53 protein-coding genes and 1 tRNA gene (2 of these 54 only partly in view) are annotated in these 57,671 nt (G+C 66.0%); 22 read left to right on the top strand and 32 right to left on the bottom strand.

The genetic code is table 11. The annotated features are described in order from the left end of the window. Positions 1-592, top strand: partial view of an LLM class flavin-dependent oxidoreductase gene (locus IRG63_RS06975; RefSeq protein ID WP_168627156.1) — the 3' portion only. 428 nt of this gene lie to the left of the window's left edge; 592 of the gene's 1,020 nt are visible here — the last part of the coding sequence; the start codon falls outside the window, past its left edge; its stop codon occupies positions 590-592. A gap of 85 nt (positions 593-677) precedes the next feature. Here the strand turns inward: IRG63_RS06975 and IRG63_RS06970 are convergent, their stop codons facing one another. Next, positions 678-1,253, bottom strand: a complete 576-nt coding sequence (locus IRG63_RS06970) for a DUF3043 domain-containing protein (RefSeq protein ID WP_349236178.1) — start codon at positions 1,251-1,253, stop codon at positions 678-680. 39 nt (positions 1,254-1,292) lie between these two features. Here IRG63_RS06970 and IRG63_RS06965 point away from each other — a divergent pair, with 39 nt between their 5' ends. The 5 genes from IRG63_RS06965 (at position 1,293) to IRG63_RS06945 (ending at position 6,371) form a co-directional block, all read left to right on the top strand. Beyond that, positions 1,293-2,708, top strand: coding sequence for a dipeptidase (locus IRG63_RS06965; protein WP_168627158.1), 1,416 nt, complete (start codon positions 1,293-1,295; stop codon positions 2,706-2,708). Between the two features lie 47 nt (positions 2,709-2,755). Continuing rightward, positions 2,756-3,109: an iron-sulfur cluster insertion protein ErpA gene (gene erpA, locus IRG63_RS06960; RefSeq protein ID WP_168627159.1), complete on the top strand. Its 354-nt coding sequence runs from the start codon at positions 2,756-2,758 to the stop codon at positions 3,107-3,109. Between the two features lie 188 nt (positions 3,110-3,297). Next, positions 3,298-4,182 (top strand): cytochrome c oxidase subunit II, encoded by an 885-nt coding sequence (gene coxB, locus IRG63_RS06955; RefSeq protein WP_168627160.1) that lies wholly within the window; start codon positions 3,298-3,300, stop codon positions 4,180-4,182. A gap of 12 nt (positions 4,183-4,194) precedes the next feature. After that, entirely contained in the window at positions 4,195-5,943 is a 1,749-nt protein-coding gene (gene ctaD / locus IRG63_RS06950; RefSeq protein WP_193509656.1) for a cytochrome c oxidase subunit I, read from the top strand. 5 nt (positions 5,944-5,948) lie between these two features. Next, a complete protein-coding gene (locus IRG63_RS06945; protein WP_193509655.1) occupies positions 5,949-6,371 on the top strand; it encodes a cytochrome c oxidase subunit 4 in 423 nt (140 codons plus the stop codon). Between the two features lie 79 nt (positions 6,372-6,450). On the opposite strand, the gene IRG63_RS06940 is transcribed toward IRG63_RS06945, so the two are convergent. From IRG63_RS06940 to IRG63_RS06920, 5 genes are all read right to left on the bottom strand, one after another. After that, positions 6,451-7,032 (bottom strand): dihydrofolate reductase family protein, encoded by a 582-nt coding sequence (locus IRG63_RS06940; protein ID WP_193509654.1) that lies wholly within the window; start codon positions 7,030-7,032, stop codon positions 6,451-6,453. A gap of 218 nt (positions 7,033-7,250) precedes the next feature. Continuing rightward, a complete protein-coding gene (locus tag IRG63_RS06935; protein ID WP_227411942.1) occupies positions 7,251-8,816 on the bottom strand; it encodes a cytochrome bc complex cytochrome b subunit in 1,566 nt (521 codons plus the stop codon). Between the two features lie 65 nt (positions 8,817-8,881). Continuing rightward, complete coding sequence (locus IRG63_RS06930; protein ID WP_168627165.1) at positions 8,882-9,952, bottom strand: ubiquinol-cytochrome c reductase iron-sulfur subunit; 1,071 nt, start codon at positions 9,950-9,952, stop codon at positions 8,882-8,884. 39 nt (positions 9,953-9,991) lie between these two features. After that, positions 9,992-10,801 carry a cytochrome c gene (locus IRG63_RS06925; protein WP_168627166.1) on the bottom strand — a complete coding sequence of 270 codons (810 nt, stop codon included), beginning with the start codon at positions 10,799-10,801 and terminating at the stop codon, positions 9,992-9,994. Positions 10,802-10,820: 19 nt separating this feature from the next. Further along, positions 10,821-11,459 (bottom strand): heme-copper oxidase subunit III, encoded by a 639-nt coding sequence (locus tag IRG63_RS06920; RefSeq protein WP_168627167.1) that lies wholly within the window; start codon positions 11,457-11,459, stop codon positions 10,821-10,823. A gap of 72 nt (positions 11,460-11,531) precedes the next feature. Here IRG63_RS06920 and trpD point away from each other — a divergent pair, with 72 nt between their 5' ends. Next, positions 11,532-12,584 carry an anthranilate phosphoribosyltransferase gene (gene trpD, locus IRG63_RS06915; RefSeq protein ID WP_168627168.1) on the top strand — a complete coding sequence of 351 codons (1,053 nt, stop codon included), beginning with the start codon at positions 11,532-11,534 and terminating at the stop codon, positions 12,582-12,584. Positions 12,585-12,588: 4 nt separating this feature from the next. Here the strand turns inward: trpD and glpK are convergent, their stop codons facing one another. Further along, the gene (gene glpK, locus IRG63_RS06910; RefSeq protein WP_193509653.1) at positions 12,589-14,070 is read right to left on the bottom strand and encodes a glycerol kinase GlpK; all 1,482 of its coding nucleotides are present in this window, start codon (positions 14,068-14,070) and stop codon (positions 12,589-12,591) included. After that, entirely contained in the window at positions 14,067-15,344 is a 1,278-nt protein-coding gene (locus IRG63_RS06905) for an alpha-hydroxy-acid oxidizing protein (protein ID WP_193509652.1), read from the bottom strand. Before IRG63_RS06905 ends, glpK begins: the two co-directional genes overlap by 4 nt. A gap of 137 nt (positions 15,345-15,481) precedes the next feature. Between IRG63_RS06905 and IRG63_RS06900 the strand changes: the two genes are divergently transcribed. Next, positions 15,482-15,775, top strand: coding sequence for a hypothetical protein (locus tag IRG63_RS06900; RefSeq protein WP_193509650.1), 294 nt, complete (start codon positions 15,482-15,484; stop codon positions 15,773-15,775). A 52-nt stretch (positions 15,776-15,827) separates the two neighbouring features. Here IRG63_RS06900 and IRG63_RS06895 read toward each other — a convergent pair whose 3' ends face one another. Next, positions 15,828-16,913, bottom strand: a complete 1,086-nt coding sequence (locus IRG63_RS06895; RefSeq protein WP_193509649.1) for a DNA glycosylase AlkZ-like family protein — start codon at positions 16,911-16,913, stop codon at positions 15,828-15,830. Positions 16,914-17,032: 119 nt separating this feature from the next. Between IRG63_RS06895 and IRG63_RS06890 the strand changes: the two genes are divergently transcribed. Together IRG63_RS06890 and IRG63_RS06885 are read left to right on the top strand one after the other, a co-directional pair. Next, complete coding sequence (locus IRG63_RS06890; protein ID WP_168627173.1) at positions 17,033-17,356, top strand: YciI family protein; 324 nt, start codon at positions 17,033-17,035, stop codon at positions 17,354-17,356. Next, complete coding sequence (locus IRG63_RS06885) at positions 17,356-18,588, top strand: RNA polymerase sigma factor (protein ID WP_370566209.1); 1,233 nt, start codon at positions 17,356-17,358, stop codon at positions 18,586-18,588. The genes IRG63_RS06890 and IRG63_RS06885 overlap by 1 nt, the downstream gene beginning before the upstream one ends. 18 nt (positions 18,589-18,606) lie before the next feature. On the opposite strand, the gene IRG63_RS06880 is transcribed toward IRG63_RS06885, so the two are convergent. Beyond that, positions 18,607-19,041: a VOC family protein gene (locus tag IRG63_RS06880; RefSeq protein WP_193509648.1), complete on the bottom strand. Its 435-nt coding sequence runs from the start codon at positions 19,039-19,041 to the stop codon at positions 18,607-18,609. Between the two features lie 44 nt (positions 19,042-19,085). Continuing rightward, positions 19,086-19,850: a 23S ribosomal RNA methyltransferase Erm gene (gene erm, locus IRG63_RS06875; RefSeq protein ID WP_193509646.1), complete on the bottom strand. Its 765-nt coding sequence runs from the start codon at positions 19,848-19,850 to the stop codon at positions 19,086-19,088. A gap of 455 nt (positions 19,851-20,305) precedes the next feature. On the opposite strand from erm, the gene IRG63_RS06870 reads away from it, so the two are divergent. Next, a complete protein-coding gene (locus tag IRG63_RS06870) occupies positions 20,306-20,818 on the top strand; it encodes a hypothetical protein (protein ID WP_193509645.1) in 513 nt (170 codons plus the stop codon). A gap of 116 nt (positions 20,819-20,934) precedes the next feature. On the opposite strand, the gene IRG63_RS06865 is transcribed toward IRG63_RS06870, so the two are convergent. The 6 genes from IRG63_RS06865 to IRG63_RS06840 all read right to left on the bottom strand — a co-directional run bounded on the left by IRG63_RS06865 (position 20,935) and on the right by IRG63_RS06840 (position 27,797). Continuing rightward, on the bottom strand, positions 20,935-23,316 hold the full coding sequence (locus IRG63_RS06865) for an excinuclease ABC subunit UvrA (protein WP_193509644.1): 2,382 nt from the start codon (positions 23,314-23,316) through the stop codon (positions 20,935-20,937). A gap of 3 nt (positions 23,317-23,319) precedes the next feature. Continuing rightward, positions 23,320-23,730 (bottom strand): VOC family protein, encoded by a 411-nt coding sequence (locus IRG63_RS06860; protein ID WP_168627179.1) that lies wholly within the window; start codon positions 23,728-23,730, stop codon positions 23,320-23,322. Positions 23,731-23,735: 5 nt separating this feature from the next. After that, the gene (locus tag IRG63_RS06855) at positions 23,736-24,185 is read right to left on the bottom strand and encodes a helix-turn-helix transcriptional regulator (RefSeq protein ID WP_193509643.1); all 450 of its coding nucleotides are present in this window, start codon (positions 24,183-24,185) and stop codon (positions 23,736-23,738) included. Beyond that, entirely contained in the window at positions 24,182-24,952 is a 771-nt protein-coding gene (locus IRG63_RS06850) for a hypothetical protein (protein ID WP_193509642.1), read from the bottom strand. The genes IRG63_RS06855 and IRG63_RS06850 overlap by 4 nt, the downstream gene beginning before the upstream one ends. 89 nt (positions 24,953-25,041) lie before the next feature. Further along, positions 25,042-27,042 carry a S9 family peptidase gene (locus IRG63_RS06845; RefSeq protein ID WP_193509641.1) on the bottom strand — a complete coding sequence of 667 codons (2,001 nt, stop codon included), beginning with the start codon at positions 27,040-27,042 and terminating at the stop codon, positions 25,042-25,044. 17 nt (positions 27,043-27,059) lie between these two features. Continuing rightward, a complete protein-coding gene (locus tag IRG63_RS06840) occupies positions 27,060-27,797 on the bottom strand; it encodes an SDR family oxidoreductase (RefSeq protein WP_193509793.1) in 738 nt (245 codons plus the stop codon). 105 nt (positions 27,798-27,902) lie between these two features. Between IRG63_RS06840 and IRG63_RS06835 the strand changes: the two genes are divergently transcribed. The 4 genes from IRG63_RS06835 (at position 27,903) to IRG63_RS06820 (ending at position 30,531) form a co-directional block, all read left to right on the top strand. Next, on the top strand, positions 27,903-28,382 hold the full coding sequence (locus IRG63_RS06835) for an NfeD family protein (RefSeq protein WP_168627183.1): 480 nt from the start codon (positions 27,903-27,905) through the stop codon (positions 28,380-28,382). Then, complete coding sequence (locus tag IRG63_RS06830) at positions 28,379-29,293, top strand: SPFH domain-containing protein (RefSeq protein WP_193509640.1); 915 nt, start codon at positions 28,379-28,381, stop codon at positions 29,291-29,293. The genes IRG63_RS06835 and IRG63_RS06830 overlap by 4 nt, the downstream gene beginning before the upstream one ends. Positions 29,294-29,309: 16 nt before the next feature. Beyond that, on the top strand, positions 29,310-30,059 hold the full coding sequence (locus IRG63_RS06825) for a glycerophosphodiester phosphodiesterase (protein ID WP_193509639.1): 750 nt from the start codon (positions 29,310-29,312) through the stop codon (positions 30,057-30,059). A gap of 106 nt (positions 30,060-30,165) precedes the next feature. After that, positions 30,166-30,531, top strand: a complete 366-nt coding sequence (locus tag IRG63_RS06820) for an RNA polymerase-binding protein RbpA (RefSeq protein ID WP_193509638.1) — start codon at positions 30,166-30,168, stop codon at positions 30,529-30,531. Positions 30,532-30,657: 126 nt separating this feature from the next. Here the strand turns inward: IRG63_RS06820 and IRG63_RS06815 are convergent, their stop codons facing one another. From IRG63_RS06815 to IRG63_RS06770, 10 genes are all read right to left on the bottom strand, one after another. Continuing rightward, positions 30,658-31,377 (bottom strand): polyprenol monophosphomannose synthase, encoded by a 720-nt coding sequence (locus tag IRG63_RS06815; protein WP_168627187.1) that lies wholly within the window; start codon positions 31,375-31,377, stop codon positions 30,658-30,660. Further along, entirely contained in the window at positions 31,370-32,935 is a 1,566-nt protein-coding gene (lnt, locus tag IRG63_RS06810) for an apolipoprotein N-acyltransferase (RefSeq protein WP_193509637.1), read from the bottom strand. Before lnt ends, IRG63_RS06815 begins: the two co-directional genes overlap by 8 nt. Further along, positions 32,935-35,391 (bottom strand): RNA helicase, encoded by a 2,457-nt coding sequence (locus tag IRG63_RS06805; protein WP_193509636.1) that lies wholly within the window; start codon positions 35,389-35,391, stop codon positions 32,935-32,937. Before IRG63_RS06805 ends, lnt begins: the two co-directional genes overlap by 1 nt. Then, positions 35,388-36,188: a twin-arginine translocase subunit TatC gene (tatC, locus tag IRG63_RS06800; RefSeq protein WP_349236179.1), complete on the bottom strand. Its 801-nt coding sequence runs from the start codon at positions 36,186-36,188 to the stop codon at positions 35,388-35,390. Before tatC ends, IRG63_RS06805 begins: the two co-directional genes overlap by 4 nt. Positions 36,189-36,193: 5 nt before the next feature. Continuing rightward, entirely contained in the window at positions 36,194-36,436 is a 243-nt protein-coding gene (tatA, locus tag IRG63_RS06795) for a Sec-independent protein translocase subunit TatA (RefSeq protein WP_168627190.1), read from the bottom strand. 84 nt (positions 36,437-36,520) lie between these two features. Further along, positions 36,521-37,498, bottom strand: coding sequence for a YafY family protein (locus IRG63_RS06790; protein WP_193509635.1), 978 nt, complete (start codon positions 37,496-37,498; stop codon positions 36,521-36,523). After that, entirely contained in the window at positions 37,491-38,489 is a 999-nt protein-coding gene (locus IRG63_RS06785; protein ID WP_370566195.1) for a helix-turn-helix transcriptional regulator, read from the bottom strand. The genes IRG63_RS06790 and IRG63_RS06785 overlap by 8 nt, the downstream gene beginning before the upstream one ends. A gap of 89 nt (positions 38,490-38,578) precedes the next feature. Beyond that, positions 38,579-39,412, bottom strand: coding sequence for an FKBP-type peptidyl-prolyl cis-trans isomerase (locus tag IRG63_RS14060; protein ID WP_193509633.1), 834 nt, complete (start codon positions 39,410-39,412; stop codon positions 38,579-38,581). Positions 39,413-39,563: 151 nt separating this feature from the next. Next, positions 39,564-40,559 carry a tRNA (adenine-N1)-methyltransferase gene (locus IRG63_RS06775; RefSeq protein WP_193509632.1) on the bottom strand — a complete coding sequence of 332 codons (996 nt, stop codon included), beginning with the start codon at positions 40,557-40,559 and terminating at the stop codon, positions 39,564-39,566. After that, positions 40,556-41,218, bottom strand: a complete 663-nt coding sequence (locus tag IRG63_RS06770; RefSeq protein ID WP_193509631.1) for an HAD family phosphatase — start codon at positions 41,216-41,218, stop codon at positions 40,556-40,558. The genes IRG63_RS06775 and IRG63_RS06770 overlap by 4 nt, the downstream gene beginning before the upstream one ends. Before the next feature lie 99 nt (positions 41,219-41,317). On the opposite strand from IRG63_RS06770, the gene IRG63_RS06765 reads away from it, so the two are divergent. Then, on the top strand, positions 41,318-42,241 hold the full coding sequence (locus IRG63_RS06765) for a PAC2 family protein (protein WP_193509792.1): 924 nt from the start codon (positions 41,318-41,320) through the stop codon (positions 42,239-42,241). 93 nt (positions 42,242-42,334) lie between these two features. Here IRG63_RS06765 and mshC read toward each other — a convergent pair whose 3' ends face one another. Genes mshC through IRG63_RS06750 form a run of 3 tightly spaced genes read right to left on the bottom strand, consistent with a single transcriptional unit; the run spans position 42,335 to position 45,757 of the window. Beyond that, positions 42,335-43,576: a cysteine--1-D-myo-inosityl 2-amino-2-deoxy-alpha-D-glucopyranoside ligase gene (gene mshC, locus IRG63_RS06760; RefSeq protein ID WP_193509630.1), complete on the bottom strand. Its 1,242-nt coding sequence runs from the start codon at positions 43,574-43,576 to the stop codon at positions 42,335-42,337. Beyond that, the gene (locus tag IRG63_RS06755; RefSeq protein WP_193509629.1) at positions 43,573-44,430 is read right to left on the bottom strand and encodes an undecaprenyl-diphosphate phosphatase; all 858 of its coding nucleotides are present in this window, start codon (positions 44,428-44,430) and stop codon (positions 43,573-43,575) included. Before IRG63_RS06755 ends, mshC begins: the two co-directional genes overlap by 4 nt. A gap of 16 nt (positions 44,431-44,446) precedes the next feature. Then, entirely contained in the window at positions 44,447-45,757 is a 1,311-nt protein-coding gene (locus IRG63_RS06750) for a M20/M25/M40 family metallo-hydrolase (RefSeq protein WP_193509627.1), read from the bottom strand. 81 nt (positions 45,758-45,838) lie between these two features. Here IRG63_RS06750 and IRG63_RS06745 point away from each other — a divergent pair. The 3 genes from IRG63_RS06745 to IRG63_RS06735 all read left to right on the top strand — a co-directional run bounded on the left by IRG63_RS06745 (position 45,839) and on the right by IRG63_RS06735 (position 48,990). Continuing rightward, a tRNA-Leu gene (locus IRG63_RS06745) sits at positions 45,839-45,923 on the top strand. A 681-nt stretch (positions 45,924-46,604) separates the two neighbouring features. Then, complete coding sequence (locus IRG63_RS06740) at positions 46,605-47,423, top strand: DUF1206 domain-containing protein (RefSeq protein WP_193509626.1); 819 nt, start codon at positions 46,605-46,607, stop codon at positions 47,421-47,423. Between the two features lie 283 nt (positions 47,424-47,706). Continuing rightward, a complete protein-coding gene (locus IRG63_RS06735) occupies positions 47,707-48,990 on the top strand; it encodes a glycosyltransferase (protein WP_227411905.1) in 1,284 nt (427 codons plus the stop codon). Positions 48,991-49,829: 839 nt separating this feature from the next. Here IRG63_RS06735 and IRG63_RS06730 read toward each other — a convergent pair. Further along, the gene (locus IRG63_RS06730; protein WP_193509624.1) at positions 49,830-50,507 is read right to left on the bottom strand and encodes a hypothetical protein; all 678 of its coding nucleotides are present in this window, start codon (positions 50,505-50,507) and stop codon (positions 49,830-49,832) included. Between the two features lie 128 nt (positions 50,508-50,635). Here IRG63_RS06730 and IRG63_RS06725 point away from each other — a divergent pair, with 128 nt between their 5' ends. From IRG63_RS06725 to IRG63_RS06715, 3 genes are read left to right on the top strand one after another with little or no spacing between them, the layout of a single operon-like run. Beyond that, on the top strand, positions 50,636-52,588 hold the full coding sequence (locus IRG63_RS06725; protein WP_193509622.1) for a class I SAM-dependent DNA methyltransferase: 1,953 nt from the start codon (positions 50,636-50,638) through the stop codon (positions 52,586-52,588). Next, positions 52,585-53,862 (top strand): hypothetical protein, encoded by a 1,278-nt coding sequence (locus IRG63_RS06720; RefSeq protein WP_193509621.1) that lies wholly within the window; start codon positions 52,585-52,587, stop codon positions 53,860-53,862. Before IRG63_RS06725 ends, IRG63_RS06720 begins: the two co-directional genes overlap by 4 nt. Further along, entirely contained in the window at positions 53,862-56,963 is a 3,102-nt protein-coding gene (locus IRG63_RS06715; RefSeq protein ID WP_193509620.1) for a type I restriction endonuclease, read from the top strand. The genes IRG63_RS06720 and IRG63_RS06715 overlap by 1 nt, the downstream gene beginning before the upstream one ends. 189 nt (positions 56,964-57,152) lie before the next feature. On the opposite strand, the gene IRG63_RS06710 is transcribed toward IRG63_RS06715, so the two are convergent. Further along, a protein-coding gene (locus IRG63_RS06710; RefSeq protein ID WP_193509619.1) for a hypothetical protein crosses the window boundary here: on the bottom strand, positions 57,153-57,671 show its 3' portion. The gene runs 222 nt beyond the window's last position; only the last 519 of its 741 coding nucleotides appear in the window; the start codon falls outside the window, past its right edge — the gene reads right to left on this strand; it ends in the stop codon at positions 57,153-57,155.

Raw genomic sequence — 57,671 nt, 5'->3', positions numbered from 1 at the left:
GATCTTCCTGCAGGCGATCGAGGGCGCCGCCGTGGTGGCAGCCAACCCGCAGATGACCGGACACAGCGGCGGGCTCGCGATCGAACCGCAATCACCCGGGCTGCGCGAGCGGATCTGGTGGGGCTCCGGCACCCGCGCGACCGCCAAGTGGACCGCAGAGCAGGGCATGAACCTGATGAGCTCGACACTGCTGACGGAGGACACCGGCGAGGAATTCGGTGACCTGCAGGCAGAGCAGATCCAGGTGTACCGCGATGCCTGGGTGGAAGCCGGCCATGACTGGACGCCACGCGTCTCGGTCAGCCGCAGCATCATCCCGCTGGTCACCGACGAGGACCACCACTATTTCGGCCTGCGCGCGCAGGTCGAGGGCAAGGACCAGGTCGGCCAGATCGACGGCACGCTGGCCCGGTTCGGCAAGAGCTACATCGGCGAACCGGATGCCCTGATCGAGCAACTCGCGCAGGATGCGGCGATCGAGGCAGCGGACACCTTGCTCGTCACCGTGCCGAACCAACTCGGTGTCGAGTACAACGCGCAGCTGCTCGAGAGCATCCTGAAGCACGTGGCGCCCGGGCTCGGCTGGCGCTAGCAGCTCGCACGCGAGGGACGATCACCCACGCGCCGGTCGAATTCGACCCGCGCGTGGCTATTCGACCCGCGCAAGCGCGCGGCGACTACTTCGGGTACTGCCCGCGCTTGACTTGAGGCTTCGGCAGGCGCATCGGGCGCATCTGCATGCCGCGCATCGCGGCATACCAGCGGCTGCCCTTCTGCACGTTGGCAGCGCCGAACTTCGCGGCGAGCTTCTTCTGGATCCGCATTCCCAGGAACACCCCGTCGAGCACCGACGCGATGAAGAAGGTCCACAGCACGATGATCGCGACCATCTGCACGTTGACGTCCTGAATGAACGTCAGGATGATGACCAGGAACATGACCGGGATCAGCACCTCGCCGACGTTGAACCGGGCATCCACCCAGTCACGGACGAACCGGCGCTGCGGTCCCTTGTCGCGCACCGGCAGGAACTTCTCGTCGCCGGCTGCCATGCCGAGTCGTGCCTTCTCGCGGGCCTCGGCCATCTTCGCCCGCGCCTCCTTGTTGGCAGTCTTGCGGTCGTTCGACACGAGGGGACGCTTGTTGGCGGCCTCGCGCTCCTTGCGTGTCGGGGTCGGTCGCCCCTTGCCGGAGATGCTGTCCGTGTTGAGCTCGTACTCGACGTGCTCTTCCTTGTTGCTTGGTTTCGCCACCATGGGTCCCTAAGTTCTTGTCCCGTTAAGATTACCCGCATGACCCTGACCCCACCGACCGCCGCTGTGCCCATCGAACCGCTCGCCGAGGCGGTGCAAGCCGGGCTGCCGACCGCCATCGCCGACCTGTCCGACCTCGTGCGCATCCCGTCCGTGTCCTGGGCGGCCTTCGACCCCGCACACGTCCAGAAGAGTGCGGATGCCGTCGCGGCCCTTCTCCAGGGCACCGGCGTGTTCGAATCGGTGAAGATCTCGCGCGCCACCATCGGGGAAACGGATGCGCTGGGTCAGCCCGCCGTCCTCGCCACCCGCGCCGCACGCAACGGGGCGCCGACCATCCTGCTTTACGCCCACCACGACGTGCAGCCGCCCGGCAAGGATGAGGACTGGGAGACCAGCCCGTTCGAGCCGACGGTCAAGGGCGACCGCCTGTACGGGCGCGGCGCCGCGGACGACAAGGCCGGCGTGATGGCGCACGTGGCCGCCATCCGCGCACTCGTGGAGACCACCGGGTCCGACTTCGACCTCGGCCTGGCGGTGTTCATCGAGGGGGAGGAGGAGTTCGGCTCCCGCTCCTTCAAGAACTTCCTGATGCAGCACAGGGACGAGCTCGCGGCCGACGTCATCGTCGTCGCCGACTCCGATAACTGGGACGTCGACACCCCCGCCCTGACCGTTGCGCTGCGCGGCAACGTCACCTTCCGGCTGACGATCAGCACGCTCGGCCACGCGTCGCACTCCGGGATGTTCGGGGGAGCGGTGCCGGATGCGATGCTCGCCACCACGCGACTCCTCGCCACCCTGCACGACGAGCAGGGCACCCCGGCTGTCGCCGGCCTCACCACGCACGACGCTCCGGTTCCCGACAGCGCCGAAGAGGACCTGCGCCGCGACGCCGCGCTGCTCGAGGGCGTCTCTTCGATCGGCACCGGCCCGATCCTCGAGCGCATGTGGTTCAAGCCGTCGATCACGGTGACCGGCATCGACGCCCCGGATGTCGCCAACGCGTCGAACACGCTCATCCCGTCCGTCGCGGTGCGGATCAGCGTGCGCATCGCCCCCGGACAGCGTGCAGAGGACGCCTTCGAAGCGATCAAGGCGCACCTGGAGGCGAACGCGCCGTTCGGCGCCCACCTCGCGATCGACGATGTCGACCTCGGCAACCCGTTCCTGGTCGACACCAGCGGCTGGGCGGTCGCCGAGGCGAAGCAGGCGATGGCGGATGCGTGGGGCACGGCAGCCGTGGACACCGGAGTCGGCGGCTCCATCCCGTTCATCGCGGACCTCGTCGAGCAGTTCCCGGACGCGCAGATCCTGGTCACCGGTGTCGAGGACCCCGACACGCGCGCGCACAGCCCCAACGAGTCGCTGCACCTGGGCGTTTTCAAGAGGGCGATTCTGACCGAGGCGATTCTGCTGGCCAGACTCAACGCGGGCCGTTCAGGGAACGTGTGAGGCAAGCGCGTACACTGAGAGCAGATTTCCTAGTAGGGGAGCAGTAGATGACTGACGTAACGCTGACCGAGTCCACCCACAGTGTCGGCCTCACCGACGCCGCGGCCGCCAAGGTGCGTGCGCTCACCGAGCAGGAGGGTCGTGACGACCTGCGCCTGCGCGTCGCGGTGCAGCCGGGCGGCTGCTCCGGCCTGATCTACCAGCTCTACTTCGACGAGCGGCTCCTGGACGGCGACGCGACACACGACTTCGACGGCGTCGAGGTCGTGGTGGACAAGATGAGTGCTCCGTACCTCGAGGGCGCGACCATCGACTTCGAGGACACCATCCAGAAGCAGGGCTTCACGATCGACAACCCGAACGCGGCCGGCAGCTGCGCGTGCGGCGACTCGTTCAGCTAGACACTTGCCACGTAAGGGAGTCGGATGCCACGCATCCGGCTCCCTTCGTCGTTAACCCGCGCGACCAGGAGCGCAACTCGCCCGGCGGTGCCCGGTGGACAACAGTGGGCGCGCCATTCGGAGTAGGCTTGCGGCAGGTCGAATAGACTCCTTTGTTGTACGTCCGCAGACATTCCGAGAGGTTCCAGGTGCGCTCTAAAGCCCGTCTTCGTTGGATTGCCATTCCGGTAGCGGCGGCGATTGCTCTCGTCGTAGCCGGGTGCACTCCGCAGCAGCTCCGGGGGTATATGCCTGGTGAACCAGGCATCACCAACCACACCGATGGAATCACCGGCCTATGGGTGACTTCCTGGATCGTGTTGCTGCTCGTCGGGCTCGCCGTGTGGGGCCTCATCATCTGGAGCATGGTCGTGTACCGCCGACGCAAGGGGCAGGTCGGCCTTCCGGTTCAGCTGCGCTACAACATGCCGATCGAGTTCTTCTACACGATCGTGCCGTTCATCCTCATCATCGGCTTCTTCGCCTTCACCGCGCGTGAGCAGGCCAGCATCGAACAGCCGATCGAGAACCCCGACGTGCAGATCGAGGTCCACGGCAAGCAGTGGTCGTGGGACTTCAACTACCTGAACGAGGGACCCGGCGGCGAGGGCGTCTACTACCAGGGCATTCAGGCCCAGCAGACGGACGAGAGCCCGTTCATCGATTACGACGCGCTGCCCACCCTCGTGCTGCCGGTCGGTCAGACCGTCGAGATCATCCTCGAGAGCCGCGACGTCATCCACTCCTTCTGGGTACCTGACTTCCTTTACAAAAAGGACATGATTCCCGGCAAGAGCAACCACATGTACTTCATTCCTGAGAAGGAAGGAACGTACATGGGCAAGTGCGCCGAGCTGTGCGGCGAGTTCCACTCGCTCATGCTCTTCCAGGTGGAGGTCGTCTCCGCAGACGAGTACGAGGACTACATCCAGTCACTGGCGGATGCCGGCTTCACCGGCACGATCGGCCAGGACCTTGACAGGAACCAGAACCAGCCGGGCCGTGACGCTCCGGCCATCCGGGAAAACGAGTAGGACAACGAAGAAATGACTACCACTTCGACGGCAACCCGCACCACGGTTGGCGGCTCCTCAACGGGAACAGACTTCACCGCTTCCAAGGTCGGGACCAAGGGCGACAAGATCCTCGGTTGGATCACCACCACCGACCACAAGCGCATCGGCTCGCTGTACCTGGTCACCTCCTTCATCTACTTCTGCCTCGGCGGAGTGATGGCGCTGGTCATCCGCGCTCAGCTGTTCCAGCCGGGCCTGGAGATCCTGCAGACCAAGGAGCAGTACAACCAGCTCTTCACCATGCACGGCACGATCATGCTGCTGATGTTCGCGACGCCGCTGTTCTTCGGCTTCGCGAACTGGATCATGCCGCTCCAGATCGGCGCGCCGGATGTCGCGTTCCCGCGGCTGAACGCGCTGTCCTACTGGTTCTTCAGCTGGGGAAGCCTCATCGCAGTCGCCGGATTCCTCACTCCGCAAGGTGCGGCATCCTTCGGCTGGTTCGCCTACGCCCCGCTGTCATCCACGACCTTCTCTCCGGGAGTCGGCGGTAACCTGTGGGTCCTTGGCCTCGGGCTCAGCGGCTTCGGAACCATCCTCGGCGCGGTGAACTTCATCACCACGATCATCACGATGCGCGCGCCCGGTATGACCATGTGGCGCATGCCGATCTTCACCTGGAACACCCTCATCACCTCGCTGCTCGTGCTGATGGCTTTCCCGCCGCTTGCTGCCGCGCTGATGGGTCTGGCGATGGACCGCGTGCTGAATGGACACATCTACAACGTCGACGCGGGCGGTGCGCTGCTCTGGCAGCACCTGTTCTGGTTCTTCGGGCACCCAGAGGTGTACATCATCGCGCTGCCGTTCTTCGGCATCGTCTCCGAGGTCTTCCCGGTGTTCAGCCGCAAGCCGATCTTCGGCTACAAGACCCTGGTCTACGCGACTGTCGCCATCGCCGCGCTGTCGATTACCGTGTGGGCTCACCACATGTACGTGACCGGCTCGGTGCTGCTGCCGTTCTTCGCCTTGATGACCATGCTCATCGCCATCCCGACCGGCGTGAAGATCTTCAACTGGATCGGCACGATGTGGCGAGGATCAGTGACGTTCGAGAGCGCCATGCTCTGGGCGATCGGCTTCCTCGTGACGTTCACCTTTGGTGGCCTCACCGGCGTCATCCTCGCGAGCCCGCCGCTGGACTTCCACGTCTCGGACACCTACTTCGTCGTGGCGCACTTCCACTACGTCGTGTTCGGAACCGTGGTGTTCGCGATGTTCTCCGGCTTCTACTTCTGGTGGCCGAAGTGGACCGGCCGGATGCTCAACGAGCGGCTCGGCAAGATCCACTTCTGGTTGCTGTTCATCGGCTTCCACGCGACCTTCCTCATCCAGCACTGGCTCGGCGTCATGGGCATGCCCCGTCGTTACGCCACCTACCAGCCTGAGGACGGCTACGCCTGGATGAACCAACTGTCGACGGTGGGCGCGATGCTGCTCGGCATCTCGATGATCCCGTTCCTGTACAACGTGTTCATCACCGCGCGTCGCGCACCGCTCGTCACGGTGAACGACCCGTGGGGCTACGGCCGCTCTCTCGAGTGGGCGACCTCGTCGCCACCGCCGCGGCACAACTTCACGTCGATCCCGCGCATCCGTTCCGAGTCCCCGGCGTTCGACCTCAACCACCCCGAAGCGGGCATTCCGGTTGGCATCGGGCCGCTCAAGGACGCCCCGGATGCCCCTGTGATCGACGCCTCTGACGAGAAAGTGAAGTAGGGCACGTGAAGACCAATATCGTCCTGTTCTGGGTACTCGCCGTCTTCTTCGTGGCCGTCGGGATCACCTACGCGGTGTGGAGCCTGCTTGACCCCTTCCACGGGACTATCGAGTGGGTAGGCACTCTCGCGCTGTTCCTGTCTGCCGCCCTCTTCGGGCTGGTGGCGTTCTACCTGGGTAAGACCTACAAGGCGCAGGGCGCCGAACTGCCGGAGGACCGTCCCGAGTCCACTGTCGATGACGGTGACCCTGAGGTCGGCTTCTTCAGCCCGTGGAGCTGGTGGCCGGTCATGCTGGGTACTGCGGCAGCGACGGTGTTCCTGGGGATCGCCGTCGGCACCTGGATCGTTCTCATCGGCTTCGCGCTGGCGATCGTTGCGATCGTTGGCTGGACGTTCGAGTACTACCGGGGCTACTTCGGTCGCTGACGCAACAACGTCTTAGATCGGGGACGGACCTTTCGGGTCCGTCCCCGATCTGCCTTTTAACCCCGCTTCCCCCTTGGTGTCAACGGCGCACCCGATAGCGCAGGTGAAGCACCCGGTTGCCCTGAATCACCACGTCAGGTCCCTCCAACAGGTGCTGCGCGTGGACCGACCCGAAGTAGCGCTTGCCAGACCCGAACACGACGGGTACGACGTCCATGCGCACCTCGTCGACAAGCCCCGCGGCAAGCACCTGGCCACCGACGTCGCCGGCGGCGACCTCGACGATGCGGTCACCCGCGAGCTCCTGCGCCTTGGCCACGGCTGCTTCGACGCCGTCGACGAAGTGAAACGGCGCCTCGGGGTCCCAGCCCGCAGGGCTAGGCCGGTGCGTCACGACGACCACGTGGTCGACCCCGCCTGGAGGCTTCCCGTCCCAGCCGTCCGTCATATCGAAGACGTGGCGGCCGGCGATTGTCGCCCCGATCTGGTCCCAGTACGGCCGGGTGTAGTCGTAGGACGCTTGTGACACCTTCAACACGCCGCTCTCGTCCAACGGCACGTCACCGCTGAGCAACCAGTCGAACAGCGGTCCGGGCTGGTCGTTGTCGTCCGCGATGAAGCCGTCCACTGACACCGAGCTGTACATGACTACTGTGCCCATGGAAGCTCCTCTGCTTGGGGGATGCCCTCAGGTTAGAGTTTCGCCCCGAGTGCACCCTGCATTGTGAAGAGTCTCATTTGGGCCGCTTTGAGACCCCTCGTACCCAGCGTTCGAGGGGAGTCGAGAGCGGGGTCTCGGCGACCACCGAAACGAACACCACCCCACAACGCAAAACGGCCGCATCCCCAAGAGGATGCGGCCGTTCCGTCGTTTACTGCTTAGTGGTGGCCATCCGACTCGATCTCCCGGCGGGTGACCGGGGAGATGCGGTCCTCGAAGAACCAGCGCGAGAGGATCGCACGCACCCGCTGAACCGGCGAGATCTTTCCACGCGCGTTCGGGCGGAGCATGAGCGGCTTGTAGTCGACGTAGTCGACCAGGCGCCAGCGGTCGTACTCGTTGAGGGGCTGGTGCACCTCGATGTACTCGCCGCCGGGGAGCCGCACGATGCGTCCCGATTCGTAGCCGTGCAGCGCGATCTCGCGGTCCTTCTTCTGCAGCGCGATGCAAATGCGCTTCGTCATCCAGTAGGCGAAGATCGGGCCGAGGATGATCAGCGCCTGCAACGCGTGGGTCACCCACTCGATGGACAACATGAAGTGTGTGGCGATGAGGTCGGAACTCGCCGCGGCCCACATGACGCCGTAGAAGACCACACCCGCAGCTCCGATCGCGGTGCGAACCGGGGCGTTGCGCGGACGCTCTGCCATGTGGTGCTCGCGCTTGTCGCCGGTGATCCACGCCTCGAGGAAGGGGTAGACCGCGACGGCCAGCAGGAACAGGCCGAGGATCGCAGCCGGAATCAGGATGCTGAGCGTGACGGTGAAGCCCCACAGCTCGAACTCCCAGCCCGGCGGAATCAGTCGCAGCGCACCATCGGCGAATCCGATGTACCAGTCAGGCTGAGTACCGGCGGAAACGGGGGAGGGGTCGTACGGTCCGTAGTTCCAGATCGGGTTGACCGTGAACGTCGACGAGATCAGCACGATGACGCCGAACACCACGAAGAAGAACCCACCGGCCTTCGCGGCGAACAGCGGCATGACCGGAACGCCCACGACGTTGTCGTTCGTGCGGCCGGGGCCGGCGAAGTGGGTGTGCTTGTTGATGACCATCAGCAGCAGGTGCAGACCCAGTGCCGCGATGAGCAGGGCCGGCAGCAGCATGATGTGCAGTACGAACAGGCGCGGCACGATCACGGTGCCCGGGAACTCTCCGCCGAAGAGCAGGTACGAGATCCAGGTTCCGACGATCGGGAAGCCCTTGACCATTCCGTCGATAATGCGGAGGCCGTTGCCCGAGAGCAGGTCATCCGGCAGCGAGTAGCCGGTGAAGCCCTCAGCCATCGCGAGGATGAACAGCACGAAGCCGATCACCCAGTTGAGCTCACGCGGCTTGCGGAAGGCGCCGGTGAAGAACACTCTCAGCATGTGCAGCCCGATCGAGGCCACGAACAGCAGCGCCGACCAGTGGTGGACCTGGCGCATGAGCAGGCCACCACGGATGTCGAAGGTGATGTCGAGCGTGGAGGCGTAGGCCGCCGACATCTCGATGCCCTTCAGCGGCACGAACGAGCCCTCGTAGGTCACGTGGCTCATCGACGGGTCGAAGAAGAAGGTCAGGAACGTGCCGGAGAGAAGGATCGCGATGAAGCTGTACAGCGCGACCTCGCCGAGCATGAATGACCAGTGGTTGGGGAAGACCTTGCGGCCGAGTTCCCTGACGATGCCCGAGATGCTCGTGCGCTCGTCCAGGTAGTTCGCGGCAGCCCCAGTGAAGCGCATGCCCGGGCCGGGCGGGGTGGTGTTCGCGCTTGGCTCTGTAACTGTTGCTGTGCCAGCGGCGGTGCTCATAGTGAACGCTCCCAGAAGCTAGGGCCGACAGGTTCGGTGAAGTCGCTACGGGCGACGAGGTAGCCCTCGGCATCCACCGTGATCGGAAGTTGGGGAAGAGGACGCTTGGCGGGTCCGAAGATGACCGCTGCTTCCTGGGTGATGTCGAACTGCGACTGGTGGCAGGGGCACAGCAGGTGGTGCGTGTGCTGTTCGTACAGTGCCACCGGGCATCCGACGTGGGTGCAGATCTTGGAATAGGCGACGATGCCGTCGTAGTTCCAGTCCTCACGGCCGGCGGAGACGTTCAGGTCCTCGGGCTTGAGGCGCATGAGGAGCACCGCGGCCTTGGCCTTCTCTTCGAGCGGGTGCTCCGCGTCGGCCAGGTTGTCCGGGATCACGTGGAAGACGCTGCCGAGGGTGACTTCGGATGCCTTGATCGGCGTTCCGGACGGGTCCTTGGCGAGCCGAATGCCCTTGTCCCACAGCGTGGTCTTGAGGAGCGGTACCGGGTCAGCGGCGGGCGCGAGGTCGCGGAACAGCACGACCGCGGGCAGCGGCGAGAGCGCTAGCGCTCCGATCAGCGTGTTGCGGATCAGCTTGCGGCGGTTGAAGCCGGACTCCTGGTTTCCGAGGGTGAACACGTTCGCTGCGATCGCGCGCGTCTCCTCAGTGCCACGGGTACCGTGGCGGGCCTCAGTCATCTCGACATACGTCATCAGGTTCTTCGCCCAGTGGATCGCGCCAATACCGATCGGAATCAGCGCGAGTGCGATGCCCAGCCCGACGAAAAGGTTGTTGAGGCGAGTCGAGTTGAGGTCGCCAGGCTCGATCGGAACAACGATGTAGGCGACGATCGCCATCACGGTGCCGACGATGGAGAGCGCGAACATACCCGCAACGACGCGCTCGGCTTCCTTTTCCTTCTTCGGGTCGAGGTCGGTCACTCGATCGCTGTGCGGCGGAAGTCCGGGGTTCTCAAAGGCGTCAGGTGCAATGACGGCCGTGCCGGGGGAGACTTCACGTCCCGGGCTCTTCACGAGCTCCGAGCCGGCAGCGGCGCCTGTGTCGCCGTCATGCTGAGCCATTTGTTTCCCTTCGATTTCTTGCTGTGGAAAAGTGTGCGACTAGTTGGGGCGTGCGGTGATCCAGATGGCCACACCGACGATCGCACCCAGCCCGAAGATCCAGATGAAGAGGCCTTCAGCGACCGGCCCGAGGCTTCCGAGGTCGAAGCCGCCAACGGAGGGGTTGTTCTCCAGGAACTGCAGATACGCGATGACGTCTGCCTTGTCCTGGGGAGTGAGGTTCATGTCGTTGAACACCGGCATGTTCTGCGGGCCGGTGACCATCGCTTCGTACACGTGGCGGGGCTCGACGCCTAGCAGTCCGGGAGCGAACTTGCCCTCGGTCAGCGCGCCACCGGCACCGGCGACGTTGTGGCACATTGCGCAGTTGATGCGGAACAGCTCGCCACCGACGCTGGGGTCGCCGCCCTCCAGAGCGGCGTCACTCGGAACCTCCGGGCCCGGCGCGAGCGAGGCGACCCACGCCGCGACGGCGTCGATCTGCTCCTGCGTGAACTGCGGCGGCTTCTGCTGCCCCTGCGGTCCGTTCATGGCGAGCGGCATGCGGCCGGTTGCCATCTGGAAGTCGACAGATGCCGCGCCGACGCCGTACAGGCTCGGGCCGACATCCGTTCCGGTTGCCTCAAGACCGTGGCAGCTGGCGCAGTTCGCTGCGAACAGCTTCTGGCCCTCTTCTGCGGTCGCCTGAGTGATTGCGGTCGGCGTCTCGGCGGCGGCCGTGCTCGAGAACAGGGCGTAGCCGCCTCCAGTCGTCAGCAGGCCGATCGCGATGAGCGCGACCGTCGCGAGAGGGCTGCGGCGACCGGTGGCCCGCTTCTCAGGCACGTCGGTCGAAGAAGAGTTGCGCATTGACACGTCTTTCCGGTTGCTATTTGAGGACGTAGATGACAAGGAACAGGCCGATCCAGACGACGTCGACGAAGTGCCAGTAGTAGGACACTGCGATCGCGCTCACTGCCTCTCGGTGGGTGAAGTTCTTGGCGGCGAAGGCCCTTCCGATGACCAGGAGGAAGGCGATGAGGCCGCCGATCACGTGCAGACCGTGGAAGCCGGTGGTGATGTAGAAGGCCGAGCCGTACGAGTTCGAGCTGATGCTGACGTGCTCGCTGACGAGCTTCGCGTACTCGAAGATCTGGCCGGTGACGAAGACAGCACCCATGGCGTAGGTCAGGAAGAACCACTCGACCATGCCCCACTGCGTCGGCTTCCAGCCGGTTGCGCGCGCCTGCAGCCGCTCCGCCGCGAACACGCCGAACTGACACGTGAACGAGGAGGCGACGAGGATCAGGGTGTTGACGGTCGAATACGGCACATCGAGTACGGCGGTCTCCGATGCCCACAGATCCGGTGCAGTGGATCGAAGCGTGAAGTACATCGCGAAGAGGCCGGCGAAGAACATGACTTCGCTGCCGAGCCACACGATGGTTCCGACGGAAACCGTATTGGGACGGTTGACCGCGGGAACGCCGATGCTGTGCGAGAGAGAGGTGCTGGTCACGTGAACCATTATGGCCGATATCGGAGTGCTCGGTGCGACTCCGACAGGCCGTATGCAGGCAAAAGCGTAGGATCGTTAGCCATGACCTCCTCCGCCTCCTGGCCCTCGATCCTGACCACGCTGCTCGAACGCGAGGATCTTTCGATTTCTGAGGCGACCTGGGCGATGCGCCGGATCATGCACGGGGAGGCGACGGATGCGCAGATCGCCGGCTTCCTGCTTGCTCTGCGCTCGAAGGGGGAGACGGTCAACGAGATCGTCGGTTTCCGCGACGCGGTGCTGGAGAACGCGCTGCCGCTGCCGGTGAACCCGATGGCCGTTGACATCGTCGGAACCGGCGGAGACCGGGTCGGGACGGTCAACATCTCGACGATGGCATCGGTGGTGGTTGCCGCATCCGGCGTCCCGGTGATCAAGCACGGGAACCGTGCGGCCAGTTCGGCATCCGGCGCGTCGGACGTGCTTGGAGCGCTCGGTATCCCACTCGACATGCACGAGACGCGTGTCGCAGAGGTGCTCGACGAGACGGGGATCACCTTCGCGTACGCGTCGCACTTCCATCCCGGCTTCCGGCACGCGGCGAAGGTGCGCGGTGAGCTTGCCGTGCCGACCGTGTTCAACTTCCTTGGGCCGCTGTGCAACCCGGCGCGAGCCGAGGCCAACGCTCTCGGCGTGGCCAACCTGAAACTCGTGCCGCTGTTCGTCGGCGTGTTCCAGACGCGTGGTGCGACCGCGCTCGTCTTCCGTGGCGATGACGGGCTGGATGAGCTCACGACGACCGGGCACTCGCACATCTGGGAAGTCACCCGCGGTGCCGTCACAGAGCACGACCTGAACCCGGTTGACCTGGGGTTGCCGATCGTCGAGCTGGCCGAGCTGATCGGCGGCGACCCGGAGCACAACGCGCGCATCGCGCGTGAGACGCTGTCGGGCGCGACCGGGCCGGTGCGCGACATCGTGCTGCTCAATGCGGCCGCTGGCCTTGTGGCATTCGACCTCGCAAATGACCCGGCGCAGGCGCTGCTGCCGATCGTCGAGCGTTTCCGCGCACGCATGGCCACGGCGGCCGAGACCATCGACTCTGGGGCAGCGATCGCGAAGCTCGACCAGTGGGTGGAGGCGGCGAACCGCTGATCTCCTATTCCCAGTCGAGGGTGCGCTGCACCGCCTTCTGCCACTTGGCGTAGCGCGCCGCGCGCTCGTCTTCTGGCATTGACGGCTCCCACCGGCGGTCCTCGTGCCAGTTGCCGCGCAGCTCATCCAGCCCGGACCAGAACCCGGTCGCGAGCCCGGCCGCGTAGGCAGCGCCGAGCGCCGTCGTCTCGGTGACCACAGGGCGGATCACCGGCACGTTCAGGATGTCGGCCTGGAACTGCATCAGCAGCTCGTTGACGACCATCCCGCCGTCCACCTTCAGCTTTGAGGCGGGAACACCGGTGTCGGCGGTGACGGCGTCGATCACTTCCTTGGTCTGGAAGGCGGTTGCCTCCAGCACCGCCCGGGCGATGTGCCCCTTGTTCACGAACCGGGTGAGTCCGACCAGGGCGCCACGGGCATCCGGGCGCCAGTGCGGCGCAAACAGCCCGGAGAACGCCGGAACGAAGTAGGCGCCGCCGTTGTCGTCCACGGTTCGCGCGAGCGGTTCGATGTCGTCAGAACTGCCGATGAGCCCGAGGTTGTCGCGCAGCCACTGCACGAGCGAGCCGGTGACCGCGATCGAGCCCTCGAGCGCATACCGCGGCTCGGCGGCCTCGAGCTGGTAGGCGACGGTGGTGATGAGGCCGTTGCGCGAGGCGACAGATTCGATCCCGGTATTGAAAATCAAGAAGTTCCCGGTGCCGTAGGTGTTCTTCGCCTCGCCAGCTGCGAACGCGGTCTGCCCGAACGTGGCCGCCTGCTGGTCCCCGAGGATGCCCGTGATCGGCACGTCGCGCAGCAGGCTCTCGCCGCCGGTGACGCCGAACGAGCCGGATGACGGCCGGATCTCCGGCAGCAGCGACCGCGGCACGCCGAGAAGAGCGAGCAGCTCGTCGTCCCAATCCAGGGTGCGCAGATCCATGAGCAGGGTGCGGGACGCGTTGGTGACGTCGGTGAGGTGCTCGCCGCCGGTGAGGTTCCACACCAGCCAACTGTCGATGGTGCCGAAGGCGAGTTCGCCGTCCTCGGCCCGTGCGCGCGCTCCGTCCACGTTGTCAAGCAACCAGGCGATCTTGGTCCCGGAGAAGTACGTGCTGACCGGCAGGCCGGTCCGCTCACGGAACAGCCCCGCATCCGGCCCGAGACGGTCGACGATCGCCTGCGTGCGGGTGTCCTGCCAGACGATCGCGGGAGCGATCGGGCGACCCGTGGCGCGATCCCAGATCACCGTCGTCTCACGCTGGTTGGTGATGCCGATGGCGGCGATGCGCAGCCGGGTCGTGTTGGCGCGGGCGAGCACCTGCGCGATCACCTCGCGCGTGTTGTCCCAGATCTCGATGGCGTCGTGCTCCACCCAGCCGGCGCGCGGGAGCAGCTGTCGGTGTTCCTTCGCGGCGTTGGCGACGATCAGCCCGTCGTGACCGAACAGGATGGCGCGCGTGCTCGTCGTGCCCTGGTCGATGGCGATGATGTAGTCGCTCATGCCGCCGCCAGGATGTCGCGGTTCAGCTCCGCGACGGAGGTGTGACCGGAGAGCCCCAGCGCGAGGTCGAATTCGGCGATGATGTTGCGCAACACTTCCCGCGCACCGGCAGCGCCGCCGATCGCGAGACCGTACACGTAGGGTCGGCCGACGAGCACAGCGCTGGCGCCGAGGGCAAGCGCCTTCAGCACGTCGCTTCCGGTGCGGATGCCGCTGTCGAACAGCACCGGAACGCGCCCGGCGATCCGGTCGACGATGTCCGGCAGCGCCGCAGCCGATCCGATCGCGCCGTCGAGCTGACGGCCTCCGTGATTGGAGACGATGATGCCGTCGACGCCGGCGTCGAGAGCCTTCTCGGCGTCATCCGGATGCTGGAGGCCCTTCACAACGATCGGCAGGTCGGTGTGCTCGCGAACGAACGCGAGGTCGGGCCAGGTGAGCGAGGAGCGGGAGAACACGTCCAGGAAGGTCTCGACGGCTGCCCGCGGTTCCGCGCTGCGCAGGTTGTCGCGGAACCGGCCGGGGTAGCGGCGGGTCATGTCGATGAGCGTCCGAATCGCCGCGCGCGTCACCTTCGGCCTCGGGCCGGCGGGTTGCGACGCTCGCTTGCGCACGAGTTCACGAAATACCGGGTCGCTCGTGTACTGCGCGATGCCCATGCCGTGGATGAACGGCAGGTACGCCAGATCGAGGTCGCGTGGCCGCCAGCCGAGCATGTGCGTGTCCAGGGTGACGACGATGGCCTGAGCGCCGGATGCCTCGGCGCGTCGCACGAGGCTGGCAACCAAGTCGTCGGAGCTGCTCCAGTACAGCTGGAACCAGTGCGGCGCGTCGCCCGTGGCCGCCGCGGTGTCCTCCATGGGCACCGAGGCCTGGTTCGAGAACACAAACGGGACCCGCAGCTCTGCGCACGCTCGCGCGGCCTCGAGGTCTCCGTTCTTGTGGGCGAGCTCGAGCACTCCGACCGGTGCGGCCAGCACGGGTGTGTCGTAGCGGTGCCCGAACAGCTCGATGGACAGGTCGCGGTGGGAGACGTCTCGCAGCATCCGGGGCACGATCTGCCAGCGGTCGAGAGCCGCGCGGTTGGCGGCGGTCGTCCACTCAGTGCCGCTCGAACCGGCGATATACGCCCAGGCTGCGGGGGAGAGGGCCTTCTCCGCGGCCCGCTCAAGCGTCTGCGCCGAGGCGGGCGTGATGGGTCTGAGTCCGGTCGCACCATTCCGATAGACGATCGTCTGAACCCTGCGGCCATAACCCGGGACGGTGTGCGACATTGAAGATCCCTCCGAGCCCAACTGTAACGGTCAGGCTCGGGGGAGCGATCTCTCCGCGAACAACGCGCCTGCCCGCCCGGAGTGAAAGTCTGCTGACAGCCCACTCCGCGGCGGTGAGCGCGGCGTACCCTGACCTTATGAAGAAGGTAGATAGCGCGAAGGGCCGCCGGTCTTACGCAACGCCCTTCAACTGGCTCGATGACAAGTTGGAGCGCTTCGTCTCCCCACAGTTGGGACCGTGGGAAGAGTCGGCGCCCTCCGAGGCGACCTGCCCGGTGTGCGGTCACGATATGGCCGAACACGTGGTGGACCGTTCCAAGGAGAACCAGGTTCTGCACTGCCCCGCGCCACCGCTCGCCAACTACGAGCGTGACCCGGATGCGCCGCTCAACGAGCTGGGAATGCCGAAGCACAAGACGGAGCAGCTCTAGAGAACGGCGGGGCGGATGCCGTCACGGCGGCATCCGTTGGTACGACCTGCGGTTAGGGGTTGTGGCGCTCGACTCCGAGCCACGCGGCGAGATCGTCAAGCTCCGCCTGTACCGCTGCAGCCGTGTCGGTATCGAACGGCACGTCCTCGTGGATCGCACGAACGGTGAGCTTCTTTCCCTTGCGGTCGACGACGGCGTCGACCTTCCCGACAAGGCGGTCGTCGTGCAGGATCGGCAGTGCGAAGTAGCCCCACTTGCGTTTCCCCTCGGGCTTGTACATCTCCAGCTGGTAATCGAACTCGAACAGCTGCTGCGCGCGAGCGCGGTCGTAGCTCAGCCGGTCGAAGGGGGAGAGGAGCGCTGTTCGTCCCTCGAACGGCTGCCCGAGGAGGGTCGGGTCGAACCGCCAGGTGCCCTTGACCCCGTCGACGACGGCCTCCTCGCCGGCGTCCTCCACGTACACCTGCTCGATGGCCTGCTCGGTGGCGGACGCGCGTGCGATGCCGAGCGCGGCGAGCCGGCGGGAGTTGCGGATGCGACGGGCCTCGTCCCGGGGAAGCGGTACAACATCCGCTGGATAGACCCGCTCGGCGAGGTCCCAGAAGCGTTCGCGCCCATCACGCCGGGAGATCGCGATCTCGCCACGGCGGAGCAGCAACTCGAGCATCTGGGTGACGTTGCGGTTGTTGGACCATCCGGTCGACTGCCATGACACCTGGCTGGTGTCCGGGATGTCGCGCGACTTGAGTGGTCCCTCAGCGCGCAGCCGATCGAGGATGTCGGTGCGGAAGCGATCGTTGGCAGCCAGCCATTCGCGCCCGCGAGCAGAATGCGGCACATCGGCCATGGAGGCGAGAAGGATCGGCAGATCGTCCATTGGGCGGATCATGGCGTCAAGTTCGAAGAGTGTGCGATCGTGCTCCAGGGCCCGAGTCAGATCGGCGGGGCGATAGGCGCTGCCGAGTCGTGTCCACGCGACGAGGTCGGCCGCCGGCGCGATCGCCGCAGTGGGGTCGACCTGCAGGAGCGTCAGGTGCTTGACGGTTGACAGCAGGTCGGCCGGACGCCCAGCGGTGAGCAGCTGCGCTCGGACAGCGATGCGTCGGGCCTCGGTGCGGTCGAGTTGGTGCTGCGCCATGGCGCCGACACTACCGACCGGCGCCGATAAATCTGGCGTTTGGTGTCGGATTCAGGCGAGAGTGTTCGTAGAGGAGGTAAACGGCCGTTCAGTGGCCAGACCTCAAAGGAGTTGACACCATGAAGTACATGGTTTCCGTGATCGATGACAGGACCGCATCCGGCACCTCGGACGAGATGGTTGCCATCGATGCCTTCAACGAACGAGTTGTGGCAGATGGCCACTGGGTTCTCGCCGGTGGCCTCGCGTCACCGAGCGCCTCGACCGTCATCGACGGGCGAGGGGAGGAGCCGGTGTTCACCGACGGGCCGTTCCTCGAGTCGAAGGAGCACATCGCGGGCTTCTGGATCTTCGAGGCCCCCGATCTCGAAACGGCGCTGGAACTCGCAGTCGACGGATCAAAGGCCTGCAACCGGCGGGTTGAGGTGCGACCGTTCCTGTGATCAGCGCCACAGATGCGATCAGCCGTGCCCACCAAGAGGAGTGGGGCCGGCTGGTCGCCATGCTGGCCCGACGCTTCGGCGATCTCGACATCGCCGAGGAGTCGGTGGCTGAAGCGTTCGCAATCGCCGCGGAGCGCTGGCCGGGCGGCGGTGTGCCGCCCAACCCTGGCGGGTGGCTGACGACCACGGCCAACCGCAAGGCGATCGATCGCATCCGCCGAGAGAGCAAGCGCATCGACAGGCAGCACGAGGCTCAGTTGATGCAGGACGCCACCGAGGCCGAGCAGGCTGGCGCGATCGAGGATGAGCGGCTCCGGTTGATCTTCACGTGCTGCCATCCCGCGCTGGCGATGGAGGCCAGGGTGGCGTTGACACTCCGGTTGATCGGCGGGCTGAGCGTCGCCGAGATCGCCCGTGCCTTTCTGGTGTCGGAGGTCGCGATGGGGCAGCGGATCACCCGGGCCAAGGCCAAGATCCGGGCCGCCCGGATCCCATACGGGGTGCCGACGGGCGAGGATCTGCTGCGGCGGGTGTCCGGTGTTCTGGCTGTCCTCTTCCTGATCTTCAACGAGGGCTATCTGGCCACCAGCGACGATGCCGATCCCATCCGGAGCGAGCTGACTGCCGAGGCCATTCGGCTGAATCGGGTGCTGTGCTCCCTCATGCCGGATGACGGCGAGGCTGTCGGGCTGCTGGCGCTGATGCTCCTGACCGAGTCGCGGCGGCGCGCGCGGGTCTCGGCCAGCGGGGAGCTCGTGCCGCTTGACCAGCAGGACCGAGGATCCTGGGATGCGGAACTCATCGCCGAGGGCCATGGTCTTGTGCGGCAGTGCCTCGCATCCGGAGCGGCTCCCGGTCGCTATCAGCTGTTGGCGGCCATCAACGCCGTGCATACCTCGGTTCGCGACTTTCGCGACACCGACTGGTCGCAGGTGGTGGCCCTGTACGACCAGCTCGCACGCCTCGACCCGTCTTCGATCGTCGCGCTGAACCGCGCCATCGCGGTTGCCGAGGTCGACGGCCCGGATATTGCGCTCGCGACGGTGGACCAGCTTGAGGAAAAGTTGAGAGACTATCACGCGTTCCATGCCACGCGTGCGGAGTTGCTTCGACGTGTCGGTCGCAGCAGGGACGCACGAGAGGCATACGACAAAGCCGTCGAACTGGCGGGCAACACCGCGGAGGTCGCGTACCTGACCCGCCGCCGAGACCAGCTGGGGGAGCGGGACTAAGGGAGAGGTCGGGCAGGGTCACTGGAGGCAGAATTCGTTCCCTTCCGGATCCTGCATCTGGTAGTAGTACTCCGGCCACGGGCCCCAGGTCTGTTCGATGCGGCGGACAACCGTTGCCCCGAGCGCGACGAGTCGATCCTTCTCGCCGTCGATTCTCGAGTGGTCGGATGGGGCAGCATCCGGGTCCCGGCCCACGTTGACATCCAGGTGGATTCGGTTTCGACCCTGCTTGACACTGTCAGCGTGATGGAAGAAGAACCTAGGGCCCTTGCCTTCCGGGTCCTCGGCCAGTGCTCTGGAGGCGAGGTCGGCCTCCGTGAGTCCTGAGTCCAGGAGCTGCTGTCTCAGTGGGTCTTCCCACTCCAGCTTGGGGTAACCGAACACCTCGGCCCAGAAGTGGGCGAGCGTTCTGGGATCGTTCGCGTACATGGTGATGTTTCCGAGCGTGACCACTGCTGCCTCCCGGCGTCATGGGCGGTTGGTGCTTGCCGCCGAGACTACAACCGCCCGAGGTCGGCCCACAGTGATGCCCACTGGGCAGGGGAGAGGTCGCGAGGCAGGCTGCCGGCGCGAATGCGCGTTCGGTCGATCCCTCGCTGAACTGTCTTGGCATCACGCCGTGAAGCGCCTTGGATGATGCGGGGGAGCGTGCCACCGGATCCGGTGAACACCGCGCTGACGAAGGTCTCGTACCCGCTCCGTTCCTTGGCCGGGACGAGAGGCGACTGGCGCCGCGTGATGCGGAGCAGGCCTCCGTCGACACTGGGTCGGGGTGTGAAGCACCAGGCGGGGATTCGACCGTGCAGCTCGAACTCGAACCACGGAGCCGACTGCGCCGACATCATCGTGCGCCCGCCGACACCAGCGCGCTTGCGGGCGACCTCCCATTGCGTCAGCAACACCGCGTGATGCCAGTCGGTGTCATCGAGCAGGCGTCGCAGGATCGGCGTTGTCAGGTGGAAGGGGATGTTTCCCACGACGACTGGAGCGTCGAGCGGGTAGCGCAAGGCGTCGGCGTGCTCAATCCGCACCTGCGGCAGGGTGCGCCGTAGTCGACGAACCCGGTGCTCATCGATTTCGATGGCCGTCAACGGGCGTCCCAGCGCGGCGATAGTGCGCGTGAGCGCGCCGTCGCCGGCGCCGATCTCGAGAATTGGACCGCTGGTATCCGCCACGAGAGCGGCGATCCGATGGATGGTGGGTTGGTGGTTCAGAAAGTTCTGGCCGAGTTCGTGTCGGCCGCCGTGCAATGAACGAGGCATGAGCGCGCTCCAAAAGAGTGTGTTGGAGCACCCCGACGGCAGGGCGAAATGGGTACGCGAAACCTGCCTGTCCGAGGTGCAGGTGACATCTCGGAGGACGGCGCGTTATGCGTGCGAGAGCGAGCGCGCCGTCAGGCGCGGCGGTCGCGGAAAGTGTAGAAGCGCGCCATCGCGGGCGCGGAAAGTATCATCCCCATGGACACGACCGTAGCATCAGTCAGGTTTGCTGGCCAACGCCGTCGGTGACGCCACGCATCCCGTCAACACCAGAACTGCGCCAAGAACCCCTAACGCGCGTATCCGCATGCGAGGAGTCTGGCAGACCCGTGGGGAGCGGTGCAGAATCTCAAACTGACATAATCGACATTATCGGAGACTAAGGACGTTGCCCGAGAGGGGTCTTCTGCCGGGCCCTGGGTCTCTGACAGAGTGTTGCGCAGTCGAGAGGATTCCGCGTGTCCGATACGAGTGACAGCACAACGCTGAGCGTCACCTCGAGCACACTGCCAGGTGCCGACCTGCTTGCACTCGTGCGCCGGCTGATCGTCGCGGCGATGATCGCCGCTGTCGTCTATTCGGCATTGATGTCTGGAAGCAAGGGTGGCTGTCCGGGCATCGTCCCCGTATCCGGCGGTCGCACCGGATCGTTCGAGTCGACGGTGGACGTGGTGCGGTCGTGCGTGAACCTGTCGCTCCGTCCCAGCCCGCTTGTGTACATCGCGCTCGCGCTGATCGTCGTGTGGGCCATCGGCGCTGTCTTGCGAAAGGCACACGACGAGCAGGAAGCGACGCGCATCTTGGAGCGAGCGGTCGTCATCGTCAATGTGGTCGCGCTCGGGTCTGTCCTGATCAGTCAGGTGTGGTTCTGGCTGATCCCGCTCGACAACTGGGTCGGCGGCAGAACATTCTTCTACCCGTTCCCATTCGGCGTGATCGATCTCGAGATCTCACCCATGACGACCAGGTGATCATCGCTCAATCCAGCACGCTCATCCCACCATCTCGCATCGAGTTGCCCACTTCGGCCCCAAAACGGTGCCGGGAATGGGGCGAAAGTGGGCAACTCGAGGCAAGGAGAGCGCTGTCAGGCGCCGACGTACGCCGCCAGATGCTTGCCGGTGAGCGTCGAGCGGCCGGCGACAAGGTCAGCCGGTGGCCCTTCGAACACGATCCGCCCCCCGTCGTGACCGGCGCCCGGTCCGAGGTCGATGATCCAGTCGGCGTGCGCCATGACTGCCTGGTGGTGCTCGATCACGATGACCGATTTGCCCGAGTCCACCAACCGGTCGAGCAATCCTAGAAGCTGCTTGACGTCAGCGAGGTGCAGGCCGGTGGTCGGCTCGTCGAGCACGTAGACGTCGCCCTTCTCCCCCATCTGGCTGGCGAGCTTCAGCCGCTGCCGCTCGCCACCGGACAGGGTCGTCAGCGGCTGCCCAAGTGACAGGTAGCCGAGTCCGACATCCGCCAGCCGGGTCAGGATCTTGTGTGCAGCGGGCGTCCGCGCATCACCCTCGCTGAAGAACCCCTCAGCTTCGATGACCGGCATGGCCAGCACCTCGGCGATGTTCCGGCCGGCCAGCGTGTACTCGAGCACCGAGGCCTGGAATCGCTTCCCGCCGCACTCCTCACACGTGGATTCCACCGTCGCCATGACGCCAAGGTCGGTGTAGATGACACCAGCGCCGTTGCAGGTCGGGCAGGCACCCTGCGAGTTGGAGCTGAACAGCGACGCCTTCACGCCGTTCGCCTTCGCGAAGGCCGTCCGGATCGGGTCGAGCAGCCCGGTGTAGGTCGCCGGGTTGCTCCGTCGTGATCCGCGAATCGCGCCCTGGTCGATCACCACCACGCCGTCACGCCCGGCGACGGAGCCGGTGATCAGCGAGCTCTTCCCCGAGCCCGCGACGCCGGTAAGCACGCACAGCACGCCGAGCGGGATGTCGACATCGACGTTCTGCAGGTTGTTGGTCGTTGCCCCGCGAACCTCGAGCGCGGCGGATGCCGTGCGCACCGAGTCCTTGAGCGTCGCCCGGTCGTCGAGATGGCGCCCCGTGATGGTGTCACTCCCCCGCAGCCCGTCCACCGTGCCCTCGAAGCACACCGCGCCGCCGGAGGAACCGGCGCCGGGGCCGAGGTCGATGACGTGGTCGCCAATGGCGATGGTCTCTGGCTTGTGCTCGACCACGAGCACCGTGTTGCCCTTGTCGCGCAGCTGCAGCAGCAGTGCGTTCATCCGCTCGATGTCATGCGGATGCAGTCCGATGGTCGGCTCGTCGAAGACATAGGTGACGTCGGTGAGCGACGAGCCGAGATGACGAATCATCTTGGTGCGCTGCGCCTCTCCCCCGGACAGCGTGCCTGCCGGTCGGTCGAGCGAGAGGTAGCCCAAGCCGATCTCGGTGAACGAGTCGAGCAGGTGCCGCAGTCCGCTCAGCAGCGGCGCAACCGACGGCTCGTCCAGCTCGCGCACCCACGCGGCCAGATCGCTGATCTGCATCGCGCAGACATCGCCGATGTTCTTCCCCTTGATCTTCGACGATCGAGCCTGCGAGCTCAGGCGGGTGCCGTCGCAGTCCGGGCAGGTGGTGAAGGTTACGGCCCGCTCGACGAAGGCGCGGATGTGCGGCTGCATCGCGTCGACATCCTTCGACAGCATCGACTTCTGGATCTTCGGGATCACACCCTCGTAGGTGAGGTTGACGCCCTCGACCTTGACCTTGACAGGTTCGCTGTAGAGCAGCTTGTGCAGGTCCTTCTTGTTGTACTGCCCGATCGGCTTGTCCAGGTCCAGCCCGGCGCCGCTGAAGATGCGCCCGTACCAGCCGTCCATGCTGTAGCCGGGCACCGTGAGCGCGCCCTCGCTGAGAGACTTGGTCTCGTCGTACAGCGCCGCGAGGTTGAAGTCGTTGACCGAGCCCATGCCCTCGCAGCGCGGGCACATGCCGCCGAGCTGGTGGAAGGTGGCCTTCTCGGCCTTCGTCTTGCCGCCGCGCTCCACCGTGATGGCGCCGCTAGCGGTCACCGACGGGACGTTGAACGAATAGGCGTTCGGTGAGCCGATCTGCGGATCGCCCAGCCTGCTGAACAGGATGCGCAGCAGCGCGTTGGCGTCGGTGGCCGTGCCGACCGTTGAACGCGGGTTGGCGCCCATCCGCTCCTGATCGACGATGATCGCCGTGGTCAGCCCTTGGAGCAGATCCACCTCGGGGCGCGACAGCGTCGGCATGAAGCCCTGCACGAACGCGCTGTAGGTCTCGTTGATCATCCGCTGCGACTCCGCGGCGATGGTCGCGAACACCAGCGAGCTCTTGCCCGAGCCGGAGACCCCGGTGAACACAGTCAACCGTCGCTTCGGTATCTCGACGCTGATGTTCTTGAGGTTGTTCTCCCGCGCACCCTGTACGCGGATCAGGTCGTGGCTGTCGGCCGCGTGCGGTGAGGCCGATGTGGTGTGGGTGGCGATGCTCATTGCCTAGCGTTTCTCCTGGATGCGCATCAGGTTCCCGGATGGGTCGCGGAAGGCGCAGTCGCGGATGCCGTACGGCTGGTCGGTGGGCTCCTGAACGACCTCTGCACCGCTGGCCTCCAGCTTGGCGAACGTGCCGTCAAGGTCGGCGGTGGCGAGGTTGATGCTCGCGAAGGTGCCCTTGGCCATCATCTCGGAGATGACGTTGCGCTCATCGTCGGTAAGGCCAGGGGTGGCTGCCGGAGGGTACAGGACGATGGAGGTGCCGGGCTGGTCGGCGGGGCCGACCGTGATCCAGTGCATCCCCTGGTAGCCGACATCGTTGCGCACCTCGAAGCCGAGGATGTCCCGATAGAACGCCAGCGCGGCATCCGGATCGGTGTGCGGGAGGAAGGTTTCGTGAATGGTGATGTTCATGTTTTTCACGCTAACTGCTGCTCTGAGGCGCGCGCTTCTCGATTCCTGATCGGTCTGGTCACTTGCTTTGCGACGCACGGCGCCATGCCGAGAGTCGCGTTCCCCGCTCGGTGCCGGTAGACGCTCGGCGGCACGCCGACGAGCTCGGTGAAACGGGTACTGAAGGTGCCCAGGGACGAGCAGCCGACGGCGAAGCAGATCTCGGTGACGCTGAGGTCACTCCCCCGCAGCAACGCCATCGCACGCTCGATCCGCCGGGTCATCAAGTAGGAGTACGGCGACTCGCCATACGCCAGCCGGAACTGGCGGCTCAGGTGCCCGGCCGACATATTGACTCCGCGGGCGAGCGCTTCGACGTCCAGCGGCCGCGCGTACTCGCGATCCATCCGGTCGCGGACACGCCGCAGCAGCGCGAGATCACTCAGGCGTTGTGCTGCGGCTGCGCTGCTGGTCACCTGCTCGATTGTGCCATGTGCCTACGACGTTGCCCAGCGTCGCGCGGCTTGACGCCCGGCTTCTCGGGTGCCAGGCCCACCAGCACGACGAGGACGGTGAGCAGGAGGCTCGCAACGCCGTAGAGCTGTCCGAGACCGGATGCGCGGGCCACGGCATCCGGGACTACTTCCACGATGTCGATGGCGAGTCTCAACTGTGCGATCAGCCAGGTCCACATCGCGGCCACCGCGGCCGCAGCTACCAGAACGACGTACCCGCGTGGGGTCCTGCCATCCCATTCCCGATCGCGATTCGGCACCAGCGGGAACGCGGCGATGGTCGCGAATACAGCCAGCCAGCTCACGGCCCACACTCCGAGGATCGGCAACCCGGGGGTGAGCCGCCCCGCGTCCGCGAGGAGCGAGTACACCTCCCCCAGCGATCGGGCGGGGACCATCGCGAGGGGTGCGACTACCAGGCCGTCAAGCAGCCCGATCGCCAGGACGCCTCCGAAGACCCAGCGGGCTACCGCCGCCGTGCGCCGCGGTGAGATGCCCAGCGACGTGCACGCCGCCTTGTCCGGTTCCCGCGCTCGGAGCGCAGGCGCCAGCGCCGGCAGCCCCAATGCGATCAGCACCGCCGCTGCAATCAGCAGCGCGAGCGCCGCGCCGGTCAGCGCCAGGCGCAGCCATTCAGGCGAGAACAGGGCGGCGAGCATCACCAGCGGCGCCGCCGCCACGAACGAGAGTCCCCGCTGCAGTCCACGCAGCTTCGCTGCCGCGTCCATGCGCTCGTTCTACCACCGTGCCCAAGTGTTTGGGCTGGGAGTTATTGCGGCTGGGGCACATTACCCGCGCGACGCGCTTTCGAGGTGCGCTACGCGCGGGTGACAGGCAGGTGCCGCGCCCACCAGCGAAGGATCGCGTCGAACCGCTGCACGCGGTGACGCGGCCGGCCGCTGCGGCTGAGCTCGTGGTCCTCCCCCGGGAAGATCAGCAGCTCGGCATCGGTGCCCTGCCGCTTGAGCGCTGCGTAGTACCGCTCTGCTTGCGGCAGCGGGCAGCGCAGGTCCTCCTCGGAGTGGACGACGAACGTCGGCGTCGTCACCCGGTCGACCACCGCCTGCGGGCTCTGCTTCTTCACCAGCTCGGGGTCGACGCCGGTGTACTCGTCACCGAAGTACATGCCGATGTCCGAGGTGCCGACGAAGCCCTCAGGGTCGAGGTAACCCCGCTCGACGATTGCCGCAGCGAACCGGTGGTCGTGCGCGATGGTCCACGCGGTCAGGTAGCCGCCATACGAGCCGCCCATGATCCCCACCCGATCGGCGTCGAGTTCCGGATGCCGCTCGAGTGCGCCCTCGAGGAAGTCCAGCACGTCGGTCATGTCGAGGGTCCCCATCGCCTGGCGGATGGACCGCCCGTGCGCTTCGCCGTAGCCGGCCGAGCCGCGCGGGTTGCTCATGAGCACCGCATAGCCGGCATCCGCATAGACCTGCGCCTCGTCGAAAACGCTGACGGTGTACTGCGCGAACGGCCCGCCATGGATGTTGAGGAGCACCGGATGCGGCCCCTCCCCTCGCGGCAGCACCAGCCAGCCGTGCAGCGGGTACCCGTCCCGCGCCTCGAACTCAAGCTCGATCGCAGGTGCGATGCCGGCGACCAGGAGTTCCGCGGAGAAGTTGGTGAGCACGACGGATCCGCCGTCGCGGAGCACCGCAACATCCCCCGCCGTCTCCGGTGCCGCGAACGACACCACGGTGACACCGGCCGCGTGCGCGTGCCCGGTGATCTCGGCATCCCACGCCGCCACAGGCGCCAGCTCGCCCTCGGGGCTCACCGCGTGCAGCTCCAATCGCCCGCGCGTGACCTTCTGCACCAGCGCTGAACCGTCCGGCAGCACCACGATCGAGCTTCCGGCCTCGCCGAGGTCGACGGTCTCCGGATCGGTGAGCCGCACCGGCCGCTCCCCGACGCCCAGCCGGTACAGTCCGCCGAGGCGGCCGACGAAGTCGCGTCCTTCTTCGCCGACGTCGCTCGCGAGCAGGTACAGTCCGCCATCGGGCAGGTACGCGAGCGCGTCGACGCTGAGGTGGTCCTCGACCGACGTCAGGTCGCGAACTGGCGCATCCGGATGCGTCAGGTCGAGTTCGAAGACATTCTTGACGAGGTCGTCATCGCGGGTCGCATGCCGCGCGGCGACCAGCGCGAGACGCGTGCCGTCGGGTGAGAACTCGATCGGCCCGTGGTCGAAGTCGCCGGAGGTGACCTGCGTCGCCTCCGGAACAGACTTCGGCATCTTCGGCGACGGGTCGGCTGCCGATGGCGCCGGCGAGTACACCGGCTCTTCGCTCGGGTCCGGAACATCGACGAGGAAGACGTGGTTGCGGCGGTCGCTGATGTAGCCGACCCCGTTGGCGCGGTACTTCAGCGCGGTCAGGTGGCGCGGCGGCTCAGCGCCCGCCCCGAGCTCCTTGACCGTCCCGTAGCGGCCCTCCTCCGGCACGCGCGCGACGAAGGCGATACGGGTCGAGCCCGGCGACCAGCGGAACGAGCCCACACCGAGCGGCGCATCGGTGACCTGCACCGGCTCTCCCCCACCCGCGGGCATCACGTAGACCTGCGCAGGTGAGTCACCCTCACGTCGGAGGAAGCCGATCAGCGCGCCATCCGGCGAGAACCGGGGCGCAGAGTCGTTCATCCCGCGGGTGATGCGCCGCGGCGGCGTCGACCCGTCGGTGGCGATGCTCCACAGCTGGCCGACGTAGGCATCCGCGTCGAGATTGGGTCGCGTCACCGCCACCACGGCGCGAGCGCCGGTCGGGTCGATGGTCGGGGCGGAGACGCTCTTCAGGAGCGGAAGGTCAGTCGCTTTCACTTGGCTCAGCCTAGGGATCAGCGAGAGGTGAAGTCTGAGATGTCGCCCACGTAGCGGGTGTTGTCGGCCGGAACCGGCTCGACCGCTGCCAGCGCGACTTCCGCCGCGAACTCGCCGACGTTGTACAGCCGGCCTGCCGACTCCTTGCGTGCGTCGATCGCGCCCGGGTTGGCGCGCTCGAGCAGCGTCGCCGTGATGGTGCCCTCGATCATGTCCCCGGAGACGACGACGAACTCGATGCCCGCGCTCTCGAGCTCCGGGATCATCGCCCGCAGCGCATCCTCGCCCGCGCGCTTGCTCAGCGCGACCGGCTCGTACTCTGGCATGGTAGGCACGGTCCGGATGAAGTGGGCCTGGTGGCTCGTGACGAAAACGACCCTGCTCCCGCTCTCGAGCAGCGGCAGCGCGCCGGTCAGCACGCCCACCTGCGCGTCGCGGTTCAGACGCATCGCGTAGTCCTCACCCATTCCGCTCTCCATGCCACCGGATGCGTTGAGCACGAGCAGGTCCAGCCCGCCCCACTGCTCGCGCACCGCCGCGAACAGCTGCGCAACCGACTCCGGATCGGTCAGGTCGGCGCCGAGCGCGACCGCCTCTCCCCCACTCTCGGTGATCTTCTCGACCAGCTGGAGGGCGCGCTTCTCCTTGTTGCGGTAGTTGATGACGACCTTCGCGCCCGCCGCGGCGAGATACTGGGCTGTGTCCGCTCCGATGCCGCGAGAGGAGCCGGTGATGAGGGCGCGTTTGCCGGCCATGCTGCCGGGCTTCAGAGGGGTGCTGGTCACAGCATCCGACCCTACCAACGCTCGCGCACAGCCGATGTTTCCCTACTGCTAGCGTGTATGAAACGAGGAGGGTGAATGTTCGTCGACCTGACGCAGTACATGTGGATCCTCTGGCTGATCTTCATCTTCATCTTCATCATCATCGAACTGCTGACGCTCGAGTTCACGTTCCTGATGATCGCAGTCGGCAGCCTTGCCGGCCTCGGCGTGAATCTGCTGGGCTGGGAGTGGTGGCTGCAGTTCGTCGTCGCCGCGGTCGTGTCGGTGCTGCTCATCCTGACCATCAGGCCGCTGCTGCTGCGCACCATGCATAAGGGCGCGGACAATACGCCCACCAACATCCCCGCACTCATCGGGATGCGCGCCAGGGTCGTGAAGTCGGTGACCGCCGATGGTGGTGGCCAGGTGAAGCTTGCCAACGGCGAGACGTGGACCGCGCGCATCGCCGACTCAGCGCCGGCCGCGCCGCTGGAAGAAGGAACCGTCGTCACCGTGACCGCCATTGAGGGCGCCACCGCGGTCATCACCCCGCAAGAGGAGGAATCCACTACATGATCGACTTCGGCGGCTTCATCGGCCAGATCTTCATCATCGCGTTGCTTGTCGTTCTCGGCATCTTCGTGCTGGTCGTGCTCATCCGTGCCATCCGGATCATCCCGCAGGCCTACGCCGGCGTCGTCGAGCGGCTCGGCAGGTACCACAAGACCCTCAACCCGGGGCTGAACATCCTTGTGCCGTTCATCGACCGAGTGCGCCCGCTCGTCGACATGCGCGAGCAGGTCGTCTCCTTCCCGCCGCAGCCGGTGATCACCGAGGACAACCTCGTCGTCTCGATCGACACGGTGGTCTACTTCCAGGTGACGGATGCCCGTGCCGCGACCTACGAAATCGCCAACTACCTGGGCGCGGTCGAGCAGCTCACCACCACCACCTTGCGCAACGTGGTCGGTGGCCTGAACCTCGAAGAGGCGCTCACCAGCCGCGACAACATCAACGGCCAGCTGCGTGTCGTGCTCGACGAGGCGACCGGCAAGTGGGGCATCCGCGTCAACCGGGTCGAGCTCAAGGCGATCGACCCGCCACACTCGATCCAGGACTCGATGGAGAAGCAGATGCGCGCCGAGCGTGACCGCCGCGCCGCCATCCTCACCGCGGAGGGCACCAAGCAGTCGGCGATCCTCGAGGCCGAGGGCGCCAGGCAGTCGGCGATCCTCCGCGCAGAGGGTGACGCGCAAGCGGCGGTGCTCCGCGCCAACGGTGAGGCCGAGGCGATCACCACGGTGTTCAAGGCCATCCACGAGGGCAACCCCGACCCGAAACTGCTCGCCTACCAGTACCTGTTGACGCTCCCGAAGCTCGCCGAGGGCGAGTCGAACAAGCTCTGGATCATCCCGTCGGAACTCACCGAGGCGCTCAAGGGCATCGGTGGCGGCTTCGCGGAGAAGTTCGGTGGCCAGGCGAGCTAGCCGCGAGCGGGTTCCGGTGGCGTTTCTCGAACCGGCCCCGCCGCGCGTGCTTGCGCACCGCGGGCTCGCGATCGACGCGCCCGAGAACACGCTGCTCGCGTTCGCGAGGGCCATGGCCGTCGGTGCAACGCACATCGAGACGGATGTGCACGCCAGTCACGACGGGCACGCGGTCGTCGCACACGACGACACCCTGAAGCGCGTCGCGGGACGCGAGGTGCGCGTCGACCACCTGTCGATGGCGGAGCTTCGCCGGGTGGACCTCGGCCACGGACAGGGCTTCGCGAGTCTCGGTGAAGCGCTCGACGGGTTCCCGGATGCCCGCTTCAACATCGACATCAAGTCGGAAGCGGCCATCGCGCCGACGGTCGCGGCGATCCTCGACGCCAACGCGACGTCCCGGGTGCTGGTGACGAGCTTCTCCGAGAAGCGCCGGCTGGCAGCGCTCGCGATGCTGCCCGGTGTCGCGACTTCCACCGCCGCCCGGTCCAGCGCGACACTGTTCGCCTCGAGCAGCCTCCGGATGGCGCGACGCGCCCGCAAGGTGCTCGACACCGTCGACGCGGTGCAGCTGCCCGAGCGGTACAAGGGCGTAAGGGTGGTCACGCCCCGGCTAATCCGGATGGCGCACGACGCGGGCGTCGAAGTGCACGTCTGGACCGTCAACGACCCGGCCGACATGGGCCGCCTCCTCGATCTGGGCGTCGACGGCATTGTCACAGACCGGGCCGATCTCGCGATCCCCCTCCTCGCCGCGCGCCAGTAAGCATCCGCGAGCCTGTGAACCGGCTGTGAGAACCGGCGCGCGGAAAGGATTCGCTCAGCCAAGCGGTTTATAACTTGGACTTAGATTCGCGAGAGAGGACCGCACGATGGCAGATCGCAGTTTGCGTGGCATGCGACTGGGGGCTCAGAGCCTGCAGAGTGAAGAGGGCGTGACGTTCTCCCCGCGGGTGCGCAGCACCTATCAGTTGGAAGACGGATCGACCTTCGAGGTCACGTTCGCTGCTGACGCCGAAGTCCCACTGGAGTGGGAGTCGCCAAAGAGCGGACTCGTCGGCCGTCTGCTCGATGAGGACGGCAAGCAAGTCCCGATCGATGAGAGCGAGACCAAGGTTCCGCGCACGCACTGGGACATGCTGCTTGAGCGTCGCACCCGGGCCGAACTCGAGGAGATCCTGGAGGAGCGCCTGACCTACCTCCGCGCACGCCGCGGCGAGCACAAGATCGGCGCCTAGCTCCCCGTTTTTCTACCGCATCCGGCGGGTCTCCCTTTGAAGACGAAGGAGATTTCGCCGGATTCGGGCGTTAAAGCGACGACACGCCGTAATGCGGGTCGGATCTCCTGCATTTTCAGAGGCGGGTCAGGGGCGGCGGCGGGCGCGCGTGAAGCCCCAGAAGGTGACGCGCAGGAGCGCCTCGGCGACGATACCCAAATGCATTTTCGAGCGTCCCGCCGCGCGCTCGACGAAGGTGATCGGATGCTCGACGACGCGCATCCCGGCACGCTCGGCGCGCCACGCGAGTTCGACCTGAAAGCAATACCCCTGCGACGACACGTCAGCAAGGTCCAAGCTTTTCAGCGCGTCGACACGGAACACCCGGAACCCGGACGTCAGGTCGTGCAGCCGTGAGCGCAGCATGAAGCGCGCGTAGCCGTTCCCGGTGCGTGAGACGAACTGCCTGAGCCAGGGCCAGTTGCGCACCGCTCCCCCGGGTACCCAGCGTGAGCCCAGCACCAGGTCGGCTCCGGATGCCGCCAGCGGCAGCATCGACCGCAGCTCGAGCGGATCGTGGGAACCGTCGGCGTCAAGCTCGACCACGAAGCGGTAGCCGTCCTCGATCGCCTTCTGGAACCCGGCCAGGTACGCCCGGCCCAGGCCGTCCTTGTGTGCGCGGTGCAGCACCGACACGGCCGGGTCCTCGGCGGCGAGTTCATCGGCGATGCGCCCGGTGCCGTCCGGGCTCGCGTCGTCAACGATGAGCACGTCGACATCCGGCACCGCCTGCCGCATCCGCCCGACGAGCAGCGCGAGACTATCGCGCTCGTTGTAGGTGGGGACGATTGCGAGCGCCTCAGCCACGCCGCCGCCCGAGCATGACGGCGGCAAGCAGTGTGGTCAGCGCGAAGCCGCCGACCGCCCACTCCGGCGCGCGGCGCAGCACCGACGCCGGCGTCACGGTGTCGCTCAGCGGCACGGTCTGCACCATCGAGCCCGGCTCGAACACGGGCAGCTCGTCGATCGTGCTGCCGTCCGGTGCGATGATCGCGCTGGTGCCGACCGTCGAGATGTTCACGACGCTGCGCCCGGTCTCGATCGCCCGCAGCCGCGCGATCCCCAACTGCTGGGCGCTCTCGTCGGTCCGGCCGAAGTCGGCGTTGTTCGTCGGGGCGAGGATGATGTCGGCGTCGTCATCTAGCATCTGCCAGACGAGCGAGTCGTCGACAATGTCGAAACAGATGGCGATGCCCGCGATGACACCCTCGATGTCGAAGACGTTGTCGCGCTGCCCGAAAGAGTAGTCGCGCGGCACCAGGTCGAACAGGCTGGGAGCCAGCGGATACCAGAAGTCCCGGTCCGGCAGATACTCGGCGAACGGAACAGGGTGGATCTTGTCGTACTGATCGACCGCGCCCTGCCCGGCCTCCCACAGCAGCATGCTGTTGAAGATGCGACCCTGATCGTCGTGGGTGATAGTGCCGGTGACCAGCGGCGCGTCCATCTCCTGGCTCACGTAGTCGACCGCCTGGGCCGCCTGCGGGAACTCGAGCGGGCTCAAATCGGATGAGTTCTCCGGCCAGACGACCACGTCGACGTCCTCGCCGAACAGCGGGACCGTCGCTGTGACGTGGTCTTGCAGGATCTGCCCGTGCTGATACTCGGAGAACAACCCGGCATCCGAGTCGCCCTGCACGGCCGCAACGCGCCACTGTCCGCTCTCGTGGTTCGGGAACGCCGGAACGGCGAGCAGCAGCGCGACCGCGATGCCCGCGACGATCGCCCGCAGGCCGACCGCGACATCCCGCAGCCGGACCGCCTGCACGAGGATGGCCGCCGTCCACGCGACGAGGAAGCTGAGCCCGGATGCGCCCACCCAGGCCACAAGCTCCCCGAACGGGCTCTCCGATAGGGAGAAGGCGAGCCGGCCCCAGGAGAAGCCGCCATACGGCCAGGTGCTGGTGATTGCCTCGTACAGCGTCCACAGCCCGGCCAGCACCGCTGGCACACCGACCAGACGCCCGAAGGCGCCCGGCCAGAGCACGGTGACGTAACGCCAGGCGAGCGCGATGAGCACCGCGGCGCCGCCGAAGAACAGCGCTTGCAGGCCGGCCAGCGCGAGCCAGGGCACCGGGCCCAGGTAGACGGTCAGCCAGTCGATGAGCGGGAACCAGTAGGCGGCTCCGCCGACCAGTCCCACGGCGAAGGCGGAGCCGGCCGTGCGGCCGACGAGCGAGACGAGCATGAGCGCCGTCCCCACGAAGATGAGAGGCCACCAGCCCGGGTCGGGGAACGCGAGTGCGTTGATCGGCCCGGACAGCGCGGCGAGGCAGAACGCCAGCCACAGCGGCGGTGCACTCTGCGACAGTGCCCCGACCGCGAAGCTGCGCTCTGCTGTCGGCGCAACTGCCTGAACGCTCATCAGCTCACACTCGAGTAGGCGACGATCCCGCGCCGCACCTGGTCGATTGCAGCACGAGCCCGGGCATCCAACGGGGAGTCCGCGACGATGGACAACTGGTCGAGAAGGTCGATGGTCTGCTTGGTCATCCGCACGAAGTCGCCGGCGGCGAGCTCGGTGTCTTCCAGCACCGAATCCAGGCTGGCCCCGTTGGCCCAGCGGTACATCGGCAGGGACAGCCCGGTGGCGAGCGGCTCGCTGCCCGGCAGCCGGTGATCGCGCTCCAGGTCGTCGAGCTGCGCCCACAGGGTCGTCGTGCGGTCGAGCGCGTGCCGGAACGGCCCCTTCGGCAGCCGGTGGTCAGCCGGATACGCGTCGTCCCGGCGTGGTTCGTAGACGAGGGCGGCCGCCATCGCCGCGAGTCCGGCCGAGTCCAGCTCCGACCAGGCTCCGGTGCGCAGCGACTCCGCGACCAGCAGGTCGCGTTCGCCGTAGATGCGGCGCAGGGTCCTGCCCGGCTGCGCGACCGTGAGCTCTTCCCCGTCCCGCACCAGGTAGTCGAGTTCGAGCAGCACGTCGGTGACACGGTCGAAAATCTTGGAGATCGCGCCGGTGCGGCCGCTGATCTGGCGACGCAGCTCATCCGTCTGCCGCTTCAACCGCCACCAGCGCTCCGCCCAGCGCGCGTGCGCTTCCCGATCAGGGCAGCCGTGACACGGATGCTGCCGGATGCGCTTGCGCAGCCCCTGCATCTGGCGTTGGCGTCGGTCGCGTTCGCTGCGCGACGCCGTTGTGGCTTTCGACGCGCCCTTGCGTTCGAGGTCGCTGAGCTCGCGCCGCAGCCCGGAGTACTCGCGGAAGTCGCCGAGGTGGCAGTGCAGCGCCGTCTCGTAGCCCTCGAGCGACTCCTCCTGCGACCGCACCTTGCGGGCGAGGTCGACGACGCCGCGGTCCGCCTGGAACTGGGCGAAGCTGGACTCCAGGATCTGCTTGGTGCGGTCCCGTCCGAACTGCGCGATCAGGTTCACCGACATGTTGTAGGTCGGCTTGAAGCTCGAGTTCAGCGGGTAGGTGCGGCGGGACGCGAGCGAGGCGACCGCTTGCGGGTCGAGCCCGTCTCGCCACTGGATGACGGCGTGCCCCTCGACGTCGATGCCGCGACGGCCAGCGCGTCCGGTCAGCTGGGTGTACTCCCCCGGCGTGATCGGCACGCGCGCTTCGCCGTTGAACTTCTCGAGCCGCTCCAGCACGACAGTGCGGGCGGGCATGTTGATGCCGAGCGCGAGGGTCTCGGTGGCGAACACCACCTTGAGCAGCTTGCGCCGGAACAGGTCCTCGACCACTTCCTTGAACGCGGGCAGCAGGCCGGCGTGGTGGGCGGCGACCCCGCGTTCGAGCCCGGACAGCCAGTCCCAGTAGCCGAGCACCGCGAGGTCATCGTCGGGGATGGTGCGAACGCTCGCCTCAACGGTTGCCCGGATCTCGTCGCGCTCGGCGACCGTGGTGAGGACGGCGCCGGCCCTCAGTACCTGACTGACGGCCTGGTCGCATCCGATCCGGCTGAAGATGAAGAAGATCGCCGGCAGCAGGTTGCGCTCGTCGAGCAGCTTCACGACGTGAGCGCGGTCGAGGCGTTCCTCGCGGTACCGCCCGCCGCGCGAGTGGTAGCGGCCGACATCCTTCATCTGCCGCGCGCTGAGGGTGCGACCGCCGTAACGGGCCATTTGCACCAGCTCGGGGTTGACCCGATTGGAGGCCTGCCGGTCGCCCGCGCCCTGCAGCGAACCGGTGGAAGTGTCGAACAGGTCGATGAGCTTGCTGCGCATGAGGATGTGCTGCTCGAGCGGCACCGGCCGCTCCTCGGAGACGATCACCGCGGTGTCGCCGCGCACCGCCTGCAGCCAGTCACCGAACTCCTCCGCGTTCGACACGGTCGCGCTCAGCGACACCAGGCGGACCTCGCGCGGGAGGTGGATGATGACCTCCTCCCAGACCGCGCCGCGGAACCGGTCGGCGAGGTAGTGCACCTCGTCCATGATCACGAAGCCGAGATTGGGGAGCAGGTCCGAGTCGGCGTACAGCATGTTGCGCAGCACCTCTGTGGTCATGACCACGATCCGGGCGCGCGAGTTGATGTTGGTGTCGCCGGTGAGCAGGCCGACATCCTCTGGGCCGTACTCGTCGACCAGTTCCTGGAACTTCTGGTTGCTGAGCGCCTTCATCGGAGCGGTGTAGAAGACCTTGGTGGTGGGCGACTGCATGGCGAGGAAGACCGCGAACTCGGCGACGATCGTCTTGCCCGCCCCGGTCGGCGCCGCGACGAGCACGCTGCGGCCCGCCTCCAGCTCGGCGCACGACGACAGCTGAAACGGATCGAGGTCGAAGCGCTGCTTGGCGCGGAACTCCTCGAGCATCGGCTTGCCGCTGCGCTGCCGCGCCGCAGCGTACCGCTCAGCGGCCGAGAGCTCGGTAGTCATGCGACGCTCGGTGCTCCGAGCTCCGCCTCAAGCTTCTTCTGCTTGCGAGCCTCGATGGCGTCGTGCCAGAACGCGACACCGACGGCGAGGAAGTACAGCAGCACCATCGGGATGGCCAGCAGGAACATCGAGAACACGTCCGCGGCGGGCGTGGCGATGGCGGTGAACACGGTGATCGCGAGAATCGCCCAACGCCAGGCCGACAGCATGGCCTTCGCGGTCATGACGCCCATGAAGTTCAGGATGACCAGGAACACCGGCAGCACGAACCCGATGCCGATGGCGAGGATCAGCTTGACGACGAAGTGCAGGTACTCCTTCGCGGCGAAGAGGGATGCTGTGCCCTCGGCGCCGAATGAGCTGAGCAGCTCGACGATGTTCGGCAGCACGTACCAGCCGGCGAAGCAGCCGGCGAGGAAGAGCGGCACCGCGGTGAAGAAGAAGCCGAAGGTGTACCGCTTCTCCCGCGAGGTCAGGCCGGGCACGATGAACGCAAAGATCTGGTACAGCCAGACCGGTGCCGAGAGGAAGATGCCGACGTAGACGGCGATCTGCATGCGCAGGTCGAAGTGCGCGGTGACCGTCGGATAGACCAGCTCGGCGTCACGGCTCTCCGCGACGATCGTGATCGGCTCACGCAGCGCCGCCCAGATCGGCTCGCTCAGGATCCAGCCGGCGATGCCGCCCACGATAATCGCGAGCGCACAGCGGAACAGCCGCTTGCGCAGTTCGATGAGGTGCTCGCCGAGCGACATCCGGCGTTCGGGATTCGCGCCTCGTTTCACACGAGCTGCCACGGTTGTCAGGGTTGAGAGCTGGGCTTGTTGTCCGTGCTAGTCGTCGGCTCGGTTGCGTCAGCCGGGGTGGTCGGCTCGCCCGGCTGCGCTGCCGTCGCCTCGCTCTCCGGGGTCTTGATCTCGTTCTTGAAGATCTTCATCGACTGGCCGACGCTGCGAGCGAGCGCCGGAAGCTTGGTGGCGCCGAACAACAGCAGAATGACCACCAGCAGGATGATGGCGTGCCAACCACTGAGGTTGCCTAACATGCGGTCACTTCCTTCGTGTCTGTGTTCGTCGCTGTAGTTTAGCCCGGTCAGCGGGACGTAATGTACGCGTCGGCTGACCGTGTTCTAGTCGTTGTAGCGGGCCAGCGCCGCCGCCGCCCAGTCGGCCACGACCTGGCGAGCCTCCTCCGGCTCGACAACGGTGACCATGCCGGGCAGGCCGGCGACCAGACGTTTGAGCCCGTGATAGTGGGAGACCCGGATGCTTGTGCGCAGGGCGTCGCGGGACGGGACCAGCTTGGCGCCGGCGGGGATGTAATCCGAGATGAGCGGGAGCGCCGCGGGGCTGATGTCGATGGTGACCGACAGGTCGTCGGCCGAGCCCTCGAACAGGGTGTCCGGCAGGGTGACCTCGCCAGCGTGGAAGCTGATGCGCTCGTCGGTGAGCACCGGGTTGCCGATCCGATCGATTCGGAACGTGCGCACCGCTTCGCGCAGGTGGCACCAGCCGCGCAGGTACCAGTCGGCATCGACCGACTCGACGCGCAGCGGGTCGACGCGCCGGCTCTCCAGTTCACCGCGCGAGTTCAGGTAGTCGAACTGCAGCTGCCGCTCCCCCTCGACCGCCTCGCGCACCAGCTCGAGCGTCGCATCCGCCTCCGCCGTCTCGACGGCGACCTGGGTGGGCAGCGCCGACGCGCCTCGCGCGAGCTTGGCCATGAGCGTCGCAAGCGCGGCGCGGTCGACGGTCTCCGGCAGCGCGGACAGGTACTGCAGCCCCGCGATGAGTGCCGCGGCCTCGCGGCCGGAGAAGCGCGGGGACTCGTCGATGGCCACCATGTTGGTGAGCACGATCTGGTCGTTGTCCTCGAAGTCGTCCCAGGCGATGTCGAAGAGGTCGTCGTGCTGGTAGGCGGCGGTCTCGCCGGGGATGCCGGAGATCGCGATGAGCCGCACCGACTCGCGGATGAGCTCTGCGTCGACCCCGAAGTGGTCGGCGACAGTCTGCACCGACACCCGGTCGTGGTCCATCAGGTAGGGAACGAGCGACAGCAGGAAGGCCAGCTTGTCGCGCGCGTGCAGCGGTTGCTTGGCTCTAGCCATGCGCTGCCTCCGTTTCGGTGTGCGCCGCCAGCACCGCGGCGAGCCGCGAGCGGTGCGCCTGGCGGAGCTGGTCCGGCTCGAGTACAAGCACCTCCGGGCCGTAGCTCGCGAGTTCCTCGGCGAGCAGGTTGGCGTCGGCGAACTGCAGCAGGAGCTCTCCGCTGTCGGCCCCCTCCCTGGTGCCGCGACGCTTGCGGAGCCGCATCGCGGCATCCGAATGCGGCTCGACCCGGATGCGCGCGGTGTTGGCGTTCCAGATCTCCTCGATCTCGCGCAGCGCGATCTCTCCCTCGTCGGCGTCGCGCGGCGGGAAGGTCGCGCCGGTCGGTGCGATGTCGCTCACGATGCGTCGCAGCAGGAACGACTTGCGCGCTCCGGTGTCCGGTTCGATCGCCGAGCAGTGCCAGCGTCCCTGGTACTGGAAGAGTGCGACCGGTGCGACCTCGCGCACGGTCGCCTCCGACTGGCCGGGCTTCAGATAGCTGAAGCGCACCACCTGATTGCGTTCGAGAGCGTTGTTGAGCGGCTCGAATGAGGCATCCCGAACCCGCAACCGTGGCGCGTAGGCCAGCACCGGTTCGTCGGCCTCGATGCCGAGCGCGCGCAGCTTGATGAGCGCGCGGCGTGACTCTGTGGACATCGTGCCCTCGCGCCACACCATGCCAGCCAGGCCGAGCAGCGCCGTCTCCTCCGCGGAGAAGGTGATGTCGCGCGGCAGCTCGTAGTCGCCGCGCGGGATGCGGTAGCGCAGCGACTGGTTGTTGACGGCTTCCCCGGGCGGCTGGATGGTCTCCAGCGGAACGCCGAGCTCCCGGATGTCGTCCTTGTCGCGCTCGAACTGGCGCTCGAGGTTCGCGTTGTCGCCGCTTGTCTTGTACCGCTGACGGTAGCCCTGCACGGTCGACAGGATCTCGCTCTTGGTCAGCCCGTTCTCGGTTGCCAGCAACGCCAAGACCAGGCTGAACAGCCTTTCCTCAACGGGTACTCTCACCGGTGCTGCCAATCTTCGTGTTCCGCGCTGTCACCGACATTGGTGTCCAGCGATGTGACAACACACCCGGCCAGTGTGTTTGTGAAGCTCTACAGGTCGACTATGCCCAGAATATCAACCACGTAGACGAGGGTTGACCCCGACGGGATGCCCAGCGCGCCCTGGTCGCCGTAGGCGTGCTCCGGCGGTGCGACGATGAGGATCTGCGAGCCCACCGTCTTGCCGGTCAGCCCCTCGACCACGCCGGAGGGCAGTCCGCCGCCCTCCTTGAGCTCGCGGACGACCGCCTGTCCCTCTTCCCAAGTGGAATCGAAGACGCCGCCGTCGGACCAGAGCACACCGGTGTACTTCATGAGCACCGCGTCGCCGGCCTTGACCGTCTCGCCATCCGCCTTCTGCAGCTCGGCCACCTTCAGGTCGGTCGGCGGCTCCTCATTCGGAACCGTCACGCCGGGAGCGCCGTTCGGCGCGAGGACCACCGCCGGCAGGCCGTTCTGCGGAAGCTGCGGGCCGCCGTTGGCCTTCGCGGGCCACGCCTCGATCAGGTCGATGACGTAGACGAAGGAGTCATTCGCGCCGACGCCGTTGGCCGGATCGGCTGCGCCGTTGTGGGTGTCCTTGGCTGAACCGACGATGGCGATGCGCGAGCCGACGCTCGTGCAGGCGAGTCCGTCGGTGATGACGTCGAGGGTCGAATCGGCTCCAACCGTGACGAACTGGCCCAGGTCGTCGAACTTGCTCTGGCCGAGCACCTCGCCGTCGGCGCCGTTGACGATCGTGAACTGGATGCGGACCGGCGCTCCGGCGCGCACAGGCTCGCCGTCGCCCTCGACGAGGACGCTGCGCTCGGTGCTGTCGGTGTAGATCGGGGTCGGGAAGTCGACGCTGGGCTTGTCGCCGAAGTCCCCGCTGGCCGTCACCACTGACGAAGCGTCTCCCGCAGGCGTCGGCGTGCATCCCGGTGCGAACGGGTTGGCACAGGCCGAAAGGCTTGCGAGCACGCCTGCAGATAGAAGGAGCGCGGGGATCTTGCGCACGAGTCCTCGTTTCGTTGATGGCACAGCTTGGACAATTCTAGGCTGAAGGCTCGGTGTGAGTTTTCTCACCCGGGAGGCGCTTGGCCGCTTCCGATTCCGCCTGCCGCGCCGCCTTGCGGATACGCTTCTCACTCGCGGACCGCTCCCCCAGGGCGCCGGGCGTCCACTGCTCGACATCCTCGTCGGCGTAGTCCGGCTTTGCCTTGCGCCCGCGCTGCGGCAGCACTGTGCCTGGGGCGAGCCGCCGGGCGGTGAGCAGGAAGCCGGTGTGGGCGACCATCCGGTGATCGGGGCGCACCGCGAGACCTTCGACGTGCCATCCGCGCACCATCGTCTCGGACGACTCCGGCTCGGTGAAGTTGCCGGTAGCGCGAATCGCCTCGGCGACGCGAGAGAGCTGGGTGACTGTCGCGATGTAGGCGACTAGCACCCCGCCCGGGGTGAGGGCGTGCGCGCTCGCCTCGAGGCAGTCCCACGGGGCAAGCATGTCGAGCACGATCCGGTCGACGGATCCGGCCGCAACCTTGGGGAGCTCCTCAGCCAGATCGCCCAGTTCGACGCTCCAGTTGGCCGGCTCCTCGCCGAGGAAGTTCTCGACGTTGGCGCGGGCAACCCGCGCGAACTCGTCGCGGCGCTCATAGGAGATGAGTCGACCCTCGGGCCCGATCGCCCGCAGCAGGGACAGCGACAGTGCGCCGGAGCCGACCCCGGCCTCCACCACCGTCGCGCCCGGGAAGATGTCGCCGATGCTGAGGATGCGGGCCGAGTCCTTCGGGTAGACAATCGCGGCGCCGCGGGGCATCGACATGACGAAGTCGTTCAGCAGCGGGCGCAGGGTCAGATACTCGTCGCCTGTGGTGCTGGTCACGACCGAGCCATCAGGGAGCCCGATCACGTCATCATGCTTGAGCACCCCGCGGTGCGAGTGGAACTCGCCGCCCGGCTGCAGGGTGATGGTGTTCAGGCGGCCCTTCGGCCCGGTGAGCTGCACCCGGTCGCCGACGATGAACGGGCCGGATTGACGCCGGGTCACGAGGCGAGCCTCTGCGCGCTGAACACCGCGGCGATGTCGTCGAGGGTCTTGCCCTCGAGGGTCGGCCACAGCGTGTAGTCGGGGCTCGGCTCGAGCGGGATGTGCGCTGGCACGCCGATCACGGCGGCTCCGGATGCGACAGCGGAGGCGAGTCCGGGACGCGAGTCCTCGATCGCGACGCAGTCGATCGCCGCGACACCGAGCAGCTCTGCACCCCGCAGGTAGGGCTCCGGATGCGGCTTCTCGTTGTCGACATCATCGCCGGAGACGACATGGTCGATGCCGAGCAGCCGGGCGATCGGGTCGGCCATGGTGCGCATGGACATCGTGACGATCGCGGTCGGCACTGCGGCCTCGGCCAGGGCCGCGACGAGTTCACGGGCGCCGGGACGCCACGGCACGCTGTCGCTGAGCTGGGCCACGACGCGTGAGGTCAGCCGACCGATGATCTCGGCCGCAGGGAGGTCCACTCCCCTGTCCTGGAAGACGTGTGCGCTGTCGAACAGTCCCGAGCCGACCTGGCCCATCGCATCCTCGTGCGTCCAGACGCCGCCGAATGACTCCACAAGCTCCGTTTCTGCGGTCATCCAGTAGGGTTCCGAGTCGATGAGCGTGCCGTCCATGTCGAGCAGGACTGCCGCGGGTAGCTGTGAGGTCACGAGCGTCAAGTGTACTGACCGCGTTCTACCACTCGCGGTCCTATCCTTGAAGGGCAAAAGGTGAGCGCCCTAGCGGCGCTCCAGATTCGTAAGGTGAATGTGGTCAAGAACGATGGTGTGCTCGGCGGACGACTGCTGGTCGTCGCGCTCGAGGGCTGGAACGACGCCGGCGAGGCCGCCAGCGGCGCCGTTCGCACGCTGAAGGACCAGCTCGGGGTGGTGCCGGTCGCGGAAATCGACGGCGAGTACTACTTCGACTACCAGTTCAACCGGCCCACGATCTCCACCAACGACGATGGGACGCGCAGTCTCGACTGGCCGAGCGTAATCGTCTACGGACCGGCATCCGATCGTCCGGCGCAGCGCAAGCCGATCGTCGAGGAAGCCGGGCTGTCCGTGAGCGGCGACAACGCCGGCAACGTCTTCATCCTGCTCGGCACAGAGCCGTCGCGGAGCTGGAAGAGCTTCGCCGAGGACCTGATCGCGATCATCGACGAGAACGACATCGAGGCGGTCATCACCCTGGGGGCGATGCTCGCCGACGTACCGCACACCCGGCCGATCTCGGTGTTCACGAGCAGTGAGAACCCGGAGGTGCGCGCAGAGCTGGGCATCGAGCGGAGTCTGTACGAGGGACCGGTCGGCATGCTCACGGTCATCACCGATGCCGCCGAGGCGGCGGGCGTCCCGACCGTGTCGGTGTGGGCATCCGTGCCGCACTACGTGCACAACACGCCGTCACCGAAGGCTATGCTCGCGCTCATCGACCGGCTCGAGGAGCTGATCGACGTGGTGATTCCGCGCGGCGAGCTGCTGGACGAGGCGCAGGTGTGGGAGCGCAGCATCGACCAGCTGACGAGCGAGGACGAGGACATGGCGTCCTACATCCACCAGCTGGAGCAGGCGCGCGACACCGTCGACTCACCCGAGGCGAGCGGTGAGGCGATCGCGCAGGAGTTCGAGCGGTACCTGCGCCGCCGCGGTGGCGAGGGGAAGCCGCCGCCCGGCCCGACCGCCAGCTGAGGCCTCCGCTGGTTGAGGGATTACGCGCAGCGCAATCGTCTCGAAACCAGCTTCACGCTGGGGCTGGTTTCGAGACGATCGCTTCGCGATCCCTCAACCAGCGGTTGAGAGGCGGATGCCTAGGAGCGCGTCGATCGCCTCGACCGTGACGCGGCTCGGGGTGCGACCGGCCGCCACCTCGGCGTCGAGCAGCGTGAGCACTCCGGCCGTGTCCAGGTCGTCGGCGAGCAGTTCGCGCATGTTCTTGAGCACCGATACGTCTTCCCCGGATGCGCCGGCCGCCCACGCCCGCCACGAGGCGAGCCGCTGCTGCGCCCGCTCGAGCACGGCATCCGTCCACTCGCGTTCGGACCGGTAGTGCCCGTCCAGCAGCGCGAGCCGGATCGCCGCAGGGTCGACTCCCGCCTCGCGCAGCCGCGAGACGAATACCAGGTTGCCGAGCGACTTGCTCATCTTCTCGCCGCGGTAGCCGACCATTCCGGCGTGCGAGTAGACGCGCGCCCAGTCGGTGCCGGTGAGCGCGGCAGAGTGGGCGGCGCTGAACTCGTGGTGCGGGAACAGCAGGTCAGAGCCCCCGCCGTTGAGGGTGATCGGCGAGGTGAGGTGGGTGAGCCCGATGACCGAACACTCGATGTGCCAGCCGGGCCGTCCGCGCCCGACCGCGGAGTCCCAGGCCGGCTCCCCGTCGCGTTCGGCACGCCAGAGCAGCGGGTCCAGCGCATCGCGCTTGCCCGGCCGGTCCGGGTCTCCCCCGCGCTCGGCCGATAGCTGCAGCATCGTCTCCCGGTCGAGCCCGCTCTCCTGCCCGAGGTGCCAGGGCGAAACCTCCGCGGCCGCGGCGATGTCGAAGTAGAGGTCGGGTGCGGCATCCGGGCTCTCCACCTCGTAGGCGAGTCCCTGCTCACGCAGCGTGGCGACGGCATCCGCGATCCGGTCCACCGACTCGACGACGCCGACGAAGTGGGTGGGCGGCAGGATGCGCAGCGCCTCCATGTCGGTGCGGTACAGCTCGAGCTGGCTCTCGGCGAGCTCGCGCCAGTCGACGCCGGTGGCGGTCGCCCGTTCGAGCAGCGGGTCGTCGACGTCGGTGGTGTTCTGCACGTAGTCGACCCGCGCGCCGGCGTCGCGCAGCACGCGCACGAGTGTGTCGTAGGCCAGGTAGGTGGCGGCGTGACCCAGGTGGGTGGCGTCGTAGGGGGTGATGCCGCAGACGTAGACGGATGCGACGCCGTCGACCTCAAGCGGCGTGAGAGCACCCGTCGCCGAGTCCCTCATCCGCGGCAGCGGTGCGTTGCCCGGCAGCGTCGGCACCGGGACTTCGTTCCAGGACTTCACGGCTGCAGCACACCCGTCGACAGCATCACGATGATCGCCCCGCCGAGCAGCACCCGGTAGAGCACGAACGGGAGGAACGAGCGCTTCGAGATGTAGTTCATGAAGAACGCGATCACTCCAAGCGCGACCACGAACGCGACGCCGGTGGCGGCCGCCGTCTCGAGCCCGGTGAACACTTCTGGCGCGCATCCGGCAGCAACACCGCCCTCGCACGTGCTCGTCGCAGTCTTGACCAGCTGGAACAGTCCGCTGCCGAAGACTGCCGGGATAGCGAGCAGGAACGAGTAACGCGCCGCGGATGGCCGGTCGTAGCCCATGATCAGTCCGGCGGTGATGGTGCCGCCGGAGCGGGAGACGCCGGGGATCAGGGCGAGCGCCTGCGCGAATCCGAAGATGACCGCGTGCCGCCAGCCGAGTTTGTCGAGTGTGAGGGTCTTACGTCCCAGCCAGTCGGCGATGCCGAGGATGATGCCGAAGCCGATGAGGGTGAACGCGACGATCCACAGCGACCGGAGGGTGGTCTCGATCTGGTCCTGGAACAGCAGCCCGAGGATGACGATCGGGATGCTGCCGAGGATGATGTACCAGCCCATGAGGGCATCCGGATCCTTGCGCGGGACGCTGCCGGTGAGAGACCGGAACCAGCGGCCGATGATGCGCGTGATGTCACGCCAGAAGAATACGACCACGGCGGTCTCGGTGCCGAGCTGCGTGATGGCAGTGAACGCCGCGCCGGGATCTTCGCCGCTGCCGAGGAACTCCCCGACGATGCGCAGGTGGGCGCTCGAGGAGATCGGCAGGAATTCGGTCAGCCCCTGTACGAGGCCCAGGATGAGCGCGTCGATGATGCCCAAGTGAGGCCGCTTCCGATCAGTAGTCCAACAGCAGCTGCGCGAGCACCTGCCTGCCAAAGACTAATGCGTCGAGCGGGACGCGCTCGTCAACGCCGTGGAACATGCCCGGGAAGTCGAGCTCGGCCGGGAGGCGCAGCGGCGCGAAGCCGTAGCCGGTGATGCCGAGCTTGCTGAGCGCCTTGTTGTCGGTGCCGCCGGAGAGCATGTACGGGAGCACCGGCGCGCCCGGGTCGTGCTCGCCGAGTACCCGGGTGATCTCGTCGACGAGCGGGCCGTCGAACGGCGTCTCGAGGCCGACATCCTGCGTCACGATCTGAAGCTCGATGTCGTCGCCGATGAGTTCGCGCACCTCCGCGAGCACCTGCTCCTCCTCACCGGGCAGGGTGCGGATGTCGATGAGGGCCGACGCGGTCTCCGGGATGACGTTGTGCTTGTAGCCGGCGCTGAGCAGCGTCGGGTTGGTGGTCGTGCGCAGCGACGCCTGGATGAAACCGGCGGCGGTGCCGGTGGCGAGCACGATGTCATCAGGGCCCGCGGTCTGCGGGTCGACCTCGAGGATGCGTGCGAGCTCGGCGATGAGCTGGCTGGTGGTGTCGGTGAGCCGCACCGGCCACTCGCGGCGTCCGATGGCGGCGACCGCCTCGGCCAGGCGGGTGACCGCGTTGTCGCGGATGTAGCGCGAGCCGTGCGCGGCGCGCCCCTTCGCGACGAGCCGTATCCAGACCAGCGACTTCTCCCCCGTCTGCAGCAGGTACGCGCGCTGGCCGTTGAGGGTGACCGAGTAGCCGCCGACCTCGCTGATGGCTTCGGTGGCGCCGGCGAAGAGTTCCGGATGGGTGTCGACCAGGTAGTGCGCGCCGTACTCTCCCCCGGCCTCCTCGTCGGCGAAGAACGCGATGACGAGGTCGCGGGCCGGCTGCTGGCCGCTGCCGAGGATGTCCTGCAGCGCGGTGACGATCATCGCGTCCATGTTCTTCATGTCCACGGCGCCGCGGCCCCAGAGCATGCCGTCCTTGATGACCCCTTCGAACGGGTCGACGCTCCAGTCCTCCGCCTGGGCGGGGACGACATCCGTGTGCCCGTGCACGACTAGCGCTGGCTTGCTGCTGTCGCGGCCCTCGACGCGCGCGACCAGGCTGACGCGGCCGGGTGCGCTCTCGAACAGCTCGGGCTGGAGGCCCAGCTCGGTGAGCTTGACGTTCAGGTACTCGGCAGCATCCGCTTCGCCGTTCGACTTTCCCTCGCCGTAGTTGGTGGTGTCGAAACGGATGAGGTCGCGAGCAATGATCGCGGTGGCGTCAAGTTCTGGGGACGAGGGTGAGGTCATGCCTCAACGGTACCGGTTGCGCAAAACTGGGCCTGCCGAACGTGCTATTCTCGACACTCGGTGAGAGCCGAATAACATCCTGTCCGGATGGCGGAATTGGTAGACGCGCTAGCTTGAGGTGCTAGTGCCCGTATAGGGCGTGGGGGTTCAAGTCCCCCTTCGGACACAACAAGGAGTGCTTCGGACAATTCTGCAGAATTGTTCAGAGAATTCGGCCGGCAGCGAGCATTATCTGGTTGCCGGCCTTTTTCATGGCCTTGATCGCGCGCTACGGGCCTGAACTTCGGCGCAACGCACGGTTCGGACTATGGCAATCTCGCGTGTTAACGAAAAATTGGCCCACCCGAGAGTATTCGGGCGCGCCAATTCTCCCGGGCTTCCGGGAAGTGCTGTCGTGCTGATGTGCTGTTCGTGGGGGTTTAGCAGCGGATGGGCGGCTCGACATCGTCGGCGCGCGGTTCGGGCTCCCAGAAGATCGTGGGCACGTCGGAGTTCTTAGAGTTCACCGGCCGGACGGCAAGGTTTTCTTTCAGGAATGCGAGGAGCTTGCGGAGGTTTCGCAAACGGCTGCGATGGAGGCGATTACGTAGGTGAATGTGTTGCCTCGGACGTGGCCTCGGCTGGCGTTCTGAAGGTCCTCGTATTGCGCACGCTTGTAGTTTCGGTTGACGGATTCCACGCTGTTGCGAAGTGCATAAACGTGGCGCCACAGGGGACGCGCCGACGTCGAAGGACTTTCGGCACGCTGCGCTTGCGTTCCTCGGCACTGACTGACCAAACGAGACCAATCGTTGACCGGGAGCGCAAGGGGCACTGATGTTCCCAGCGACCGGCTTAGGGTGAAACCATGTCTCACTCTTCTTCCTCCGCGGCGTCCGCTCGCTCTGCCGCGTTACGACTGCAGGACAACCACGCGTTCCAGTTCGCCGCCCGCACCGGGTTCGCGGTCAACGGACTGCTCCACCTGCTCATCGGTGGAATCGCGCTCGGCGTCGCGTTCGGCTCCAGCGGGGAAGCCGATCAGGGTGGTGCCTTGAGCGGACTCGCGTCGAGCCCCGGCGGTGTCTTGGTGCTCTGGGTCGTCGCCATCGGGCTGTTCGCGCTCGGGCTGTTCCAGGTGCTCGAGGCATTCCTCGTTCGCGGCACCGACAAGGATGCCTGGGCCGACCGTGCCAAGGAGGGCGGCAAGGCGATCGCCTACCTCGCCATCGGGTTCTCCGCGGCAAGTGTTGCCATGGGCAGCGGAAGCGACAGCTTGGGCCAGACGCAGGGCATCACGGCGACACTGCTCTCTACGCCCGGTGGTGTGTTCCTCGTCGTTCTCCTCGGCCTCGGCGTGCTTGCCATTGGTGTGTACTTCATCGTCAAGGGTGTGAAGAAGAAGTTCCTGCAGGACATCTCCGCCCCAGATGGCAAGACCGGCCGCTCGATCACAACACTCGGTCGCATCGGATACATCGCCAAGGGCGTCGCGATCTCTGTCGTCGGCATCCTCGTCTGTGCCGCAGCGATCACCTCCGACCCCAGCGAAGCCACCGGACTCGACGGCGCGCTAAAGACCCTCGTCGAACTGCCGCTCGGCCCGGTGATCCTCACGGTCGTCGCCCTGGGACTCATGGCATACGGCGTGTACTGCTTCGCCCGCGCGAAGTACGCGCGGCTGTAGCCTCCGTCGGGTCGATTCGCCCGGCCGCTCCGCTCGCGGTGGCCGGGAGTATGCTCCTGCCCGAAGGGAAACGCTCACCGGGACAGCGTCTTAAGCCGATCCTCAAACGGACAAGCTTGTTGCAGTTCATGCACCCGAGGATGATCTCACGTGGGGCGACGACGAAGGCCCGCTGGCGTTCTGCACCAACTTGCTGCGCGACGCCGATCAGTGAGGAGATGGTCATGGTCGACGAGATGCTGATGGTCAGCGCGGCGCACGTTGATCTGGCGGGTGCCGGCCGATGATGGCTGAACACCGGGGGCATGGCGGTGCCCGGTTCCTGTTGGCGGTGATCGACGGCGGAGGGACCGTCCCGCCGGCCATCGGTCTCGCCGCCGAGCTCGTCCGGCGGGGCCATGAGGTGCACGTACTGGCCGACCCGACGATCGAAGCGTCGGCCAGATCGGCTGGTTGCGCTTTCAGCCCGTGGAGGGATGCGCCCCACGTCAACTCCCGACCCGAGCAGACGGCCCTGATCGCCGCGTTGGAGGGGCGCAACCCCCTGCGCGCCTTCCGGGCGGCCAAAGACTTTGCCGCCGGGAAAGAAATGACCAGGCGGTTCGCCGGTGACGTTGTGGCGACCATTCGCGAGTTCCCTGTGGATGCCGTCCTGGCGGATGGCTTGCCGGGAATTCTGATCGGGGCCCAGTCGACCGGCCTTCCGACCGCCGCTCTGCTTGCACAGACCTACCTGCGGCCGACGCCGGGCCTGCCCCTGATGGGGACCGGCTGGTCACCAGGTCCGGGGGTGCTTCGCCGGACGAGGGACACGCTGGTCCCGAGGACCGTTTCGTGGCTCCTAGGCCGCACCCTGCCACGGCTCAACGCCGTGGTGGCAAGCTACGGACAGCCGCCGCTGCACGACGTATTCGAGTTGTTCGACCGATGCACCAAGGTCCTGGTCATGACCAGTCCGTCGTTCGACTTCGTCGCTCCCCGACTGCCAGTCAATGTCAGATACGTCGGGCCGCAGCTCGACGACCCTGCTTGGGCAACCGCCGAGTGGCATTCTCAGGGCACCGACCCGCTCGTCCTCGTCGCCACCAGTTCGATCTTTCAACACCAGGTCGGCCTGCTCCGGCGCATAGCTCGGGCGCTGGGCCAGCTACCTGTCCGGGGGCTCATGACAACCGGCCCTGCGGTAGATCCGGATGAAATCGAGGCGCCACCCAATGTCGATGTCGTTCAGGCGGCGCCGCACAGCCGGATACTTCCCGAGGCATCTGTCGTCATCACTCACGCCGGCCACGGCACGATGATCAAGGCTCTCGCGGCCGGTGTCCCGCTGGTGTGCATACCGATGGGCCGCGACCAAAAGGACAACACGGTGCGAGCTCTTCGGCACGGCGCCGGCATACGCCTGAGCGCAAAGTCGACGCCAGACAAGATCGCGGCAGCCGTTGCCAACCTCTTGGACGATCCTCACTATGCGGCAGCGGCTCGCCATTTCGCACACATCCTTGCCCAGGAAGCCACCACGACGCCCAGCGCGGCCGACGAGGCTGAAGCCATGGTGCGAAGCTGACCGCATTGTGCACTGAATGTGCTGACGAATGACCTGGCGCTCCTCATCGGCCCCGAGCAGCCGTACCAGACCGCCCGACTCTTCGGCGAGGACTGCCCGGAAAGGATCGCGGTTTTGATGAGCGTGACTGTTCCGGGAAACCGCCAACGCGATACGCACCGTGATTTCAAAAGCCTCACCGTGCGAGGCAGTTTTCGTGCCCGTTTGACGGACCATGACTGGGAATCGCGGTTGGAGGAGGGAGGCGCGGACGTTTCGAGGAGGGTTGCGACCGTAAGACCCGCCCGTTGCTATGCCCGCTTAGCGGGGGGCAAATGCATCACGCCAATCGATGCTCCAAGTGACCATCCACCCGGAGCGGGGGCCGGGCCTTTCGCCCATGCACCGGCGATCGCGACGACGGTTTGAGCAATGAAAGGTCATCAGCACACTCACTCGGCTTCGACTTCGCGTGCTCCTGCCCGGCTTCTCGGAGGCGCGCAGAATGCACTGAATCATTGGGCACTGAGGCTCCCTGTGGAATTTGGAGGGTTATCGCGTGGAATGCTTCATTGAGTGGCTGAAAACATCCCTGTGCTGGCGGGCCAAATGAATTGTCCGAACCTCCCACAAGCAACCAGATACTGATTACTCCAGAAACCCCGATTTTTCACGGTGGTTCCGCACGCGGCCGCCCGATCCGCTGCACTTCCGGACATCCGCGCCCCGCGCACCTGGCCCGGCTGTCCGCAACGCGAGCGTGTCGTCATCTTCGCGAATGGTGCAGTGGTCAGGCAGACCGTCAGGCTGTCCAGTCGCGCCGACCCATTCCAGCAAGTTCGTGTCAAGGATGGCGCCAGCTAGGACAGCCTGGGAATTGTGGGTGTCGCCGCCACCTCGACCACCAGTTGCCACAGGAGAGGCTCACCGCCGAGCGTGGAGAATTCTGACCATTTCATCTCATAGCTTTGGCCAAGCCTGAGACCGTTCTGCCGCTCCTTGTTGGCTGGGAGCCGTCCCCACTCTCGCGGCCCATGAAGGACATCCCCGTGGCCGATCCGGAACGCAGCATCATTGGCGGTACTGCCTGAAGATGGCTTGGTGTAGGCGGGGTCATTGGTGAGTACGACGACTGCCCCGTTCGCGTTCGGATGTGACTGGACGAATTTCTCGACTCTGACGATGTCCTTCACAACGTCGTAGCGTCGGTGGTCGTGGGCGCTGTGGTTCTTCAAGGCGTAGCTCTGGCCAACACCGTTGAGGTGTGGGATGTCGCCGCTCCAAGTCCGCGTGAGGTACTTCAACTCAAGCGCAGTGAAGTGCCCCGATCGCTCAAACAGGACATCGAGGTGCTCGCGCTTCTGGCGTTCGAAATCGTCGATCGGTGCCTCAAGATAGACGCTGATTTCGTTATCCGCCTTCTGCACTTCCCAGGCCAGAGCGAACTGGAAGTCGGCCTCAGAGTGAAACAAGGAGCGACGAGCCCCGAGCGAAGTGATGGCGTTGTTCAAGTCAACTGAGCTTCCCGCGATGAGCATGTCGCCACATTAGCGAGAGCAGGCCGTCCAGCGGGTGGCCACGCGCGGCGCATTAGCAAGGAGCGACGAATACCGGGCAAACTCGTCTTGCCTGCGCATAACAATGCGCGGCAGGAGGAGTCCCAAGCTTGAGCAACAACCACGCCACCTTCATCTGGTCGATCGCTGATCTGCTGCGCGGCAGCTTCAAAGCCCACCAGTACGGCGACATCATCCTTCCGTTCACGGTGCTTCGCCGTTTGGATGCAGTGCTCGCACCCACGAAGGAGGCCGTGTTCGCGGCAGTCGAGCAGGCGAAAACAGCCGGGATGCCCGTTCGAGCGTCCCTGCTGCGCAACAAGGCCGGTCACCAGTATTCGTTCTGGAACGAGTCGAAGTTTGACCTGAAAACGGCACTTGGCGACTCGGAGAACCTGGCCGCGAACCTCCTCGACTACGTGACCGGGTTCTCCGACAACGTGAAGGACATCTTCGACAAGTACAAGATCTCCGACCGCATCGCCGAACTCGACGAGCACAACGTGCTCTTCCTAGTGACCCAACGCTTCGCCGAGGTCGATTTGTCGCCGGCGAAGGTGCCGAACGAGGAGATGGGGCACATCTTCGAGGAGTTGATCCGCAAGTTCGCGGAGGCCTCCAACGAGACGGCCGGTGAACACTTCACGCCACGCGATGTCATCGAACTGATGGTCGACATCTTGCTCGCACCCGAATCGGACACGTTGGCGAAAGCGAACGTGGTGCGCTCGGTCTACGATCCGACGGCAGGAACCGGCGGAATGCTGTCGGTCGCGGAGGACCACATCCGCAGCGCCAACCCGTCAGCCACGCTGACGCTGGCGGGCCAGGAGATTAACCCGCAGTCATATGCGATCTGCAAGGCCGACATGACCGTGAAGGGCCAGTCGGTGGACGCGATCGTGTTCGGCGACACCCTCCTCAACGACGGACACGCTGGCGCGACCTTCTCCTACTGCCTGTCGAACCCGCCATTCGGGGTGGACTGGAAGAAGCAGCAGAAGGCCGTCACCGAGGAGCACACACTGCGCGGCTACGCGGGCAGGTTCGGGCCCGGTCTCCCCCGCGTCTCGGACGGATCGATGCTGTTCCTGCTGCACCTGATCGCCAAGATGCGGCCCGCGGAAGACGGCGGTGGTCGGGCCGCTATCGTGCTGAACGGCAGCCCGCTGTTCACGGGTGGTGCGGGGTCGGGTGAGTCGAACATCCGGAAGTGGGTGTTGGAGCGGGACCTGCTGGAGGCGATCATCGCCCTGCCGACAGACATGTTCTACAACACCGGCATCGCCACCTACGTCTGGGTGCTCTCCACCAAGAAGAGCGCGGAACGCAAGGGCAAGGTACAGCTGATCGACGGGTCGAAGCTGTCCCGCAAGATGCGCAAGGGTTTGGGATCAAAGCGCAACGAGCTCAGCGAAAAGAACGTCGCTGACATCGTGAAGCTGTATGAGCAGTTCGAGGAGGCGGAGCAGTCGAAGACGTTCGCGGTGGAGGATTTCTTCTACCGCACCATCACAGTCGAGCGCCCGATGCGGCTGAACTGGGCGCTCACGCCCGAGCGGCTCACTTTCGCCCGCGAGGCGAAGGCCCTCGCGAAACTCGACGCCGACTGGACCCCGCTGGTAGAGCTTGCCGAAACCACCCCGATCCAACCGACGACGGATGCGATGGGCTTCCGCAAGCATGTCACCGCGTTGCTGGCAGATGCGGGCGTGTCACTAAACGCAGCGCAGTTGAAGGCGTTCATTGCCGGACTGTCCGAGCGTGACGAGGAAGCTCCGATCATCACGGGCGCGAAGGGCAAGCCGGAACCGGACCCGAGCTTGCGCGACACCGAGAACGTGCCCTGGAAAGAGAACGTCCACGAGTACTTCGCGCGCGAGGTGAAGCCGTTCGCGCCGGACGCCTGGATCGACGAGTCCAAGACAAAGGAAGGGTGCGAGATCCCCTTCACCCGCCACTTCTACAAGTACGTACCGCCGCGGTCACTGGAAGAGATCGACGCCGACCTCGAAACGGTCCTCGGCCGCATTCGCACCCGACTCGAAGCGGTGAAGGCGTGACGGAGTTGAAGCCGTACCGGGAGTACAAGGACAGCGGTGTCGAGTGGCTCGGCGGAGTTCCAGCCGAATGGTCGGTTGAACCGCTCGGAAAGCTCTTCACCGAGCGCCGAGAGACGGTCAGCGACGCTGATTATCCTGCACTTTCTGTTACGCGCGAAGGTGTGGTGCCTCAACTAGAGAACGTGGCGAAGACCAGTGACGGCGAAGGTCGGAAATTGGTGCGTGCGGGAGATATTGCTATCAACAGCAGGTCCGACCGCAAAGGTTCGTCTGGCCTTGTGGATCGTGACGGAAGCGTGTCCGTGATCACTACCGTTGTGACAGCGCGAGGTCTCGATCCGAAATTTGCGCACTTCCTCCTCAGGAGCTTCCCGTTTCAAGAGGAGTTTTATCGCTACGGAAGCGGGATAGTTGCGGACCTTTGGAGTACCAGGTGGTCCGCAATGAAGGCGATCCGGCTGCCTCTCCCGAGTCATACTGAGCAACAGGCAATCGCGGCGTATTTGGATCGGGAGACGGCGGAGATCGACGCCTTCATCGCGGACCAAGAAGAACTCATCAGGCTGCTCACCGAGCGGCGTGCCGCGACGATCAGCCACGCCGTCAGCACAACCTCAGAGGTGGCCAATTCGAAGCTGCTTCCCTTGCGTCGGATAGTGACCTATCTCGATCAAGGGTGGAGTCCGAACTGTGAACCTACGTCGGCCGAGGGGAATGGTTGGGGGGTGCTCAAGGTGGGCTGTGTGAACGGAGGTACTTTCTTGCCCTACGAGAACAAGGCCCTCCCACCAGAAGAAAACCCCCGTCCAGAGTTTTCTGTGCGAGGCGGTGACATCCTCGTTTCTCGCGGCAACACGCGGGAGCTGGTTGGCAGCGCCGCCTTGGTCGACAGGGACTATCCGCAATTGCTCTTGTCCGATCTCCTGTACCGGATGCGCGTTGACACGTCTCGTGCTTCTGCGCCGTACGTCGTACTCGCACTCGGAAGCCGGGAAGCTAGGGGTCAGATCGAAGCGTCCTCAAAGGGGACGAGTGCGTCAATGCAGAAAATTTCCCAGACAGACTTGCGGGAGCTGCGACTCTGGTTTCCGTCTCTTGAATTGCAGCGACAGATAGCAACTCGTGTTGCTGCCGAGACAGCAGAGCTCGATGCAGCCATCGCAGACGCTCGCGAAGCGATCTCCTTGTCGCGCGAGCGGCGGGCCGCGCTGATTTCGGCTGCGGTGACCGGGAAGATCGACGTACGTGAGCATGCACACAGTGGGGTGGGCTAGTGGCAATTCATCATGAGGACGCGTTCGAGACCGAGCTGTGTGAGCATCTGGCGGCGCACGGGTGGGAGTACTCCCCCGACGACCTCGGCTACGACAAAGAACGCGGCCTTTTCGAGGACGACATCATCGGCTGGCTGCAGGCCACGCAGCCGGAGCAACTGGCGAAGATCGTCAAACCCGACGCATCCGAGATGTCTCAGGCGCAAGGTCGCAAGCAGATCCTCGATCGCATTGTGCAGGTGCTTGCCACCGACACCATGAACGGCGGCGGCACCCTGGGCGCACTCAAAACTCCCATCGGTGTGCTCAACGCCAAGTTCACTCTCTTCCAAGCGCGCCCTGCCACAACGCTGAACGCCAAAACTGTGGAGCGGTTCGGGTTGAACCGGCTGCGGGTGATGCGGCAGGTCGAGTACTCGACGAAGAACGGCAACCGGCTCGACCTGGCACTGTTCGTCAACGGCATCCCCGTCTCCACCATCGAGCTCAAGACCGATCTCACCCAGAACCTGCAGGCCGGGCTCAAACAGTACGCCGCCGACCGGCGCCCCGAGGGCGAGCCACTGCTCTCGTTCGGCCGTGGCGCTCTTGTGCATTTCGTCGTCACCAACGAAGAAGTGCACATGACCACCAAACTTGACGGTTCCAACACCCGGTTCCTGCCCTTCAACCGCGGCAAGGAAAACGGTGCCGGCAACGAGCCCATCCCCGGCACCAGCCCCACCGCATACTTCTGGCAACAGATACTCGACCGCGACACCTGGCTCGACATCATCGGCCGATTCCTGCACTATCGGTTCGAGGAGAAGACCGACCCCATCGACGGGAAGAAGACCTACACCCGCTCGCTCCGGTTCCCCCGTTACCACCAGTGGCGGGCCGTCACCAAGCTGGAGAAGGCCGTACTCGCCGAAGGCCCCGGACACAACTATCTCGTCCAGCACTCTGCCGGCTCGGGCAAGACCGACTCCATCGCCTGGACCGCGCACCGGATGGCGCAACTGCACAAACCCGACGGCACCAAGATGTTCGACGGGGTCATCGTCGTCTCCGACCGGCAGGTGCTCGACGGTCAGCTGCAGCGTGCTGTCGAACAACTCGAGACCACCACAGGCGTGTTCGAACCCATCACGCGGGGCGGCGACGCATCCAAGTCGAAGCAGCTCGCGAAGGCGCTGCTGGCAGGGCGGCAGATCATCGGCGTGACCCTGCAGACCTTCCCGCACGCGCTCACCGAGATCGAGAGCAACGCCGGGCTCGCCGGCCGCAAATATGCAGTCATCGCCGATGAGGCCCATTCATCGCAGACTGGTGAGGCGGCGGCATCCCTCAAGCAGGTGCTTACGGCCGGTGCTTTGACCGATTCAACGGATGAGGCCGCTGACGGTGATGAGCAGACGGTGGACGCCGAGGATGTACTCGCCGACCTGATGGCTCGCAAGGTGGGCGTCGGCACGGTGTCGTTCTTCGCCTTCACCGCCACACCGAAGGGCAAGACCGTCGAGCTCTTCGGGCGCGAGAACGAGCAGGGCGTCAAGACGGAGTTCGACCTATACTCGATGAAGCAGGCCATCCAGGAGGGCTTCATCCTGGACGTGCTGAAGAACTACATCTCCTACGACCTCGCCCTCTCCATCGCCCACTCCTACGGCGGTGCGGATGTTGAGGTTGACACCACGAAGGCCAACACCGAACTGATGCGGTGGGTGCGGCTGCATCCGACAAACATCGCCCAGAAGGTGGCCGTGATAGTGGAGCACTTCCGTGCCAACGTGCGCACCGAACTCGGTGGTCGCGCAAAGGCGATGGTCGTCACCGGCTCCCGCAAGGAGGCCGTGCGGTACAAGGTCGCGATCGACAAGTATCTGAAAGACAACAAGCTCGACGATCAGCTGGGCGCGCTTGTCGCCTTCTCCGGGTCGATCGTCGACCCGGAATCCGGGCCGGACGAGCACACCGAGACGAGCATGAACCCGGGCCTGAAGGGCCGGTCGTTGGAGGCCGCGTTCGGCGGTGACGAGTTCCAGGTGATGATCGTGGCCAACAAGTTCCAGACCGGCTTCGACCAGCCGCTCCTAGTCGGCATGTACGTCGACAAGAAGCTCTCCGGCATCACCGCCGTGCAGACTCTCTCGCGTCTGAACCGGGTGATCCCCGGCAAGGAGAACACCTACATCCTCGACTTCGTCAACGACCCCGACGAGATCCTCACCGCGTTCCAGACCTACTACGAGGATGCCGAGCTGACGAAGCCGTCAGACCCCAACATCATCCACACCATGCTGTCCAAGCTGCGCAGCATGAACATCATCGACACCTACGATGTAGACGGGGTGGTGGATGCCTGGCTGAACAAGACCAGCCACAACGCGCTCTACTCGCACATCAAGGCCTCCAGAGACGTGTTCTGGACTCGCTGGAACGACGCGGTCGAGGCATCCGACGACCTGGAGATCGGCCGCCTCGAGGAGTTCCGCGGCACGGTCAACGCGTTCGTGCGGGCGTACGACTTCCTCTCGCAGATCCTCGACTACGGTGACACAGATATCGAGAAGTGGGCCATTTTCCTGCGGGTCTACCGGCGGGTCATCGAACGTCAGGACGCCGACCCCCGGGTGATCAACACGGACGAGATCGTGCTCACCCACTACCGGCTCCGCAAACTGGATGCGCGCAACCTGGGGCTCGCGCCGGGCACATCGGGCGAGCTGGCTGGCGTCACGGAAGCCGGTTCCGGTCAGCCCCGCGAGGTGAAGTACGGGCTTCTTCAGGAGGTGATCGACAAGATCAACGAGCTCTTCTCCAGCACCGGCGTCAGTGAGGTCGATGGCATCGCCGTCACCGAGACGATCATGCGCCACGTGGTCGAGAACGAGAAGATCCAAGCGGAGGCGATGGCCAACACCCCGGTCGACTTCGAAACCTCCCCCACCATCGAGAGCGAACTCGAGGACATGATCTACGCCTCCGGCATCGGACACAACGAGGGCATCAAGGCACTCTTGAAGATGGACAGCCTCGGGCCGCTGGTGAAAGTGCTGGTCGCGATGGGACTGTACGAGAAGTCCCGGGATGAGGCGGAGCGGGCCGCTGGAGCGTAGCTGGCTACGCGTCTCGGAACTGATGGATCATCGGGTCGTATCCCGCGGGATCAATCGCCCTGTGGATCTCGAAGGTGACCAGCCGCACCCTGTTAGTCCGTCATCGAGCGCACGAACACCGTCGACATCAGGGCATCGAGTGCGGTGAGCATGGGGATGGTCGCAGTGGGCAAAGGAACACGGACACCGTTACTGCTCTAGCGCCTGCGCCTCCGGCGTCCCCTGAGGCAGTTCCTTCGGGAGGACGACTCTGAGCACCTCAGACATGGCCTCAGGGGTGATTAGCTCCGGCCTGGCCTCAAGCGTCGCCGTCAGCCGAGCGGCAAACTCCCGCGGTTCCAGGACTTCGCCTGACTGCGCCTCCCCAACTGCGCCAGCCGAGTCCGTAATCAGCGCGTTGGCAAGCAAACGCGCCTGCTCGTCCCGAAATTCTTCAGCCGCGACCATTGCACGCAGCCGCTGCTCCCACTCGCCCCGACTCATGCGAATCTTTGACTGGGTCACCGTCTCAACCAGGCCTTGACTCGTTGCGACGAACATAGTGGTTTCAGGCACCGCAATCTGTGGGCTCTGCCGCTTGCGGACGCTCTTGACTCTCTCGAACGCGGATTTCACTCTTGGCGCAATCTTGCCGACCCAGACCCGCTTCACGACAGGCGCGGTGACCTCGACCACTTTGATGATGCCCAGGATGACCAGGCCGACGAA

The organism is Cryobacterium sp. BB736, from assembly GCF_014980265.1.
GTDB lineage: Bacteria > Actinomycetota > Actinomycetes > Actinomycetales > Microbacteriaceae > Terrimesophilobacter.
This window is presented reverse-complemented; position numbering and strand designations above follow the sequence as displayed.

Excerpts from the sequence above, each read along its gene's own strand:
- IRG63_RS06965 (WP_168627158.1), top strand. The coding sequence starts at position 1,293 with ATGACCCTGACCCCACCGACCGCCGCTGTGCCCATCGAACCGCTCGCC.
- erpA (WP_168627159.1), top strand. The coding sequence starts at position 2,756 with ATGACTGACGTAACGCTGACCGAGTCCACCCACAGTGTCGGCCTCACC.
- ctaD (WP_193509656.1), top strand. The coding sequence starts at position 4,195 with ATGACTACCACTTCGACGGCAACCCGCACCACGGTTGGCGGCTCCTCA.
- IRG63_RS06940 (WP_193509654.1), bottom strand. The coding sequence starts at position 7,032 with ATGGGCACAGTAGTCATGTACAGCTCGGTGTCAGTGGACGGCTTCATC.
- IRG63_RS06935 (WP_227411942.1), bottom strand. The coding sequence starts at position 8,816 with ATGCGCTTCACTGGGGCTGCCGCGAACTACCTGGACGAGCGCACGAGC.
- IRG63_RS06930 (WP_168627165.1), bottom strand. The coding sequence starts at position 9,952 with ATGGCTCAGCATGACGGCGACACAGGCGCCGCTGCCGGCTCGGAGCTC.
- IRG63_RS06925 (WP_168627166.1), bottom strand. The coding sequence starts at position 10,801 with ATGCGCAACTCTTCTTCGACCGACGTGCCTGAGAAGCGGGCCACCGGT.
- IRG63_RS06920 (WP_168627167.1), bottom strand. The coding sequence starts at position 11,459 with ATGGTTCACGTGACCAGCACCTCTCTCTCGCACAGCATCGGCGTTCCC.
- trpD (WP_168627168.1), top strand. The coding sequence starts at position 11,532 with ATGACCTCCTCCGCCTCCTGGCCCTCGATCCTGACCACGCTGCTCGAA.
- glpK (WP_193509653.1), bottom strand. The coding sequence starts at position 14,070 with ATGAGCGACTACATCATCGCCATCGACCAGGGCACGACGAGCACGCGC.
- IRG63_RS06905 (WP_193509652.1), bottom strand. The coding sequence starts at position 15,344 with ATGTCGCACACCGTCCCGGGTTATGGCCGCAGGGTTCAGACGATCGTC.
- IRG63_RS06900 (WP_193509650.1), top strand. The coding sequence starts at position 15,482 with ATGAAGAAGGTAGATAGCGCGAAGGGCCGCCGGTCTTACGCAACGCCC.
- IRG63_RS06895 (WP_193509649.1), bottom strand. The coding sequence starts at position 16,913 with ATGGCGCAGCACCAACTCGACCGCACCGAGGCCCGACGCATCGCTGTC.
- IRG63_RS06890 (WP_168627173.1), top strand. The coding sequence starts at position 17,033 with ATGAAGTACATGGTTTCCGTGATCGATGACAGGACCGCATCCGGCACC.
- erm (WP_193509646.1), bottom strand. The coding sequence starts at position 19,850 with ATGCCTCGTTCATTGCACGGCGGCCGACACGAACTCGGCCAGAACTTT.
- IRG63_RS06865 (WP_193509644.1), bottom strand. The coding sequence starts at position 23,316 with ATGAGCATCGCCACCCACACCACATCGGCCTCACCGCACGCGGCCGAC.
- IRG63_RS06860 (WP_168627179.1), bottom strand. The coding sequence starts at position 23,730 with ATGAACATCACCATTCACGAAACCTTCCTCCCGCACACCGATCCGGAT.
- IRG63_RS06850 (WP_193509642.1), bottom strand. The coding sequence starts at position 24,952 with ATGGACGCGGCAGCGAAGCTGCGTGGACTGCAGCGGGGACTCTCGTTC.
- IRG63_RS06840 (WP_193509793.1), bottom strand. The coding sequence starts at position 27,797 with ATGGCCGGCAAACGCGCCCTCATCACCGGCTCCTCTCGCGGCATCGGA.
- IRG63_RS06835 (WP_168627183.1), top strand. The coding sequence starts at position 27,903 with ATGTTCGTCGACCTGACGCAGTACATGTGGATCCTCTGGCTGATCTTC.
- IRG63_RS06830 (WP_193509640.1), top strand. The coding sequence starts at position 28,379 with ATGATCGACTTCGGCGGCTTCATCGGCCAGATCTTCATCATCGCGTTG.
- IRG63_RS06820 (WP_193509638.1), top strand. The coding sequence starts at position 30,166 with ATGGCAGATCGCAGTTTGCGTGGCATGCGACTGGGGGCTCAGAGCCTG.
- lnt (WP_193509637.1), bottom strand. The coding sequence starts at position 32,935 with ATGAGCGTTCAGGCAGTTGCGCCGACAGCAGAGCGCAGCTTCGCGGTC.
- IRG63_RS06805 (WP_193509636.1), bottom strand. The coding sequence starts at position 35,391 with ATGACTACCGAGCTCTCGGCCGCTGAGCGGTACGCTGCGGCGCGGCAG.
- tatA (WP_168627190.1), bottom strand. The coding sequence starts at position 36,436 with ATGTTAGGCAACCTCAGTGGTTGGCACGCCATCATCCTGCTGGTGGTC.
- IRG63_RS06790 (WP_193509635.1), bottom strand. The coding sequence starts at position 37,498 with ATGGCTAGAGCCAAGCAACCGCTGCACGCGCGCGACAAGCTGGCCTTC.
- IRG63_RS06750 (WP_193509627.1), bottom strand. The coding sequence starts at position 45,757 with ATGACCTCACCCTCGTCCCCAGAACTTGACGCCACCGCGATCATTGCT.
- IRG63_RS06740 (WP_193509626.1), top strand. The coding sequence starts at position 46,605 with ATGTCTCACTCTTCTTCCTCCGCGGCGTCCGCTCGCTCTGCCGCGTTA.
- IRG63_RS06735 (WP_227411905.1), top strand. The coding sequence starts at position 47,707 with ATGATGGCTGAACACCGGGGGCATGGCGGTGCCCGGTTCCTGTTGGCG.
- IRG63_RS06730 (WP_193509624.1), bottom strand. The coding sequence starts at position 50,507 with ATGCTCATCGCGGGAAGCTCAGTTGACTTGAACAACGCCATCACTTCG.